Origin of the sequence: Carboxylicivirga fragile (assembly GCF_050589805.1) — a bacterium.
In the GTDB taxonomy this organism is placed as follows: domain Bacteria; phylum Bacteroidota; class Bacteroidia; order Bacteroidales; family Marinilabiliaceae; genus Carboxylicivirga; species Carboxylicivirga fragile.
The window spans coordinates 1-55,924 of sequence record NZ_JBNGOY010000041.1 but is presented as its reverse complement, the minus strand read 5'-3'; the positions used below and the strand labels follow the sequence as shown (position 1 = coordinate 55,924).

Here is a 55,924-nt window from a genome sequence, read left to right as displayed (position 1 = left end):
CCCCCCCCCCTTTGTTAAGCCAATGTTACGTCTACTTTAATCCCAAATTTACTGCCCGATGCTTAAAATGGCCAGAATGTATTGTATCTCCTCATTATCTTCCACTTACTTCTTTTTCTTCCTTAACACAGACTTAAAATTGAATTAATTATGCCTTATCGCTTCTATTGCTACCACCCCCTACATTTGCCCTTGTAATTATTTGAATTATTGAGAGGGAAAAACGAAACGTTTCATTTTAATCAGAACACACACAAGGATGGTTAAAAAAACGTTCCCCGCCTGCATAAAGTAGGCAGATGAAAAATGGGAAAAAGATGAAAAAGAACATTGTTGTAATTAGTATTCTATTGTTGGCATGTATTGCACAGGTATCTGCTCAAACAGGAATATTAAAAGGAAAAATTACTGACTCGAAAACAGGTGAAGAATTAGTTGGAACAGCTATAGTTATAGATGGCACAACAGTAGGTACTATTACCAACTTCATGGGCGAATATGAAATGCCGCCTCTTGAGCCTGGCACTTATAACATACGTGTACAGTATATATCGTACGAGCCTCAGTTAAAGGAAGGTGTTGTTATTAAAGAAGGCGAACCAACTGTACTAGACTTTCAATTAGGATCTGCTGAGATGGATTTGGATGAGGTAACAGTGGTTGCCAAGGCCAATCGTGAATCGGAGAACTTTTTGATGCTTGAGCAAAAGAAAGCATCTGTCATTAAAGAAAGCATAGGTGCTAAGCGTATGTCGGCATTAGGCATTTCGGATGCCGAAGATGCCACTGGAAAAATATCTGGTGTTTCAATGAACGATGCTACTGGTGATGTATTCATAAGAGGGCTTGGAGATAGATACTTAACTACTACGATGAATGGTCTACCTATTCCTTCAGATGATGTTGAACGTAAAAACATAGACTTAGACTTATTCTCAACGGACGTAATACAAAATATTGGTGTTAGCAAAACTTACACTGTAGCTAACTATGGTGATTTAACTTCAGGTGCTGTTGATATCACTTCCAAAGCATATACCGAAAAGGTAACATTAGGTATCAAGGGTGGTGCTAACACAAATGTATTTACAAACGGCGTGTTTAGTAATTTCAAAACCACTCAGAATTTTGGCGATCAAACCTTAGGTTATTATTCAGCTCCTTACAGTACTATTGATGCAGTTCAAAAGCAAAGCTGGAATACAAACAGAAAGAGCGTTCCTTTAAATTATGGCGTTTCAATTCTTGGGGGTAAAAAAGTGAAATTGTTCGATAAGGACCTCTCTATTTTTGGTACTATATCGCAGTCAGTCTCATCTGAATACCGCACTGGTTTATTTAAAGCTTATCGCTCAAACGTTCTAAACACAAGTTATTCCGACGTTGAAGAATTTGAAACAGAATATAACACTACTGGTTTATTGAATTTTGTTTACGACATCAATACAAACCACAGCATTAACTTCAATAGTTTATTTGTTCATAAAACAACTGATAACTTATACGAAAGTGGAAGAAATGGTGAAGGCTTTCAATATGATCAGGATCCACAAGAAGAAAATGCTTTTGTGAGAGATCAGAACCTTAAACAAACTACTTTATTCATTAATCAATTATTGGGTCGCCATAGTTTTAATGATAAGAACTTATTGAAATGGGGTTTAGGATACAATACTGTACATGCCGAAGAGCCTAACCGAATTAGAAACCAAGGTAACATTGTTGACGATAATCGTTTTGCATTTGCTTACGTAGGCGATTACCAGCAAAAGAAATCACTACAAAACATTGAAGATGCCGAACTTAATGGATATATCACTGATGAGTATAAATTTGTAGATGAAGAATATAAAAAGCTGAAAGTTGATTTTGGTGCTAACTTCCGCCAAAAACAAAGAGACTTTAACTCAAAAGCTGTAGGTGTTCTTGGTCGTGGAGTGTCAGTTGAATCTGTTGATAACGTAGATGAAGTCTTACTTGATGAGAGTTTATACGAAGATGGAACACTTCGTATTAGAGATGGTGTACCTGATTTATATGATGGTAAACTATTGGTATTTGCAGGATTTGCAAGCTTCGGATTTGATGTGAATAAGGTTTCTGGTAATGTTGGAGCTCGTTACGAAATGAATCAACTCGATGTGAATTGGGATGTAGCTAACTACCAGGGACCAAACGGCGCAAGAATTGGTGGAACATCAAATAGCTACAACAATGTTTTACCTGCTATCAACTTTAAATATCAAATCAACGAAAAGAGCGCCTTTCGCTTGGCGGCAAGTAAAACAGTAACATTGCCTGAATTTAAAGAAATTGCTCCATTCGAGTATGTATCTCCAACAGGACGGGTAACAAAAGGTAACCCAGACCTCAAGAGCTCACAGAATTACAACTTCGACCTTAAATGGGAAATGTACCCAAGTGCTGGTCAGTTGTTTTCAGCTACTGGTTTCTACAAGCAAATTAACGACCCAATAAACCGCGCTCAAACAAGAGGGTCATCGGGTTACTTCTACTTTGCTAATACAGGCGAACAAGCTACTGTGTATGGCCTTGAAGTAGAGACCAGACTTGACCTTATAAAAGCAACAGAATCTGAAATACCAAGTTTAAACCTGTCGCTTAATGCCACTAGAATGTGGTTTAGTCAAGATTTATTAGAAGACTTCCAATACAATAATAAAACAGAAGCTAATATTGAAGGAGCTTCAGAGTTCATTTTTAACGGGGCATTGAGTTATGCCGATAATAAAGCAAAAGGTTTCATGGCTACGCTTTCAGGAAATTATTCATCCGATAAGGTATTTGCTTTGGGTGCACCTGAAGATAAAGTAAACAGTTCCTCCCTATTTAATAACGAAATTATTGAAAAAGGATTTGTGACACTTGACCTAGTGCTAAGCAAAAAAATATCAAATAGAGTATCACTTAAATTCACAGGTAAAAACCTACTTAATCCAAACATTAAACAAACCCAAGTAATTGAACCAATAAATGATGATCCAACTACAACGGAAGTTGTGAGCTCATATAAGAAAGGTCTTCAATTAAGCCTTGGAATTAATATCGATTTAAATTAAAACAACTAATAAATTATCCTAAAAACGATAACGATGAAAAATTTACTAATTAGACTATTCACATTAGCATTATTGGCAGCGCCAATTCTAACTAGCTGTAGCGATGATGATGATCCTACTCCAACACCAGGTCAAGATGTTATTGACAACTTGGGAAAGGGAATCATGGAAGGTTTGCTACTAGAAGATTATACATTGAAGTCATCAATGCAATATAGCTTAGATGGTGCTTTTATGGTAAGTGACGGAGTAACTTTAACAGTAGAAGCAGGAACACAGATTGTTGCTAAATCCGGCGGAACAGAAGTGTACTTAGCTGTATTGATGGGTGGTAAAATTAACATTGATGGAACATCTGCACTACCTGTTGTAATGTCTTCAGCATCTGCCACACCAGGCGACTGGGGCGGCTTAACTATTTGTGGTAAAGCTGTAACAACTGCAGGTGAAGATGCAACCGCTGAAGTTGGAGACTTTAAATATGGAGGAACAGATAATATGGATGACTCTGGTTCAATTAAATACTTGGTAATTAAAGGAACTGGTGCACAAATAAACAACGATTCTCAGTATAATGGTATTTCGTTTTATGCAGTTGGATCAGGTACAACTGTTGAAAATGTAGCTGTCATTAATGGTGCTGACGATGGTGTTGAGTTCTTTGGTGGAACTGTATCGGTTAGTACATTATTCTTACAAAACAACGAAGATGATGCTATTGACTGGACTGAAGGATGGAGCGGTACTGTAACTGACGCTTATGTAGAGCATACTATCGAAGGTTTCTCGACAGTAGTTGAAGCTGACAAGGTAAATAACAATCCTAAGTTGGTTAACTTAACTGCAGTTTCTACAACTGGTGGAACAGCACTCCAATTCAAACTAGAATCAGGTGCTACTATTACAGGTCTTTCGCTTAAAGGCTATGCAACTAGCGTTGACATGAAAGACGATGGCTCGCTTAATAATGTGATTATAGAAGGCGAAACAGCTGATCCGGCAAATAGCTATAACGGTCCTGCAACAGTTGATCCATCAGGATGGACTTGGGTTGATGCTGAGGTTGTTGAGATAGTTGAATTAGAAGGAAACGTAACAACTGATGTTACATTAGATGCCAGTAAACAATACCGATTAACAGGTGCATACATTGTACAAGACGGTGCTTCATTAACTATTCCAGCAGGAACTAAGATTCATGCTGATGCGGGTGGTACTGAGGTTTATTTAGCTGTTTTAATGGGTGGTACAATTAACATAGATGGAACATCAGAATTACCAGTTGTAATAGCTTCGGATAAAGGAATACCAGGCGACTGGGGTGGATTAACCATCTGTGGTAAAGGTGTAACAACGGCAGGTACAAATGTAGAAGCTGAAGTTGGTGGTTTCAAATATGGTGGAACTGATAATGCCGATGATTCAGGTAGCGTAACATACTTGGTAATTAAAGGTACTGGTGCTCAAATTAACGAAGAATCACAGTACAATGGTGTATCATTATATGCTGTTGGATCAGAAACAACATTTGAAAACATTGCTGTAATCAATGGTGCTGATGATGGTGTTGAATTCTTTGGCGGTGCTGCTGAAGTAACAAACATCTACCTAGAGAACAACGAAGATGATTCTGTAGATTGGACTGAAGGATGGAATGGTAAAGTTGAAAACACTTACATTTCACATACAATCGAAGGTTTCTCAACTGCTTTTGAAGGTGATAAAGTGAATGGTAATCCAATGTTCACTAATGTAACAGCTATTTGTACTACTTCAGGTACAGCATTACAGTTCAAAAGTACTTCAGGTGCAACTATTACAGGATTACACTTGGATGGATACACTGTTGATTTAGATATGAAAGATGGTGGTGACGTGGCAAATGTACAGATTGATGGTGATGCTGCAGATGCTACTTTAATTTCGGGAGAAACTAAGAAGTATACACTTAACTCAGGTAAAGATGCTGCTAAAGTTGACATCTCAGGATGGAGCTGGATCGAAGCTACTTTGTAAGATTTTAGTAATTATTTAAACACAAAAAAGCGGTCGGTATCATTCCTTCCGCTTTTTTTTGTACCCAACAATTCTCAAAGGTTTGCCCCAACGGCATATCTAAATAACAATTCTAAGCTAAGCGATTTAGGCGTGTCGTAACTCAGAGCTTATTAAAGAAATTCTACTGGTTATATATATGCAAAATAACCAAGTCCCAAAAAACCTTTGTGTCCAAGCCCCATATATCCGCATAAACCTCTTGTTCTGCCCCATCGGAAACTAATAAGGTTAATGTGAAATATAAAACCATTTTTCATGGCGTGATCCTTTATTACCGAGGTAGAGGCACTACTATTAACTGTGGTATACCCTAAACTTAAGCCACTACTTAATTTAAATGCTGGATTGTGGAGGTATTCAAAATCAACTTGAGGGGCTATAACCCAAACACTATTGGTCAATTCGTAGTTGTCGGTTTGATAGTAGTAACTGTTAAAAGTTCCTTCCTCTTTTTCATAATCGTACATTACATTTACGCCGACTTTTAACCAGCTATTTAAATAACTGTAATAATCAAAATTAATGGCTCCTAAAACAAAATGATTTGTTTCATTAAGGCCTTCTTGAGTGACATGTCCTAGTCGATAAGCTGATAGTGGTGAGTAGCTAAAACTAATCTCTTTTTTCTGAGCAATTGCACTAACGGACAGAAAGATAAGTGCAATAAGACAGATTGCATTTTTCATAAACAAGTTTGGTTTAGGTTAGAAAGTTGCAAGATAGGATAATTGTTATGAAATGTATTGCTTTGTATTTTAATGAAATTAGGTACCTTCAAACAAAAATCATATAGAAGAATATGAAGCAAGTTGATAGATTATACGAAGTGCTGGGTGAGTTACTTTATGCCATCGCAAAAGCAGATGGTGTGATTCAAAAAGAAGAGAAGGATGCGCTCAAGAATTTACTCAGCAATCATAGTTGGGGATCTGATATTCTATGGTCGTTTGAATATGAAGCGTCGAAAGATTCGTCGGTTGAAGAAATATATAATAAGGTGATTAATTTTTGCCACAGTTACGGCCCGGCTCCACAGTACGAGGAGTTTATTAAAGCGATGAATGTTATTGCCGAGGCATCAAATGGTGTTGATGCAGATGAAAGTAAGATAATTAGCTCTTTCTCAAAAGATCTTCTCGAACGATTTAAAAATGATTTAGAACGTTTAAGCTTTTATGAGCAAAGAGACAAGGAGTAGGTTAAATGATTTCTAGTGGGTTCTTGTTTATTTTGTTGTTTGCATTAAACTTAGCTTATTTACATATGGAAAAAGCCATCCTAATTTCAAAATTACTGACAAGGAGCTGTTAATTATTTATACTTATTGATAACAATAACGCTGTTACCTGATGAGTTTTCCTGAACAGCTTTTCGAGCTACAATAAAACCACCATCAAAGGTTGGTGTTAAACCAAACCATGCCCTATTCCAATTCTGCGTATCTACACTAGTTTTAATACTACCACATTTATATTCGTGAATTTCTTCATTGTCATCTGAATAATTGATAATGTGTATTCCGGTCGAGCCTATAAATGAGAATAAATTATTCTTTGGGTAAATATGTTGTCCACAGTATAAATGAGCAGGGTGCTCATATTCATAGCTCGTTTGTTCTTCCCCATTTAAGCTTGTTTTCCTTAGCTTTATTCGATAATATTCGGATCTATCTGTATAATCAAAAAGGAATAGATTTTGATTAGTGTCAACTGATATCAACATTCCGTTTGTTGTCAATGAATCAGTATATTCACCTTCACTATTAATAAAAAAGGTACCATAACCACTTTCACTATAATTGAAAGCGGTTGTAAAAATGTATTTCCCATTTAAATACTCAGTTGCATCGGAAATCATTTTATTGTAAACGTTGTTCCAAACAATTTCACCGGATTGGTTTATTTTGGCAATATACCCCCCACCTAAAGTAAATAAAAGCAAACCATCGCTAACACTTTTTAGACCACAATTACCGGATAGTTCATAATTACCGCTAAGCAAAGCCGTGTCAATTGCCTTAATAATATTCCCATTGATATCAACAACTACTACCTCATACCCAGTAAAGAATGCGTAATTATTGCCAAATGAAACTAAATTACTTGTTACTGAACCTCTCAGATCTTCATAGTCACTATTCCAGATTTCGTTGCCTTCGGTGTCGATAAAAGACAAGGATGCATAACTACCCATATTACCGATATTAGCCGATCTACGCAAGATAAGGTAGCCTTGGTTTTTTATTTCTGTAATCGATAGTGGTCTGGTATCTTTACCATTAAAGGTTAGTTGTGTTGTCCATTCAATTTCTCTCTTGGTACTCTCTTTAATATTATCTTCCCTAATGCCTTCTTCATCTTTTGAACAGGATGATAAAATAAGGATAAGAATAAATAGAAAGGGTTTAATTGAATTTATTAACTGGATTAGCATGTTTGTATAGGCTTGGTTTATATCTTATTACTAAGATAATGGTTTTTTAGGTTTTACAAAATAATACTCTACATCTCCGTGTGAAAACAAAAAGCCATCCCGATTGCTCAGGATGGCTTTCTAATATCTAAAAGCACTGTGCACAATGCACCGTGCACTTTTTTAACTACTCAGCAGCTTGCTCAATTAACAAGTTAAGAATATCTGATCCTGCTTTAGCAACTGAAGTACCAGGGCCAAAGATAGCCACAGCACCAGCCTTGTAAAGGAAATCATAATCCTGAGCTGGAATAACACCACCACAAATCACCATAATGTCCTCACGACCTAGAGCCTTAAGCTCAGCGATAATTTGAGGAACCAAGGTCTTGTGACCGGCAGCTAGTGAAGAAACACCCACAACGTGAACATCGTTTTCAACAGCTTGCTTAGCCGCTTCTGCAGGAGTTTGGAACAATGGTCCCATATCCACATCAAAACCGATATCAGCGTAACCTGTTGCTACTACTTTAGCTCCACGATCGTGTCCATCCTGACCCATTTTAGCGATCATGATACGAGGTTGACGTCCTTCTTTCTCAGCAAATTGTTTTGCTAAGTTTGTTGCTTTTGCAAACTCTTTATCGTCTGCTGCTTCTGCGCTATACACTCCTTTGATTGATCTAATTACTGCGTTATATCTACCAACAATCTTCTCACATGCATCAGAAATCTCTCCCAATGAAGCACGTTTTTGAGCAGCATCAACAGCTAATTCAAGAAGGTTGCCCTTACCTGTTTCAACTGCTTTTGTAATCGCCTCTAATGAAGCTTGAACTTCGGCTTCGTTACGGTTAGCACGTAATTTTTCCAAACGCTCGATCTGAGAACGACGAACTTCCATGTTATCCACATCTAAGATGTCGATTGGATCTTCCTTATCAAGACGGTATTTGTTAGTACCCACAATTGTTTGTGTCTGGCTATCAATTTTAGCCTGAGTACGAGCAGCCGCTTCTTCGATACGCATTTTTGGGATACCTGACTCAATGGCTTTAGCCATTCCACCTAATGACTCAATCTCTTCGATGTGCGCCCATGCTTTGTCAACCAATTCTTTGGTTAATGACTCTACGTAGTATGAACCAGCCCAAGGGTCAACACCTTTACAAATTTGCGTTTCGTCCTGAATATAAATCTGTGTATTACGAGCAATACGTGCAGAGAAATCAGTAGGTAATGCAATTGCCTCATCCAATGCGTTAGTGTGTAACGATTGAGTTCCACCGATTGTAGCAGCCATGGCCTCAACACAAGTACGTCCAACATTGTTGAAAGGATCTTGCTCAGTTAATGACCATCCTGAAGTCTGTGAGTGCGTACGTAAGGCAAGCGACTTAGGATTTTTAGGGTTGAATTTATTAACAATCTTCGCCCATAACATACGTCCGGCACGCATCTTGGCAATCTCCATGAAATGGTTCATTCCAATAGCCCAGAAGAAAGAAAGACGAGGTGCAAATGCATCAATGTCCAATCCTGCTTCGGTACCTGCACGTAGGTATTCCAATCCATCAGCCAAAGTATATGCTAACTCAATATCAGCGGTAGCACCTGCTTCTTGCATGTGGTATCCTGAGATAGAGATTGAGTTGAACTTAGGCATTTTTTGTGATGTGTATTCGAAAATATCAGCAATCACTTTCATCGAGAATTTAGGTGGGTAGATGTATGTGTTACGCACCATGAATTCTTTCAAAATATCGTTTTGGATAGTACCTGATAGCTGCTCTAAAGTAGCACCTTGCTCTAATCCGGCAACAATATAGAATGCCAATACTGGCAATACAGCACCGTTCATTGTCATTGATACTGACATTTTATCCAATGGAATACCATCAAACAAAACGTTCATATCAAGGATTGAATCGATAGCCACACCAGCTTTACCTACATCACCTTCAACACGTTTATGATCTGAATCATAACCACGGTGAGTAGCCAAGTCAAACGCAACAGACAAACCTTTCTGACCCGAAGCCAAGTTACGTTTGTAGAATGCATTTGATTCTTCAGCAGTAGAGAAACCAGCATACTGACGAATGGTCCAAGGACGCATGGCGTACATACCTGAGTATGGGCCGCGTAAGTATGGAGGTAAACCCGAAGCATAATTCAAATGCTCCATTCCCTCAAGGTCTTCTTTGCTATAAACTGGTTTCACAGGAATCTGTTCTGGGGTTACCCAGTCCTTCTTTACCCCATGTTTTTGTTCCCAAGCTTTGGCATCTTTGACACCACATGGCTTGGTTTTGAAATCTATGTTATTAAATTTTGGTCGCATGTTTATTAATTTTAACGCTGAGACGCCGAGACGCTGAGTTGTCTAACTGTTAATTCTTCTTCGAATACCATGCTTAAGCACACTTTCGTTAAAGTTAATTAACAATCCAAGTTTCTTGCCCGATAGTTTTAAGTAGGTAACTAATTGAACTTCGTGCACAGGTAAAATGTTTTCTACCGCTTTAAGCTCAATTATTAGTTTATCCTCCACTAATAGATCAATAATAAAAACCTTACTCAGTTCTTTACCTTTATAAATAATAGGAAGCTTAACTTGACTTTCAACTTTGAGACCTTTCGCTTTCAGTTCGGAAAGCAAACACTCCTCGTAAACAGCCTCTAATAAACCAGGTCCAAGTTCTTTATGCACTTCTATTGCTGCACCAATTGTCGAACTCGATAGTTTATTATATTCTTCCTCATTCATAAAACTCTGCGTCTTTGTGCCTCTGTGTTTATTTAAATATTCAACAACGTGTTAAACCCTTTCAAAGTCTCAAGTACATTTGAACGAACATTCACAAAGTTTGTGATGCCTTTGGCTTTTAACTCATCAGCACATGCAGGAGCACCTGCAACAACTAATGGCGTATCGCCTAACAATTCAAATGCTTTTGGAGCGGCTTCGGTGTATTCGTCATCGGCACTACAAAGCACTACGATGTCGGCATTAGCTGCTTTCGCTGCTTCAACACCTTCTTCGATGGTTTTAAAACCAAGGTTATCGATGATTTCGTATCCGGCACATCCAAAGAAGTTACCAGAGAATTGAGAACGTGCTAAACGCATGGCTAAATTACCATATGTCAACATGAATACCTTAGGACGTTTTGCTGCCTTTTCAGTAGCTAAACGCAATTCTTCAAATTGATCGGCTGCACGGAATATTTCGATTGGCTCAACCAAAGTATCACCTTCGCACGATACACATACTTTCTCTAATTTAGAGAAGTCGATATTGTTTGAGATAATTTCACCTGTGTTAGGGAATTGGTTAGTACCCAATAGATTTTCGCGACGAGTAGCTACTGCTTTACGACGTTTATCAGCTGTTTCTTTCACCAAGCCTTGAATGAAACCTTCTTTCAAAGCAGAGATGTAACCACCTTTATCTTCAAGCTGAACAAATAAGCTCCAAGCTTGCTCGATGATGCTATTTGTTAGGTTTTCGATGTAATATGATCCTGCAGAAGCATCAACGATTTTATCGAAGTGACACTCTTCTTTCAACAATAACTGCTGATTACGAGCAATGCGTTCTGAGAATTCGTCACTGTCTTTATATAAAGCATCGTAAGGTTGAACGGTTAATGACTGCGTTCCTCCCAAACTAGCCGACATAGCTTCAGTTTGTGTACGTAACATGTTCACATTAGGATCGAAAATAGTTTTGTTCCATTCCGATGTTTCACTGTGAATTTGCATCTTACATACCTCAACACCTGTTGGTTTGTATGCTTCAACAATTTTAGACCAAAGCAAACGAGCTGCTCTTAGCTTAGCAATTTCCATGAAGTAGTTACCACTAATGCCAAAATTGAATTTCAGATTAGAAGCCGCATCGTTAATAGAAACACCTCTTTCGATCAATTGAGCCAAGTACTCATTACCCATTGATAGACCAAAGGCTAACTCTTGTACAATAGATGCACCAGCGTTGTTGAAATGTTTTGCATTAACAGTAATCGCTCTGAACTGAGGTAAAACATTTGCTTCACCAATCATTTCTTTAGCGCGATCCATTGCTTCTTCAACTGATACACAAGCTTTGCCTTTAGTAGTAATGCTACCAATTGGGTCAAAGTTGATTGAACCTTTTACCTCAGCAAGGTTACGGTTCATTTTTTTCAGTGTAGATACAACTGCTTTAGCCAATAACTTGCTGCCGTGAGCAGCAAAGAAGTTGATTTCAACATCGTCAGAAAGGATGTTTTTCAATAAAGCCTCAATGTTCGTTTCCGTAATAAGTGCCTTATCTTCAAAAACAAAGCCTAAACTATCAATTCCTTTTGTAAGGATAGTTAAGGCTTTTTGATTGGCTACTTTTACGTCGGTAACAAGGATGTCTTGACGAATGAACCATGCATTGGTTTTTGCATTATTTCCTCTTACATAAGGAAATTCGCCAGGTTGACTTTCTAAGTACTTTAATGATTCAAGGTCTTCAGAACGATAGAAAGGCTGTACGTTGAAACCTTCATTGGTTCTCCATACAAGCTTTTTCTCGAAATCTGCTCCTTTCAAGTCTGCTGTGATTTTATCCATCCACGCTTGCGTAGATACTGGAGGAAAATCACTAAATAACAGTTGATTTGTTTTATCTGCCATAATATAACTGTTTGTTTTTTTCCAAGGCGCAAAAATAAGTCTTTTGTCGAGACTAAGCCTAAATTTTAACGCTTTTTAAGAGTGTTATTCAGCATGATTATCAATATCATATGCAACTTTATGCATATGTAGTTCGCGTGTTTTATCCAAGTGTATTCTAATCAATGCGTTATTAAGGTTATTTTTCTTTAATACTAAAAGCGTTGTATCAAAAAAATGCCAGCAATTAGGCACACTATACCTGCAATTCGTCCAAGTGATATGGGATGTACCTCAACATTGAAGAAGCCATAATGATCAATAATGCTTGCCACAATCATTTGTCCACCAATGGTAGCACCTAACATGGTACTCACGCCAATCTTAGGAATTAATATTACTACTGAGCTTACAAATATGGCACCTAATATGCCTCCAAAGAAAAGGTATAAAGGTATTTGAGTTAGGAGGCCTGCCTTCGGGATGCCTGTTCGCATAAGAAGGTTGACGGCCAAAAGACAAATGGTTCCGACAAAGAAATTTACGAACGAAGCTTGCAATGGTTGTTTTAAATAACCACCCAATTGCGAATTCATACTTCCTTGAACAGCCAAAAGACCACCGATTAAGAGAGCAACAGTAGTTAGAATGTATTTTATATACATGTACGATAATGTTTAGCCGCGCTAAGTTAAGGGAAAAGAAAGAGAGATGCCATAGTTGGGCTTCTGGTTTGAATGATTTATTATGGGCTACATGTGTATTCCGACTACTAAATTTAGCTATTTCAAAAAAGGTTGCCTTCTTAATAAGAAAACAACCTTCTGTAATACCTTATGATTTGCAACGATTATTAAAGTTCTTCGCTAAGCTTTTTAATGGTGGCTTGCATATCTTTTTCAAGTCCATCGGCTGTAAATATGGCAACACCGCTAGCTCCTTTTTCTTTTGATAAGCGAATGGCTTCCTCTAACTCTCCAGGAGTTTTAAAAGCTGGAACAAAAAGACCAGCATTAATTGGGAAATCAACATCGCGAACACCTTGTTCGGTTGCAAAACCTATCCAGTTAATATTCTCACGATAGAAGTTTTGGTACAACATAGGATAAGCAGCATCCAGGTTCCAGTCGTCCCAAGCTTGACGAACCATTTGGCGCGACATCTCAGGGAAAGGGAATACTGCCGCTGTCATCTTGTTATTGCTTTCATGTGCTATCTCCACTAACTCATTCACAAGTGTTGATACCGCATTAAGTCGATACTGACGCCATTCGGTACTTAGTTCAGGATGCTCAAAATCTTGAGGGTCTTTGTCAAATATTTTCTTAAAACCTTCGCGGGCAAGCGGATGGTAGCCATAGTCGTATTCTGGCATTTCATGATCCTGAACCAAACCATATTTAGGTTGAAGATCGGCACCTAAAATAACATCAACATACCTTACATAATCCAAATGTATTGAGGCAAGGCCTTTCACTTTAGTTAATTTCCTAACGTTGTTTTTAATATGTTCGCGCGCGCCAGGATGATGTGGGCTGAGCCACTGATAATAATCAACATAAGCTCTGTATTCCAATGAGTTTTTACCCATACGGTTTACCGCATACCATTCAGGGTGTTTATTGGCAATGGTATCATTAGGTCGATTTAAGGTCCACATCCAGGCATGAATTTTTAGTCCTCGCTCATTGGCCAAAGGAATAATTTGTTCTAACACATCAGGATTACCGTTGACAAGCACTTCACTTATTCCCATGGATTTATAGCTGTTTAACTTCTCTTCCCAGGTAGCTTTATCAAACACTTTATCAGCGCCAGTCCATGTGGCAAATACAAAATCTTTCGATTTCGATTCGGTTTCATTAATGTTCTTTTTGGGAGCATGATTGCATGCTACAATTATAAGTGCTAGAATTATGATTTGAAGAGTTTTCATGTGAGCTTATTTATATGATGTATTATTTATTTGAGTGTGAGCCATCCATCTTGGTCGATGATGAACAATTGATTAGTTGTTGGATGTTGTAATGTATATTTAAATCCATCCTTTGTTTTTTCAAAGGTAGCCATACAAGTAACATCATCAGACAATTGAGACTTAAACTGTTTAATGTAACCTTGTTTTTTTGATGACATCTGTTTTAATGAACCATAACGCGTTAACCTGAAGAAGGCATAGGCGGCTTGTTTGTAAATTAAATCTTTATCCTCTATAAACGGTACATCATCAATTATTGCTTGGTCGCTAAATTGCAGGTATCCCCATTTTTCTGGTTCGTGCATGTTGATAACGCCTTGCGGACTCCAAACCCAATTGTATTCAGGCAAGTATTTGCCATCTACTTTTTTACGACTATAGTTTCCATTTGTGATATCATGATCCCAATTAACTCGTGAAAAATTAATACGCCATTGTTCGTTGTTCATCGGGGTACTTTTATCTGATTTTTTAAGTTCCAGAAGAGGCTTCAAAGGTATGGCCATCTCAACTGTCCAAAACGAATCTATGTCGCTTGGGTCATTTAAAGTACCCTCAATGCTAATGGCCGTTTTTAGATCATCTAAATCCCAACTATTATCCGCACTTCCCCCAACTCGATATGGTTTATCCAGAGTTAAATCCCAAACAGTGTTTAAAACATTAACTTCTATCTCACCATAATTATAGGTAGTCAAAGATGGATCAAGGAAAACTTCGAAGTCATTATTATAAAAGATAACCGTGTCGCGCTGTTTAAGATTCCCCCAAATATGCGGCTCGTTCAATTTAGCAAAAACATATAGGTAGTCATTATCCCAAAGCATTTTTGCCCGCGTATCGTACTTTGGCTTTTTTATGCCCTCAATATCAATAAAAAGTGATGTGTATGGTGCATTTTCCCAATGTGAATCATCGTCTAAGCCATCAATAATAAGTGGCTCAGCGCATTTTGCAACAATATAGTTTAGAGGATAATATATCTCACTAGTTAAGTCAATGGAGGTGTGTTCATCCTGTGTTTTAGGGCTAAAACAACTGACTAAACCAATGAGAATACAGAGTGTAATAAATAGTTTCATTGTAATGATATAGGTTGAAATTCTAGTTAGTCATAGAAGGGGGTAATGTTTTAGATCCCCAGTTTTTATTCGGTGTTGATCCCATTACTAATTTAAGATGTCCACCATTTATTAAATCCTTGTGCGTAAACCATGATTGATCCAAATTGACATCGTTTAATGTTGCACTTTGGATGTAGATATTGGTTTTTGAATTGTTCTCAACCTCGACTTTAAATGTTTTATTATTTGCCAGATTAATCTCTACCATGTCGAACAATGGTGTTCCGAAAATATAATTGCCATCGGCTGGATTAACAGGGTAAAACCCCATTGAGCTAAAAACATACCAAGCCGACATTTGGCCACAATCTTCGTTTCCACAAATGCCATCAACTTCATTTGAGTACATGGTACGCAGAATCTCATTGACTTTCTCCGCCGATTTCCAAGGCATACCAACATAATTATACATGTAGGCAACATGGTGACTAGGTTCGTTACCATGCGCATATTGGCCAATTAGTCCGCTAATATCCGGTGAAGCATGTTCTCCTTTGAGACCTTCTTCTATTTTAAATAATGAATCGAGACGTTGCACAAAGTTATCTTTTCCACCATGTAATTGGACTAAGCCATTGATATCGTGCGGTGAAAACCAAGAATATTGCCAGGCGTTTCCTTCGGTATACTCATCATCGCGATGACTGGAGAAAAGCGGATCGAATGATTCTTTCCATTGTCCATTGGCCATTTTACCACGCATAAAACCGGTTGAGGCATCAAAATGGTTTTTGTAAAAACCAGCTCTTTCAATAAAAGTGTTATATATATCGGTATCGCCTATTGATTTAGCCATTTGCGCAATGCACCAATCGTCGTAGGCATACTCTAGAGCTTTTGATACAGATTCGTTTTCAAGCTCTGCAGGAATGTAAGCATATTTTCGAAGTGCAGCTAATCCTCCCTTATCTTGCATGGCACTTTTAACCATAGCATCTAGCAATACCTTTCCATCTATATCTTTTATTAAGCCTTTTTGCCAAGCATCTAGTACCACTGGAATGGCGTGATAGCCAATCATACAATTGGTTTCGTTACCAACTAATTCCCAAACAGGCAGTAAACCACCTTCGTTGTGAATGGCCATAAAAGAATGGATGAAGTCAGCTACTTTATCTTCTTGAGTGATAGTGAACAATGGGTGATTGGCTCTAAAAGTGTCCCAAAGAGAAAATACGGTATATTGGTCATGCGATTTTGCAACATGCACTTTCCCATCCTGACCTTTATATTCACGATTTACATCAGAATGAATATTAGGTGCAATCATACTGTGGTAAAGGGCAGTGTAAAATGTGGTAAGCAACTCTTTTTCTTTGGTTTCAATTTTGATTTTCTGAAGTTCTTTTTCCCATAATGCAGAAGCAGCAGCACGTTGCTTGTCAAAATCCCAATGAGGAATTTCGGCAGAAATACTTAATGCTGAACCTGCCGTACTTGCTGACGACAAACCAACCTTGATAAGCAGTGGTTCCTTTGCTTTTACATCGAATTGTAAGACACCTTGAACATACTTTCCTTTTGCATCACTGTTGGCATCTAATTGTCCGTTTATACCTGTTCGGAAAGATTTGATTTTTTGATTGCATTCAAGTGTAAAATAAACCCATTGCTCATTGGCCCATCCCTTTGATTTTCTATAACCTGAAATCACCGTTTCAGATTCTTGATTGATATAGTTTTCAACTGATGCATCCCAATTAATAGCAAGGCCTAAGTCAATAATTACTGAGGCTTCACCAGTTTCAGAAAATGTGTATTTATGCATGCCAGTGTGCGGGCTAGCTGTAAATTCAGCGTTGATTTCACCTCCGTTTAATTCAACTTGATAATAGCCAGGTTTAGCGCTCTCGTTGGCATGTGAATAAGAGCTTTTGTAATTATCGACAAAGTGCGATTCCTTTTTCTTTCCTTGATCCGATGTGTCAGAAACCACCTGCTTAGTTGTTGGCAATACAACAATATCAGCTAAATCACCAATGCCGGTTCCGCTTAAACACATGTGTGCAAATCCAACCAACTCATTGGATGAGGTATGATATCCTGAAACCCAATCCCAGCCTGATACACCGTTAACCGGGCTTAATTGAACCATTCCGAAAGGAGTAGTTGCCCCCGGAAATACATGGCCATGACCACCAGTTCCAATAAAGGGATCGACATAACTTGTAAGTGATGAAGTTGCGGTTTGTTGCTGTGTAGTCTGACAACTACCAAGTAGTATTAAAAGTAGTAAACTGAAGATGGATGTTAGTTTCATGATGCCTGTTTATATAATTCGCAATAGAATTGTTATAACAAATTCGAGATTCGCTTATTGAAAGTCAATTAATTTTAAAGAAAACGAAATTAATAAAATCAATTACAATGCTTTCTTGAATCAGGTTTAAGCGTAATGTATTCCAGTTTATGAGTTATAAAAAAGGGACATCGACTTTGATGTCCCTTTAATACTATCTATTTTTATTGTTAGTTCAATTCGCTCCAAACTACTGCACTTGCACCAAGTACCGCAATTTTAGCACCATCCAATTCTGATGGAAGTAGTTTTACCTTGTTAGCATATAAAAAGCACATGTTCTCTTCCATGTATTTTTTAGTTGGTTTAAATATGTAATCTCCGGCAAGGGCCAAACCACCAAATAAGAAAACTGCTTCTGGGCTTGAGAATGCAACAAAATCTGAAATCGCTTTGCCAAGCATTTTGCCAGTTAACTCAAATGCCATTAATGCAAGCTCGTCACTTTTTTCGGCAGCATCAAATACCATTTTTGAGGTAAAGTTACCTGCAGGTACATCACGAAGTGAGCTTGGTATTTTTGTGCTTGCAATAAGTTCTGATACAGTACGACATATGCCTGTTGCTGAGGCATAGGTTTCGAGACAGCCATTGCGTCCACAACCACATTCACGACCATCGCTATCTGTAATAACATGACCTAATTCACCGGCAAAACCGTCATGCCCAAGCACCAACTTTCCATTGGCCACAACTCCACTGCCAACACCAGTTCCGAGTGTTAACATTAAAAAATCATTCATTCCCTTAGCTCCACCGTACATCATTTCACCAACAGCGGCTGAGTTAGCATCGTTAGTTAAAACGATGGCGGGATAATCATAATATTCACGTAAAAGTTTAACGAATGGAACAACTTCTCCCCATCCCAAGTTAGAGGCACCCACTATCTCACCGGTGTAATAGTTGCTGCTTGGTGCACCAATACCAATTCCTTTTACTTCAATGTCCTCCTTAATTTCAAAAACCGTTTCATTGATTTTTGAGGTAAGAGCATCCAAATAGTTTTTAATATCAGTGTTTGTTAGCGTTGGTGTAGTTGCTTCGGCTAATATCTCTCCATTCTTATCTACCACTCCAATCACTGTATTAGTACCGCCAATATCGATACCAATTGCTACTTCTTTACGCATGATGTTATTTTTTTCTTTAAGGTTCCTGATTATGCTGTAAAGGTGTTAACATTTTTGGAGAGATAGTTGTAATTATGTCCAATTTGATTGCAAAAAGGTTCAATTCTGTCCTTAAATTGTAGTACAGATATTTTTATTAGAACATTTTTCCTTTGAACAAACCTTTCTCTCGGGCCTGTTTGCGTCCAAAGTGCCATGTTAAATCAAATAAAGGTATAATACCAACGGAACTTGATGCGTTATAGTGACCGTAGGACAGTAAGTATCCTATTGAAATGGAGAAATTTGGCAGTAAGAATGTTTGTAATTCAGTACTTTGCTCAAAGGCATGATGGCCTGTAAATTCGCCATAGAAATATTTTATTCCGCCTCCTAGTAGGAGTTGGTTGTTAATTTGCCAATCAGCTCGTACCCTGGTGTAGATAGTGCCTCCTTGCCCTGTTAATGCAGGGCTACGTGGTGCCAATACATGTTCATCAATCTCGCTTAGCCCTGATTCACCAAAGGCATATCCATAGTCCACACCAAGTCCTGCCGATAAAATCAAATAAGGTTGTTCTCTTGTGCAAGTATTATTGCGGGCAAACAATCGGCTAAATATCAATTCGTTTTTCATCGAAAGTACAAAGGGTATACTAGCAGTTGAATCGGCAATGCTCGTATAGTTTCGTTCTTTTGCCCAATGAAAGCCTGGTGTTGCTGAGTAAAAGCCATGTTTTGAGGCAATGTACCATTTGTTATTAGCCCATCTTTTTTTAAGAGTAATATTAGGAACCCAATAATTAAGAAATAGATTAGTTGACAATTCTAAATCCGGTTTTATACCATAGCGCGATGGAGATGTAAGGCTGATATTTCCAGCTCTGTGGTAAACTGTATTTGCCGATTCGCTGTGCCATAAGAGATCATCGCGGGCATCGTTTTGTCTTGCTCCCCGGGGCTGAATCGGGTTGAAAGCATTTGTTTGATCTTGATCATATGCCTTCTGTTGCCTTTTTCTTATTTCCCGTTTTGAGGTTCGCTTGTTGCCTTTGTATTTCTTTTTACTCTGTGCAGAAATGTTGAGGGCGCACATTATGCTTATTACAATGAGTATATATTTCATGATCTTTTATGGCTAAGTAATAAATCTAACGTTGGATCTTGATTTATAGTCTACAAATAAAACTAAAAGTAGTTTGCCCAATGTATTAGTCGACGAAAGTAGCAATTCCGAAGAGAAAAATGTGATGTGAATGTAAACCAAGGAAACTCTTAACACTAAAATAGTTTCCAAATCAAAAATAGTTTCCTACATTTGCGGCATGGAAGGAAAACGCCAAGAAATAGTTGCTCGTACTTTTGATCTCTATCGCCAATATGGGATTAAAAGTGTGAGTATGGATGATGTGTCCCGTGAGTTGGGCATGTCAAAGAAGACGCTTTATCAGTATGTTAAGGATAAGAATGAGTTGGTGGATCTGGTTCTGTTATATCTAAAGCAGTTTCTTAAAGATTCTTTTTCGGTTTTTCACGATGAGAGCTTAAATGCAATTGAGCAACATTTTGAATTCAGAAAACGAATGGAACCAAAAACTGGCAGATATCAACCAACTTTTTTATTTGATTTAAAAAAGTATTATCCAGCTCATTTGCAGGAGGTAAAGAATGTGAAAATTGATACTATTTATAATGCCAATATATCAAACCTTAAGAAAGGGAAACAGGAAGGCTATTATCGAGAAGATATTGATGAAAGTATCATTGCTCGTATAAATGTTTCCTATCATGTTTATACTTTCGATCCGGGTAATGGCCTATTTACCGATGCTGAGGTGACAGATCATAAAACATTTGCTGAAGTATATAAATACCATTTTAGAGGTATTTGTACCGAAGAAGGAATGAAAGAATTACAACGCTTATTTTGTGATAACAATATAACTAATGACTAATATAAAACACTTAACTATGAAAAAGCTGCTTTTGATATTGATGATATGTAGCGTATCAACTTTATCAATTAGTGCACAAAATGATACACTATCATTTTCGCTTCAGGAAGCCCTGGACTATGCAACTGAGAATGCATTTGTGAGCAAAAGTGCCGCCTACGACATTGAAGCGGCAGAAAAAAAGGTATGGGAATATATGGCAATTGGACTGCCACAAGTTGATGCAACTGGCCAATTAGCAAATAACCTAAAAATACAAGAGAATTTTATAAAAATGGAAATTCCGGGTCAAGATCCAGAATTTATGAAGGTACAATTTGGACAGCAATACAATTGGAATTTAACAGGTAATGTGAATCAGTTATTATTTGATGGTTCATATATTCTAGGCGTTAGAGCTAGCAAGGTATATGTGGAATTAAGTACCAAAGCCAGAGAGAAGACACAAATTGAAGTTAGGGAGGCAGTTGCCCAAGCTTATTATGTTGCACTAATATCGAAGAAAAATTTAGAGACCTTCAAATCTAATCTCGTTGTAAATGAGCAAACCTTAAAAGAAACAGATGCTTATTACCAAAATGGTTTTAGGGAATTGACTGATGTTGATCAATTGCGTTTGATGGTTAATAACTCAAAAAACCTGGTTCTGGAAGCGGAACGTCAGCTATTAATTGCTGAGGCAGTATTAAAATATGGCATGGGTATATTAATTGAACAACCAATTAAGTTGGAAGATAATATCGATTTTCTTCTCACACCTGTGGAAGCAGTTAAAGAAGTTAGCACTGATTTTGATGTAAAAAACCACATTGATTATTCGGTAATGATAACCCAGGAGGAGGCGCAAAAATTAGTTTTAAAGAATGAGAAAGCTTCTTATCTACCAAAGCTTAATGCTTTTTATAATTACGGCTATTATGAGTTTGGCGATTCTTTTAGCGATATGAATAATTCAGAGTCTTCTATGTTGGGCATATCTTTGAATGTCCCAATATTTTCTTCTGGTATGCGCAGGTCTAAGGTAAAGCAAGAAAAGATTAATTACCTGAAAATACAGAACGAAATGGAGATGATGGAGCAAAGCTTAAAGCAGCAATTAATAGTTGCTAAATCTAACTTTAAGAACGCTCAGGCAACTTATGCATACGACAAAGAAGGAGAACAAATCGCATTCAGAATATATGATAGAACACGAATGAAATTTGGAAATGGATTAGCAACAAGTACTGAATTATCTCAGAATGAAGGACAGTACATCCAATCTCAAATAAGTTTTATCCAGTCAACACTTAATTTGTTGGATACATATGTGTTGTATCTAAAAGCAATAAACCAATTATAACCCTAATATCATGAAACAAATAAAATTACATATAATGAACAAATTAATAGTAGCTTCTTTATTGGCTGTAATGGTAGCTTGTGCACCAGCTGGTGATACCGATAAGAAGGAAAAAGAAAAGGAGTTACAGACTTATAAAAAAGAGCTAAGTGAATTAAAGAAGAAAATTGCTAAGCTTGAAGATGAGTTATCGGATGGAAATAGCGATGGAGTGGTAACGGTAGTTGCAAAACCAATTGAAAATCAATTATACGAGCATTTTGTTGATGTAACAGGAAAAGTTGAAGCTGATAAAAATATTGTTGTTTCACCAGAATCGGCAGGTAAAATAGTTTCAATAGATGTAAAGGAAGGCGACCGAGTTAAAAAAGGAGCTGTATTGGCTCGCTTAAATACAGAGATGCTTGAACGTAGTTTGGACGAGATTAAAATTAACCTTCAGCTAGCTACGACAACCTTCGAACGTCAATCGAATTTATGGAATCAGAACATCGGTTCGGAGATGGAATACCTTCAGGCTAAATCGCAGAAAGAAAGCCTGGAGCAAAAGATGGAAGGACTACAAGCACAGATGGACATGGCTCTATTGCGCGCACCAATAAACGGCATTGTTGATAATATTATTCAGAAGCAAGGTGAGATGGCTAGTCCTTCAGCTCCATTTGCTCGACTGGTAAATATCGATCAAGTTTATATTACTGCCGATGTATCTGAAACTTACCTGCAGAAAGTAAGTGCTGGAGATGCCGTTAGCCTAGAATTTCCGGTTATAGGTAAAAGTTTTGATGCAAAAGTTTATCGTACTTCATCGGTGATTGATCCAGATTCGCGTACATTCCGTTTACGTATTAATATGAACAATTCGAGTGGTGAGATAAAGCCAAACATGTTGGCGGTATTGAAATTAAGAACTTTTGCGGCTGATAATGCATTGGTTGTTCCATCCATTTTAGTGAAAAAAGATTTCAGTGGTGAATTTGTATTTCTGGCTGAGGAAGTGGAAGGTAAGTTACTGGCTAAGAAACGTTATATCGAAACAGGTATAAAGGACAACAACAACACATTGGTTACTAAAGGTATTAAAGAGGGCGAAAAAATAATCGTTAAGGGTTATGCTCAGGTAGTTGACGGATCAGCTATTTCTCTTTAATCAAATACCTTAATCTGAATTAAGATGCAAGAAGAAAATAAAAGACCAAAAGAAAAAGTGTCGTCGAGGAAGTTTAAACCTACTTTTTGGGCACTTGATAATAAAAACACGGTATACATACTCACCGTTTTCCTGTTAATATCAGGATGGATGGGTTATCAGTCGATGCAACGTGAGCAATTCCCTGAGATAGTAATACCATATATTTCGGTAAGTACACCGCATCCAGGCAATAGCCCCTTGGATATCGAGAACCTGATAACTCGCCCCATTGAAAAGGAATTGAAGGATCTGAATGGCGTAAAACGTATGTCGTCAAACTCTTTCCAGGATATGAGTTTGATTATTGTGGAGTTCGAAACAGATGTTCCGGTTGATCAGGCTAAGTTGGATGTAAAAGATAAGGTGGATAAAGCCATCAGTGAATTACCTGATGATTTAATGGATGAACCTATTGTCGATGACATTGACTTTTCGGAGTTCCCGGTTCTGAATATTAATCTATCCGGTGATTACAGCATATTCGAACTGAAAAAGTTTGCCGAAGGTTTGCAAGATGAATTTGAAACTTTGCGCGAAGTGCGTGAGGCGGATATTCGTGGTGTTGATGAACGTGAAATAAAGATTCATGTTGATCCACATCGTATGGCTGCTTACAATATGACCTTCATGGACATTGAGCTGGCTGTTCAAATGGAAAACTTCACAGTTGGAGCTGGTGAAATAAAGGTGGATGGTACACGTCGTTCAATACGTGTGCAGGCCGATTATACCGATATGGATCAAATCCGTAATACCATTGTAAAAGAGGTTAAGGGGCGAGCTGTATATATTAAAGATGTGGCCGAGGTGATCGATGGTTTTGAAGAGCAGAGTACCATCTCACGCTTGAACCATAAGTCGGTGGTGACACTCTCAATTGTGAAAAAGAGTGGTGAAAACTTATTGGATGCTACAGATAAAATCTTAGCCATCATAAAGCAAAAGCAAGAAAGCGAAACCCTACCAAAGGACTTAACCATTACGGTTACAGATGACCAATCGGTATTTGTTCGTGATCAGATCACAAACCTAGAAAATAGTATTCTTCTGGGGATGATCTTTGTGATGATTGTTTTGTATATGTTCCTTGGTTTGCGAAATGCCATCTTCTCAGGTTTGGCAATACCAACATCCATGATTATATCAATGCTTGTATTGAAACAAATAGGCTATTCCATTAATACCATGGTACTATTTAGTTTGGTATTGGCTCTGGGTATGCTGGTGGATAATGCCATTGTGGTGATTGAGAATGTGTATCGGATGATGGAACATGGTGTTAAAACCAGTAAGGCTGTAAAAAATGGAACCAGCGAAATTGCTATTCCTATCATATCGTCAACGGCTACTACCTTGGCAGCCTTTTTTCCATTGATTTTTTGGCCGGGTATCGTTGGTAAGTTCATGAGTTACCTACCAATTACTTTGATAATAGTATTGGCTTCATCATTGTTTGTAGCACTGGTAATAAATCCCGCCTATGCATCTAACTTTATGAAGTTAGAAGATATACGTCAGAAGAAGAGTTTTCGTAAGTTTTTCTACGTGACTGGGGCAATAGCTGTTTTAGGTGTATTTGCTTATTTGGCGGGTAGTATTTTGTGGGGTAATCTTCTGGTATTGCCTCTGATTATAACAACATCAAATAAATACGTTCTTAAGCCTTCGGCTATCTGGTTTCAACATACGTTTTTGCCATTTCTTGAAGGAAGGTACGAGAATGTTCTTCGTAAATCGATGGGGCGCAAAACAAGTAAGTTTTTATTATTTGGCTCAATAGGCTTATTTTTCTTTTCCATTATCTTTTATTCAATGATGCCTTCTAATGTGGAGTTTTTCCCACAAAATGAGCCACGCACCATTTATGTTACAATGGAAATGCCTTTGGGTACCGATATTGAAGTAACGGATCAAGTTACTGTGAGTGCAGAGGAAATTTTGTATTCAACACTCGATCCTTATATGGATGTTGTTAAGTCAATTGGAGTAAGTGTTGGTAATGGTAAAGGAGGCTTGTTTGATTCAGGGCGTTCTCCTAATAAATCATTGACAACTATCACATTTCTAGACTATCAATTCCGACAAGGACATAGTACGCGCGATATAATGTCGAAACTTTCTGATGCATTCAAAGGTTTTGTTGGCGCTAAAATATTCATTGAGAAGGAGGACAATGGGCCTCCGGTAGGCAAACCAATTAATATTGAAGTTGGTGGAGATGATTACGAGCGTTTAATTGATTTGGTTGAGGATATCAAGCAAGTTATCAATGAAGATCGTATTGCCGGCATTGAAAATCTGGAAATGGATTTAAATACCAATAAGCCGGAAATGCAGTTATTCATCGATCGCGATAAGGTACGCCGAATGGGCTTATCCACTCAGGCGGTAGCAATGGCTCTACGAACATCACTATATGGTAAAGAAATAAGTAAATACAAGGATGGAGAGGATGAGTACGACATCATGTTGCGCTTGCAGGATAAATACCGTTACGATGTGTCTACCTTGATGAATCAAAAGATGAAAGTAGACAAGGAAGGTACAATTCATTTGATTCCTATTTCAGCCTTAGCAACATATGAGTATGCATCAACTTACGAGAAAATTATTCGTGTGGATAATACGCGTGTAATTACACTTAGTTCAAATGTGATTGAGGGTTATAATGCTAATGAGATTAATGCGCGCATTAAAGCCTTGCTGGATGATTATCAGATGCCTTCTAATTATAATTGGAAAATGACCGGAGAGCAGGAGAACCAACAGGAAACTTCTGATTTCTTGATTGGTGCTTTGTTATTTGCACTGGCTTTGATTGCCATGATCTTGATTACACAATTTAACTCCGGTGCTAAGCCATTAATCATTATTGGAACGGTGGGATTAAGTACCATTGGTGTATTTATGGGCTTGGGTACTTTCCAAATGGATTTCATTATTCTGATGACTGGTCTGGGAATAGTATCATTGGCCGGAATTGTAGTGAATAATGGAATTGTACTAATCGATTATGTCGATCTGGTACGAAAACAAAAGAAGGAAGAAAAGGACTTAGGAGAACATGGGCGATTAACTCGCGAAGAGGAAATTGATTGTGTTGTTAGGGCTGGAAAAACACGTTTGCGTCCGGTATTACTAACTGCAGTAACCACTGTATTGGGATTGATTCCGATGGCTATTGGATTAAATTTCAATTTCTTTAGTTTGTTTACTGAGTTAGACCCTAATATCTACTTTGGAGGTGATAATGCTGATTTTTGGGCCCCTATGGCCTGGACCGTTATTTTCGGTTTATCTACTTCAACGGTTCTTACACTTGTAATGGCTCCTGTTATGTATAACCTTGCTGTGCGAGTAAGAAATAGATTTGTGAAAGAAAAGGTGGCGTAAATATTCCTTTTAAAAGATAGATTTAAATAGCTCTTCATTAATTTGAAGGGCTATTTTTACTTTGTAAAGTAACATTCAAATCTTTTCGTATCTTCAAATCCGGCAAAATGATCTTCGATAGAAATATTCGATCACTTAAATTATTGAAATGACTAAAACGCAAGCACTCATTAATTGGTTTCAAAAATACACAGAAGGTTACCTATTATTTTCAGGTGGCTTTGATAGTAGCGCCGTACTTGGAGCTGCAATGCAAGCTAAATCAAACATTATCCCAATTTGGGTTGATAATGGTTTTAACCGTGCTGTGGCTGAAGACATGAAGATTCAAGCTCGGAACCTGGGAGCTAATGATTTGAAAATAATTACAGTCCAGCCAGGTGAGACGGTGCTTGAAAACCCTGAAAAGCGATGCTATTTCTGCAAGAGTCATATACTATCCTTAGTGCCAAAAGATGGCTTGCCTATTTTCGATGGTACAACAGCCAGCGATCTGGGCAACTATCGCCCTGGTAAAATGGCTTTGGATGAATACAAAGTATTATCACCCTTAGCTGAATTGGGTATTGTTAGTAAGGAAACTCAAGATATAGCAGTTAGTTTCGGAGCTGATCCTTTGCTGGCCGATCTGGAAAGTTGTCTGGCTACACGCATTAATTATGCCCATTTTTTAACACCAGAGCGCATTAAGGCCATCTACGATATTGAAAATTACGTGATCGAAAAAACGAATGACTTTCATGTGCGTTGCCGAATTGATGATGCCGATCATTTGCGAATAGAATTTGCAAAACCTGAAAGTTATGCGGCATTTGCCGATAAAGAATTTAGAGATGAGTTGTTTCGTTTAGGTGGTGAAGCTTGTTTATTCGTGACGGTGGATGTTAAACGTTCTCGACCTAATGAATACGATAAAAGAATCATTCAGTAATTGTTAGTTGTTAATTAATGATGAATTATTAATTAACAACTAACCACTAACAATTAAGCATTTATTATGACCTTCGACGAATTATTTGAGCAGATACAAAGCGGCGGTATCAATAAGGAACAGGCTCGTAAGCATTTTTCATTGGAATGGATGGAGACAGCTAGCCGTTACATTTTAGATGTGAACAGAGGCATGCGCACCAATATTCCTGAGATCATATATGGTGAATATAAAACCCTGGAACAAACCCTGGAACTTTGTACCAAATTATTGGAAAAACATCCACGCGTTGTTGTTTCACGCAGCCCGTTCTACAAGGAACTCAATACACACTTTAAAGATGCTTACCCGGTATTATGGTCGGTTAATGCAACAGTGATTGGTGAGATGCCCGAAACTAAAGGTAAGGTTTTGGTTATTAGTGCTGGTTCAGCTGATCATCCGGTGACTTACGAATGCGAAGTGATATTAAAAGCAGTTGGTGTTGAGGCCTTGGTTTTCGAAGACCGCGGAATAGCACACCCTACACGAGTGCTAGAAGCAATAAAAGAAGGGGTTGAAAATGATGTTTCAGCGGTGATTGTTGTAGCGGGTATGGAAGGTGCTTTAGCCCCTTTCGTATCATCTTTAGTATCCTTGCCAGTTATTGGCGTACCAACCTCGGTAGGTTATGGTTTTAGAGCTAAAGAAGCAGCCTTAACAAGCATGTTGGCTAGTTGTGCGCCCAACCTAACGGTTGTTAATATTGATGGAGGCCTACGAGCTGCAGTTACAGCGGCACTAATTGCTAAAAATAGAAACTAAGCACAAGAGCCATATCGTTTATGGCTCTTATCAAATTATCTTATCGATACTTCTACATTGTAATTACTGCTATGTAATTCTTCCGGTATATTTCTTAAATCGGAAGTATGAACCTCAATGGATGCGGAATCCACTTGATGAGTTTGCGTTAAATAGTTTTCAATTAAGAGGTTTCTGTTATCTAGTAACTTAACAAATTCGTCTTGCAGTTCTGCTTCACCAATGAGTTGTCTACAGGCCAGTCTCAATTCAAGGGTATCAGCACCGTTAACATTCTTATTTATAAAGTTGATAAATGATTCATCTGTGTTAGTCAGTTCAACAAGTTTCTGCTTGTATTCAATAATGTCAGCCTCACTTTCGGGTTTCAGTTTATTGTGAAGCATTTGTTGCTTGGCAAGATTAATAGCTAAAACATCCTTTTCTTTTTCAGGAGAAGTTTCTTGCGTAAACGAGAAGAATAAATCGGGTTTCGTGTTTAGTAATTCAGCAATTTTATCAAGCGTACTTCGCTGTTCAATGGCTAAGGAATCTTGCGCATAATTCATAGGTATATTTTCAAGCTCTTCTGGCTGAACAGATACCAAATTAGCTAAGGCATTAAAAGGAGATGCTGCTGTTTTTATCAGGAAATTCATGAATGATTTCCAAATTATTCGTCGTACGCTGAAATCAGGTTCGTTCGGATCTCCTTCTACAGGTAAATCGATAGATATAACATCCTGAGGATCTTTTAATAAATATAATGCCAAACGAATTGGGGCATTAATGCCAGTTGTATCTTTAGTTTTACCACCAAATTCTAATTCATTAATTTTAATGACATTGTTGTTAGTCATCCGCTTACGATCCATATCAATTGATAAATCGTAGTTAAAATCTCCTTGCGTGATTGGTCTGGTGATGTAATATTCAGTGTAAGGAGAAAAACTCATTAATCGCAGTTTGCTAATTTTAGCTTCAAGCGATATATCAAGCGGATCAACTAGGCTAAAGGATGTTTTGCCAATAAGTTGGCCTTGATCATTCATGTTGATATTAAAATCAATAGGTACATTTTCAGCCGATTCATTAATGCCCGTAATTTTCACATCAATATTTTTAAGGTCGTACTTAAATGGTCTGTTTAAAGTGTGGTCACTAAAAGCAAGTTGCCCATCGATTATTTGTAATGAATCCAAAGCGTAGCGAACTTGAATAGAATCATTGCTTATAGCTGTTTTTGATGTATCTATTTGCGTTGAATCAACTGCTGTTAATGGTAATAGCAGTTGCTCAATATTACTCATATCTTTATGTAATTCTGCGGTGAGGATAGGCTGATCGAGTTTAATCTTTGATATGTGGAAATAGTTATTTCCAAGGTCAAGCGAATCAAATTGAATTTCGGAACTACGCCAGATTAAAACATTCTTGTCGTTAGGCTGCCATAATCGGAAACTATCGATGGAAGTACTACCTGATACAACAATATCGTTAGTTTGTTCCATGTGTCCATCAATCTTAATGTCGGCATGAAACAGTCCTGATATGCCTTCCGCATCAATATATTGCTCTACATAGTTTGAAATGGGTTCAAGTTCCATGTTATTCATACGAATAGCAATGTTATATCGTTGTGTTTGGTGATTAACTTCTGCGCCTAAAAAAACAGAACCCTTTTCTCCAAACTCAAATTCAGCACCTACTTCAGACTGTTCGCTATCCCATGCAATTTTAGGAAGGTTTAAGTCCAAATCATCCATTAATAAACGATTGTCAATCTTTTTGTCGTAAAAATCAATTTTCCCCCTACTTAGTTTAATGTTGTATATTGAGAAGCGTAATGGATTCTGATTCAGCGTATCTTTCTTTGCCGACTTTAAGGTATCTGATGGAGGGATTAAATCATCGAAATTGAATGATTGATCATCTTGTACGATGTAGGCGTATAAACTATCAAGTGCGATGGTTGAGAACGAATATTCATTTCGAATTAATTTCCAGGGATCAAAATTGATGTGTAATTCATTAAAACCTGCGAAGGTATCTTTGCTGTTTTCTTCGTAAAGTACAAAATCAGAGGCTTTTATTGCTACTCTAAGGTAATTGATATTTAATCCATTTAAATGAACTTTACGACCAATCAGCTCTTCCCCATTTTTGTTGAGGTAGTTTTTTACAATAGTTGATAGAAAGAATAAAACAATAAAAAGTATTAATAGAATGGATACTAGCACCACTTGGTGCTTTTTTAGTTGTTTCATAGACTTGGTCAGTAAAATTAATTCTCAGACAAAAGTAGCGACTTTTAGAATAATTACAATCCCACAGTTGCATCATGTACGTGTCGTCGTTGAATTATCTGTCATATCAATACAACAGAATTAATATAGTCCCATTTATTAATGGTTGTTTTTATTAACTAAAATTTATGGATATGAAGACGATATACTTAATTCTAATAGCCGTCTTAACATTTACTTCTTGTTCCGAATCTGTGTTGAGCGACATTGAAATAATGGATCCTCACATGCTAAAAGTGAAGGTTAAGATTGAACAAAATGAGTACAACGAGAAAGAAGTTCAGGTTTTTATTCGCGATTCAAAAAATCATCCAGTTGATTTGTTAACAGGCGAAGTTATCATCAATGATCATTTGGTATTATACGATAGAGCATCTGTAAATGCTGCTGGTGCGCGAGGATATATTTATACTCCTCATTTCGATGAGCAAGTGTTTGAGGTTACCATTTATTGGAACTCTTACGATTCGCATACCTTTTTATTGAGCCCTGCAAATGGATGGCCTGGCTTTTATACAAATCATTCTTGTGCCGATCACCATCACGATGTGCATTATATAAGTGATCATTATAATTTAAAACCCGCACCATTTCACGATCATGAAATTGAAATTTCTTACACTATTATTGATCCGTATTAGTTCAAAATACTTACTTAAATAAGAAACCCATCAATGAAAATTGATGGGTTTCTTATTTGATGTAAATCATGGTTTTATGCGATTTTTTGATTGTGCTTTATTGCATCTTTGTGAGTAGAATTGATCTTTAAATAGAACAGAAGATGTCATACAAATCAGGAACAGATTGGGCAGGTAGAGTAGACAGTAAGAGTGATAAAAGTGCTTTTCGCTGGCATCAGGTCATTATGCCTGTTGATGTATCTGATATTGAGGCTCAAAAACAGGATGCAGACAGTGTCAATTTTTGCTTTTTAGGGTTTTGCTGTGACGAAGGGGTAACAAGGAATTTGGGAAGACCGGGAGCAAAGAACGGACCTGCCAGTATTAGAAAAGAAATGGCTAATTGGCCAGCCAACTTTAATCCAAAGGTAACACTTTATGATGCTGGTGATGTTTGGTGTGACGGCAATCAATTGGAAGAAGCTCAGGAAGAGTTGGCAACTGTTGTTAGTAAATTAACACAGAACGGCTATTTTCCTATTTTGCTTGGCGGAGGTCATGAGATAGCGCTAGGACACTTTAAAGGATTATTAAATATAGATTTGGATAAAACACCTGCCATTATCAATTTTGATGCACACCTCGACCTACGTCCGGTTAATGATAAGGGCTCATCAGGAACTATGTTTAATCAGATATACCAAATATGTCAATTACAAAATAGACACTATTCTTATTTATGTATAGGCCCCCAGACTTATGCCAATACGCCTAGTTTGTTTGCTAAAGCCGATGAGTTCGGTGCTGAATATATTTTGGCAAAAGATGTAGTAAGAGAGAATTTACAAAATGTAAGCGAGCTTATTGAAGCATTTGTGAAAAAGCAAGACAGTATATACTTAACCGTGTGTACTGATGTGTTATCAGCCGCCCATGCCCCAGGAGTTTCAGCAGTACAACCCTTTGGACTTGATCCGGAAATAGTATTAGAATTGATAAAGCAAATAATCCGAAGTGGTAAGGTTTGCAGCCTTGATATTGCAGAAGTTTCTCCTCGATTCGATTCTGATAACCGAACGGCCAAACTAATGGCAGTGTATATTTATTCCATAATCAATACCTTGGTTGAAATGCAACTAAATAAATAAGTAGGTGTCTTTATTTCGCGGTTTAACAATGGTCGTTGAATAACATCATATTGTCAACAAAATACCCGCACCCATGTAATAGTTGGTGTAAGTATTAGTATTTGGTTATATCTTAATAAGTTCAAAAGTAGCATTGCTAATGCAACCTTTTTGTTATTAATCGGTAAATTGACAAGAACTATATTATTATTTAATGCTTAACGTACGTCTATATATCTTTCTTCTTTTACTTTTAGTCATCGGAGCATGCACTAATGGTGACCGTACGCTTAATGTAATGAGTTTTAATATTCGATACGATAATCCGGAGGATGGTATTAATAGCTGGTCGAATAGAAAAACATTGGTTCAGGATTTCTTAATGACTGAGGCGCCAGATGTGATCGGTTTTCAGGAAGTTTTATTACATCAGTTGGAGGATATCCGAGCTTTTATGCCAGAATATGTTTCAGTTGCTGCTGGTAGAACAGATGGTATTAACAAGGGTGAAATGACTCCGATACTTTTCAATAGAAATAAGTATGAATTATTAGCATCTTCACATTTTTGGTTGTCTGACAATCCGGATGAGCCTGGTAGCAAAAGTTGGGGGACAATGTTGCCTCGAATTGTAACATGGATTAAATTAAAGGACTTGTCAAGCGGTTACATTTTTTATGTTTTTAATACGCATTTGAGTCATGTGAGTGAATACGCCCGTAACCAAAGTGCATCACTATTACTTGAGAAAATTAAAGTACTTGCCGGAAAAGCACCAGTAGTTTTATTAGGAGATTTTAATGCTCAGCCCGATGAGCGAATGTACAAAACCATTACTGGGCATTGGAATAATTACATCCCAATGTGGGATGCCCGATATGAGAGTTTAAACGGACCTGTAAACTTCCCAGGCACATTTAATGGTTTTGGCTCAGTAAAACATCAGGTAATTATTGATCATATATTTGTTAATAGTCTATTTTCAACGATTAATTTCGAAACCTATCCGATGAACAAGGACAGTGTTTTTATTTCTGATCATTATCCGATAAAAGCGGAGTTGCTTTTTAGTCTAAAGTCGCGAAGTAAACTTTCGGAACCTAAAGAATTAACACCAAGTTTGCCTGAGCCCGTTTATGAGAGCGACAAGCAAGTGTTTTTTGATAGAATGTTTGTACCCGTGAAGGTTCGTGGTAATTCAGCAAAGATTTTTTACACAACTGATAGTTCAATCCCCGACACATCATCTTTGTTTTACATTGCCCCAATTGAGCTGACAAAAACAACTATCCTTCAAGCCTATGCCTATTCCGACACAAAATATCCATCAGGAATGGTTTCGAAAACTTTTGTAAAAAAGCTGGATAGGAAGTATAAGGTGCAATCTGTAACGCCTAAGCCATCAGGAAAGTACGCTTTGGATAACTATAGCTTACTTACAGACGCAGAGATGGGAAGATCAAACCTTGATGATAAATCGTGGTTGGGTATTCAAGGGGGCGATGTGGATATTGTATTTGATTTTGAAAGACGCTCGAGAATCAAAGATTTACACATTTCAGTATTAAACGATGCTGTAAGTTGGGTTCTTGCGCCTTCATTTATCGAAGTTTCTATTTCGGATGATGGCATTAACTATAAGCCTTTTGATAAGCAAATATTAGATCCATCAACGGATGTTAATAAAAAAGAACAGCTCATTGTGAGTTTAAAAGGCAATGCTGTGGGGCAGTTTGTGAAAATAACCCTAGGTAATTCAGGTTTGTTACCCGATAACCATTATGCTTCGGGTAATCCAAGTTGGCTATTTGTTGATGAAATAGTGATCAATTAATCCTCAGTATCTAGTTCAACTAAGTAGCCATTGTGTCGCCTAATATTAATCACGCGATCGTTATCAAACATCAAGTATTGTCCTTTTATACCTTTCAGAGTTCCTTCAATCTTGGCTTCCTTATCGAAAGTAAATGAGTTAGGTTTTGTTGGAAACGCATCCACAGGAAATACTAATTCCAAAGGGGTAGAATCTTCTTTTGCATATTTTTGTAATTCTGCTGGTAATAAGGCGAGTGCTTTTTCTTTTTCAAGTTCTATATCAATCTCATTGGCCAATACGTTTTTCAACATACTACGCCAATTTGTTTTATCTGAATAATGTTGTTTCAGGTAGTTTTCGATAACACCAGCAATATGACGGTTGGGTGTTTCAGCAATTATTATAGCTTTCCAGGCTCCTTGATCAATCCATCTAGTTGGTATTTGCGTACTTCGGGTAACACCTACTTTAATACCCGAGGCAATGGCAAGGTAAACATAGTGAGGTATCAGGCAGTGTTTTTCGGCCCATGTTTGATCGCGTGATTCTCCAAGGTGGGCACGGCATTTTTCGGGATTTAGCACACACTCTTCAACTTCGGGTGCTGTTTGAAAGCAATTATAACAAAACCCTTGAGCAAATGATTTAGCTGTTTTTTTGCCACAAGAAATACAGTTGATTTGATTTTTGAATTCCAGGGAAAGTGATTTTCCGATTAATTCATTCATCTCAACAACAGAGTCTTTTAAAACCAATTGATAGTTTACTGTATCATCTTTAATGCTGCTACGCATTTTAAATAAGTTACCTGCTACCTTCATTTTGCTATTTATTGATTGTTAAGCGTATCAGTTAGTTTATAAAGTTTGTCAGAGCGTCTTATTTTTGCTTCTACGGGCATACTAAAACGTTCGCCTTTTTTGGTTTCTTCCACAGGTTTAAGGTCCACTCTTAATTCAGCCACCTTCATTTGTATAACGCCAGTGGTTGGACCGGTAATTAATATTTCGTCACCTATTTTTAACGAATGCGTTTCTACCAAAAACTCAGCAACATTAAGTTTAGGAAAGTAATTCATGCCTTTACCAATATACGTTTTCTTCTTGGTTGCCTTTGATCCATAACTGTGACTCCACTCTCCAAGTTTCTGCCCAAGGTAGTAGCCGTCCCAGAATCCGCGGTTAAACACTTCAGAAAGTCGCTTGTCCCAAACGTCTATTTTTTCTTGATTATATGAATCATCTAATACAGCAAGGATGGCTTCGTTATAACATTCCGAAACAGTTTTAACATATTCTGCTGAACGTGCTCGTCCTTCAATTTTAAAAACCCGAACACCTGCATCAATCATCTTATTGGCAAAATGTATGGTTTTTAAATCCTTTGGAGACATAATGTATTCGTTCTCCAGATCCATTTCCATGCCCGACTCTTTCTCAGTTACGGAATATCCTCTTCGGCACGGTTGCAAACATCCACCACGATTGGCCGATGAATTGAGCTGATGTAAACTAATGTAACATTTTCCTGACGTAGCCATGCATAAGGCACCATGAGCAAACATCTCAATCTGAATTAATTCACCTTTCGGCCCACGAATATCTTCTTCAATAATGGCCTGATGAATTGCTTTTACCTGATCCATATTAAGCTCACGCGCCAGTACTACAACATCGGCAAAGTTGCTATAGAATTTAAGCGTTTCAATGTTTGAGATATTTACCTGGGTTGAAATATGAACTTCAACACCGTTTTGATGTGCATAATTAATGGCGGCCTGATCAGATGCAATAACTGCTGTAACACCAGTGTCTTTGGCAACATCGATTATTTCACGCATCAATGCTAGCTCCTCATTAAATATTACCGTATTAACGGTTAAATATGTTTTTATGCCATTTTCTTTAGCAATGCCAACAATCTTTCTTAGATCTTCAGTCGAGAAATTATTGGATGATCTGGAACGCATATTTAGTTGCTCTATTCCAAGATATACCGAATCGGCACCACCTTGTATGGCAGCATGCAATGATTCGTATGAACCCACGGGGGCCATGATTTCAAAATCCGAACGTTTTAACTCTTTCGCACTCATCTTACCTGTTTTTATGATCGGTTGAAAGCACCTGTAAATAGGCTTTCGCTTTTAAACTATCTGTTTTGTTCTTGGCGTGTTCCATTTGAATGAATCGCTCAATTGAATTATCGTAAACTTGATACAAACTGTCTTCAACTATTCCCATTCCATCAGGAAAATCAAAAAAGGCAAAACTTTTAGCACCCTTATCCAGAATGTTTTTACTAAACGGGAAACCTGAATTATCAACGTCTATTTGTGATAACAATGTTTTGACCATATCTGTTTGACTGCCGACCTTATTTATAATCGTATCCTTTACACTTAAGGCACCACCTGTCCAAAGCATAGGTATATGATTATGTTCTTTCATATCATGTGTATAACGATCTGGTCCTCCAAGTCCATGATCGGCCAATAGAATAAATAAGGTATTATCCCATAAACCCTTTTCTTTAACAGCATTCATAAAATTACCAAGAGCTCTATCGGTGTAATGAACAGAGTTATGGTAATCGTTTTCGAAAACGCGTTCCATAGGCACATCAAAAGGTTCGTGACTGCTTAGTGTAAAGTAAAAATGGAAAAATGGCTGCTTAGCTTGTTCCATTTCTTTGGCTAATCTATCGAATGTATAATGATCTTGAACACCCCATTTTTCGCCTTGATATTCGCTTGGGAAATCATTCATTGATATGGTTCTTTTAAATCCCGCCTGCACTACAAAAGAATTCATGTTTTTAAATCCCATATCTCCACCATACATGTACATCACATCTTGGTATCCAGCGGCATTAAATTTTTTTGGCAAAAAAGATAATGATTCGGTTTTATGCGGATGACGAATAATGGAGTAGGATGGGAGCACTTGATAACCCGCTATGGTGGCAACCAATCCTTTGTCGGAGCGTGTTGAAGCCGCATAGATATTTGAAAAAAGCACACCTTCTTTACAAAGCTTGCTAAAATTAGGTGTGAGCGAATAGCCACCTAGTTCCTCAATAATATGAGCCGCATAACTTTCTAACAATATTACAACAACATTCGGTTTTGGTGTATTAATAATCTGTTCAAACTCCCCAGATTCACTTGTCAGTTCCTTAAAAATTGCATTAGCCTTCTCATCTGTCATAAAACTATAATGGCGCTTTGTGGCATCTAGTTTTTTGAGAGAATACATTAAATTCCATATTGGATTTAAAGCAGATTGATTTGCAAATTTATCTGATGAGAAATAGGCGGCACCTGTATTAAGAGGAGCTACGCCTAGACCACCTCTTATTGGGATTATCATTAATCCACCAAGAAAAAGAAGCACAGGTATTTGAATTAGTATTTTATTGACCGTTAGCTTTTTCTCGGTTACATTATTACTCTTCTGCTTAATTACTTTATTGTAGGCAACGATAAATACTGTGGATACTACAATAGCAGCTACCAAGAATCCTATGCTCTCGTGCCATTTAAGAGATAGAAGTACTACCAATGGAGTTTCTAAGAATCCAATAGCCTCAATGTCAATATGTCGACCCCAAAAGGAGAACAAAAAAGTATCGGACAATAAAAACACCGAAAATAGAACAATAAAAACATAGCTAAATAAACGAATGCAGCTTTTACAAAAGCGCCTTCGTATTGGTAATAAAACTAATTGCATCACAATGAGCAGTAACATCATATATCCTGTTATAGATGCATCCATACGCATTCCATGAAAGAAGGATAGAAAGATTTGTAAGCCTGAACTCTCTTCACTATAAGAGAGATTAAACAATACAAATATGAAACGATGAATGGCAAAGAATGAAACCCAAAAAATGATGGTTTTAACTAGAAAGAGGTAAAAACGTTTGACCATATTATATTGACTTATAAGGTAATTGTAAACAAGAAAGTAAGTGTTGAATTAATGACTAGTTATTCGACTTTTGCTTTCTATCACATCCCGAAATTAGATAAGCTTCCAGATTATCAGCCATTTTCTGAACGGTAAAATGCTTCTCAACATGCTTTTTTCCTAACTCCCCAATTTCTTGAAAATTATCTTTCTCAATCATGTTTTGAATACTATTGACAATACTCTCTGTATTTGAAGAAGGAATAATATTACCATGAATGGAGTCTTGCATAAGTTCACTAACACCGTTAACATTAGTGCTAATTACTGGCAAACCATAAGCCATGGCTTCCATAACTGAATTTGGCATGCCTTCATACAAAGATGGTAATACAAATAAACTAGCTCCTTTAAGCAAGGATGGAATGTCTTTTTGAAAACCTAAGAGAAAAACGTGCTTATCTAATTTTAGTTTATGAATTTGAGATTTTAATTCATTCTCTAACTTGCCTTTTCCTGCAATGAAAAAATAAACATTTGATTGTTCTTCAACGATTTTCTGAGCTGCGGAAATCAAATATTTAAATCCTTTTTGCTTGGTTATACGGCCAGTGGATAATATAATAACAGGATTTTTTTCATCCTTAGGCAGATGTTGGGCGTAATTATAGGGTGGGCTATTGTTTTCCAGTGCTTCAACACCATTATAAATAACTTTAACAAATTCGTCCCTCCACCAACCATAACTGTCGTATTCCTTTTTTATCGAAATTGTATTTGTTAGTATGCCATCGCAAAATGGTATAAAAGTCAGTTTGTATTTAATGGAATTGTGCATTAATTGCACGCCCTGTCTGCTAATTACTAATACTTTGTTTTTAGCATGGTATTTTGAAATAAATCCAGCAATTCGAGCATCTCTATTTTGACAACCGATAACTGCATCGATACCCTTTGAAACAATTAGGCGCTTCAGCTTTACGTACCCTGATAAGCTAAAGTCTGAATTAATTTTAATTGGAAAAACACGAATGCCCTCTGCTTTGCTTTCCATTTCAACAATTGAGTTGGGAGTGCAAACAATGGAGACATCATGACCTTTTGCACTAAGATTTTTAGCGGCCATAATCATCCATTTTTCACCTCCACCCCATTTGGTGCGACCAATGGAATTAATTAACAGAAGTTTCATTTAAATTTATCTATTTTAACTAGTCAAACTTATTTATACACTAATAATTTAGACATTAGTGTTTGGTAAGATTTGTTACAAAATAAACGCTTTAATCTGATATTATTTGATACTTTGATCTTTTTTTTGTCTGTATTACGACTTTTTGTATAAATAATGTTTTTTATTATGCATTAAGCCGCTCTTTTTTAGGCTTGAAATATTAATTTTTGAAGAGATGCAATTTTTGGTTTATATTTCTTTTTACCTTTGTAATGCATATTGATCGTTATTTGTGGTAATGTTGAATATCGAAATTTTAAGTGTTTAATTTTTATTAGCTTTAATTCTCTCTTATTGAGTTTAAGCTTAATATTTTTCGACTATGAGAATAGGATTTGATGCCAAACGTGCTTTTTTTAATCGAAGTGGTCTGGGTAATTATAGTCGCTGGTATATTGATGCTTTAACAAAATTACATCCAGAACACGAGTATGTTTTATACAAATTGAGAGATGAGAAAGGAATAGATTTTAAAGGTTTGCAAAATAGTGAAGTAGTGTTACCAAGAGGAATACTTGATAAAAAACTACCCAGTATTTGGCGTGCCAACCGAATGACGAAGGATATTGATCGTCAGAAATTGGATATTTATCATGGTTTAAGTCATGAGTTACCAGTGGGTATTAGTAAAACTAAAGCAACCTCGGTGGTAACTATGCACGATGCTATTTTTATGCGCTTCCCAGAACTTTATGATCGCATATATCGAGCTATTTTTAAACGAAAGTATGCATATGCCTTAAAACATGCCGATGGAATCATCGCCATTAGTCAACAATCAAAGGACGATATTGTGCAATATTTTGGCACCGATCCTGATCGTATAAAAATAATTTATCAAGGGTGTAATCAGATTTATTATTCAGATGCCTCAAGTGAAATAAAGGCGCAAGTTCGAAAAAAATATAATTTACCCGAATCGTTCATTCTTTATGTGGGAACAATTGAACCACGTAAAAATTTATTAGGCGTTTTCCAAGCTCTTGCCTTTGCTAATATTGACATGCCTGTTGTTGCCGTTGGGCGCGCAACCAATTATCTTAATACAATAAAGAAGTTTGTGACGGATAATAATCTAGATTCAAAGGCCATTTTTCTACATAATGTAGAAACAGAAGAACTGCCGGCCATGTATCAAATGGCTACGGCTTTCACCTACCCATCTTTGTTTGAGGGCTTTGGTATTCCAATTTTAGAAAGCTTAAATTCAGGAACCCCGGTGATAACCTCAAAAGGAAGTTGTTTCCCTGAGGTTGGTGGTGCGGCTGCAAAATATGCTGAATATGGTAATATTGAAGAATTAGGATCAATATTAAAAACGGTTATTTCCGATAGTCAACTAAGGGAACAAATGGCTCAGGAAGGAAAACAGCAAGCTTTAAAGTTTAGGGAAGAACAAGTAACACAGGAGTTATTAAACTATTATCAGGAAGTATTGTCGCGATAGTTTACTCTTCTGAAACAAATAATGAATAGCATAAAACATTATAAATGAAGATTTCAGGATTTACAATGGTAAAGAATGCGGGTAAACTATATTACCCGATTCGTGAGTCAATATTATCAATATTGCCATTGGTTGATGAATATATTATTGCTCTGGGCGACTGTGACAAAGGGGATAATACATTGAAGGTAATTGAAGAAATAAATAGCCCGAAGATTAAAGTTGTAGATACGGTTTGGGATGTCAAAGAGTATCCGCATGGTTCCATATTGGCACAGCAAACTGATGTTGCAAAGTCGCATTGTACCGGAGATTGGTTGCTATACTTACAGGCAGATGAGGTAATTCATGAAAAAGATCATGCTGCTATCAGACAAAGTTGTGAACATCATTTAAAAGATGAGGAAGTAGAAGGTTTACTGTTTGATTACATACATTTTTGGGGCGATTATAAACATGCTTTTACGCAGAACCATGGATGGTACCGAAAAGAAATCCGCATCGTCCGTAACAAGTCGGAAATTCACTCGTGGCGTGATGCTCAGAGTTTTAGGGTAATAGACGCCTTTGAAAAAGAAAAGTATTTAAGTAAGGAAGGGACTCGGAAACTTAATGTAGCTTTGGTAAATGCCAATATATATCATTATGGCTGGGTTCGCCCACCTAAGTTAATGGCTAAGAAAACCTCGCATTTTCAAAGCTGCTACAAAGATGATAACATCAAAGAAGCGGATATGGAAGTGATTTCCGCTATTGATTTTGGTGCCATGAATTTGATTCCTGAATGGAGTGGCGAACATCCTCCTGTTATGAAAGAGAAAATAGCTTCTTTTGATTGGACTGATGAACTAAATTATTCTAAACAACTTAATCGTAAACCTACTCATAAGCACGAAAAACCAAAATATCGCTTTTTAACAGCTCTGGAAAAATTGTTTTTCCCGAATGGTATTTTCAATTTTAAGAATTACGAACTTATTAAAAAATAAGCTTGTATGAATATTCTAATTGTAAGTAGTTCGATTATTCCAGCCCATTTGTATGGTGGAATAGAAAGAGTTATATGGGATCTTGGTTCGGAATTAACTAAGTTAGGCCACGCAATAACGTATATGGTCAATGAAGGTTCTTCATGCTCGTTTGCGAAAGTTTTAACGTTTGATAAGGAGCGTTCATTAAGTGAGCAAATTCCTGAAGAAATAGATATTGTTCACTTAAATTACCAGTCTTCTGAAACTTTTGATAAACCACATGTTGTTACTCAGCATGGTAATACGAATGATGAAGAATACCAGTTTAATCGGAATACTATCTTTGTTTCAAGAGATCATGCAAATAGGCATGGCTCAAATCAGTTTGTGTATAATGGCCTGAATTGGGATGCTTATCCAAAGCCCACATTAGTAAAGGATAAATCATATTTTCATTTTTTAGGTAAGGCATCTTGGCGTCTTAAAAATGTTACTGGCGCAATTAACATAGTACGTGCTGCAGGTGAAAAATTAACTGTTATGGGAGGAAATCGATTAAACCTAAAAATGGGTTTTCGTTTTACCCCATATCCTTCTGTTAAGTTTGCTGGAATGGTTGATAATGTGCGTAAAAGTGCTATCATGGATAGCTCTAATGGATTGGTTTTTCCAGTGCGTTGGCATGAGCCTTTTGGTTTAGCATTGACCGAAAGTTTATATTTTGGATGCCCCGTAATAGGAACTCCATATGGTTCTTTGCCTGAGTTGATAAACAAAGATGTTGGTTTTTTATCCGCTAAATCGCTTGAACTGACAGATGCTGTACGGAATATTTCACAATTTTCGGTTAAGCGTTGTCACGAATACGCTAGAGATATTTTTAATTCAAAAGTAATGGCGCAATCATACTTGCAGAAATACGAACAGGTAATTAATGGTAGTGCTTTAAATGAAGAAGTACCAAGGTTAAAAAAAGTACAAGTAGATAAGTTTCTACCATTTTATTAAATTTACGGAATAAAAATACCTTATGCACACCATCTCTTTAATTATTTCAACTTATAATCGCCCAGATACACTGGATTTGGTTCTAAAAAGTGTATTGAAGCAATCTGTTATGCCCAAAGAGGTGATAATTGCTGATGATGGTTCTGGTAATGAAACTAAAGTCTTAATTGATAGTTATAAGGATCGATTCACAATTCCTCTGATTCATTCTTGGATTGAAGATAAGGGATTTCGATTGGCAAAAAGTAGAAATGAAGGAATAAAAAAAGCAAGTGGCGACTTTGTTATCTTTATTGATGGGGATATTATATTACATCGAGGGTTTATAAAAGGATATTATACACATATTCAGTTGGGTAGTTACATGATGGGTAGCCGGGTATTATTACCCGAAGAGTATACTAAAGAACTGTTGGATAAGAAAGAATGCAAGGTGAATATATGGCATAAAGGTATAAAGAATCGCTTTAATGGATTGAGTTTTCCTGGACTTTATAAACTGGTAAAAGGTTCTCAATCACCAACCAGAAGTGTTAAAGGTGCTAATATGGGCTTTTGGAAAAAGGACTTGTTACATGTTAATGGTTTTGATGAGCGTTTTACAGGATGGGGTAGAGAAGATAGTGATATGGCGGCACGAATGATGCATGCCGGAGTTAGACGAATTAATTTTAAATGTATTTCAATTTGTTATCATTTATATCATCCTGAAGCAGAAAGAAGCAGTTTGCTCGAAAATGACAATATACTTAATGAAGTTATAATCTCTGAGGCTGTTAGGGCACAAAAAGGTTTATGTAATGACAAAGAAGAGAATTGATTTTTATTGTGCTACTTTTCTGACAGGAGGAATTGAAACCACCTTAATACAGATTCTTAGAAAGCTTGATAGAAGCAAATTTAGAATTCGATTAATCATCTTATACCACACTGTCGGTCAGGAAACCCTTTTGACCACTGTGCCAAATGATGTCGAAGTTAAGTATGTTGTGGGAAGTAAATTTTTGAACAAGCTTCGATCAAAGCGTCTTCAAGGGCGCTTACCTTTATACCTTAAATTCATAGAAGAGATATTTCTGGTTAATTTTAGACGTGTAGTTTTTTATAATTCAATACGAAGTATTATAAAGGATTGTGATATTGTTGTTGATTATGGGATGTGTTTAATGAAATGGCCTGGATTATTTTTTAATGTTCGAAAAATGATATATTGTCATTTTAGTTTAAATCATCTCAATAGATTTAACAGTAAGAAAAACCTTGAACTGGTGAAATCTTTGAACACCTATGATAAGGTCATAACTATTGCAGATGAGATGCGTGATCAGTTTGAAGGTTTTTATCCTAATGAAAAAAATAAGACAGTAAGAATCTACAATTACATTGATCAGGAGCATGTAATTAAACGATCGCTTGAAGGTGAGGAAGTCAGTATTGATCAGCAACCCTACATCTTATCAATTGGTCGCCTTGATCAAAGTCAAAAGGATTATTTAACTCTGCTTAAGGCATATGCAATTGCAAGAGAGAAATATGCGGTTAATATGCGGTTAATAATATTAGGAAAAGGACGTGACCTGCAAAGGTATAGTGAGCTTTGCAGGGAACTTGCTATTGAAAACCATGTTGACTTTAGGGGCTTCGAAGAAAATCCTTTTTGTTGGATAAAAAATGCCTCTCTTTTCGTACATGCCTCATTTTTTGAAGGTTTACCAACCGTTGTGGTTGAAGCATTAGTATTGGGAAAAAAGATAGTGGCAACCCAATGCGAAACAGGAGTTAAAGAGCTACTTGCAAATGGTAAAGCTGGTTATCTGTGTATAGTTGGAGATGAAAATGAGCTAGCCTTGAAAATAGCTGAAGCGCTGAATAACGATGCGTCTAATCAACGAATATTAGATGAGAGTCAGAAGGTTTTAAAGAACTTCTCGATGGATCAAACTGTAGGAAAGCTGGAACAGGTTCTTCTATCATAGTTTATTTCTTTTTAGCAATTTTAATACATTCAATAAGCCTTGATAAAAATGGTAGCTTATAGTTTTTGTACCAAAACTTATACTTCCTGTTTTTAAAAAACCACACGAAAGTATAAAGTGAGAATTTCTTATGCAGAACCTCTTTGTATGCTAAAATGGTTTTTTTGGCGAAATGTTGATCTTCCTGATTGAGAGCATTATGTTCAAGCATGCTTTCTAAAAATGAAATTTGAATATTCAAATTATCAGCATTAGTACGTTTTTTTCCGAAGAAAGAGCTCTCTTCGTGACTGCGTTGATAGATTAAAGGTTGGTTAATGAATTGTACTTTCCCATTATAATAAGCTACGAGGCCTAACCACCAGTCATATAGCGTGTTTTTTGGAAATGGTGAAGCTAGTTCAAATAGCTTTTTATGCATCATAATTGTGCAGCCGGTAATGTAATTACCCATAAGCAGATATTTGCTATTATCGCATTTGCTTGCGTTTCGCTTTTTATTTATAGTTAAACTTGGTAAGGGAAACTTGTCAAACCATTGAACAGCATGATGCATCAGAATTGTATCTTCTTCCCATTCTGAAAGCATTTTTTCAATTTTGTTCTCAACCCATATGTCATCCTGATCAGAAAGCGCAATGTATTCGCCCTTACATAGATCAATAGCACGATAAAAATTGGAGTTATAACCTACATTTATTTCATTGCTATAAACCCTAAGTCTTGAATCTTTCTTTGCAATCGATTCACATATCTCGATAGTTGTGTCAGTTGAGCAATCATCTACAACTAAAACTTCTATGTTTTTATAGCTTTGACTTAGAATTGAGTGTAATTGATCTTCAATGTATTTTTCACCATTGTAAGTGCAGATGGCTATGGAAACTTTCCGATTCAGGTATTTTTGCATTTTATCAATACTAATTTAACCAGTTATGTGTTATTAATAATCCAAGTATAGCCGATTTTTCTAGCTGTGAATTGATTTTACTTTTTTAAATAGATATGAGAGCTTGGATCTTAAAAAACGGTACCTGCTTATTTTTAATGACCAGTTCTTATTATATGTCTTATCAACATAAAAATAACTAATCCTGCCAGTGCTCGATTTTAGTTCATTTATAATGAAATGCTTTTGTTGCTGCTTAATTTTATTTGCAATTTGTTTTGTTATTTTATCATTTCTTTGTCTTGAAAAGTATCTTAATAAGGCTATAAGTAATTTAATCCATTCAATCATTCTTGATTTTTCAGCCTTTGTTGACCAAACTCCTCCAGAATGAATTCTGTATATCGCCATGGTTTCTGGTAAGTATTTTATTAGACCCTTTTCGGCGCTCAGCATGTTAAGGAAATAATCACCTACTATGGAGTAGAAAAACTCAGGAGGTGGTGAAACAACATTTTCACGCCTATGCATAACTGTAGGTGTGTGAATATAGTTACCTCTAACAATTAAATGAGAAATACTGGTCGACTCACTAGGAACCTTCGTTATAGTATCTTTTGTAATTCTGTGTTCCTTTTGCAAAAATACATCTGCAGCATGAAAACAAAGTGTATAGTCTGGATTACTTTCTAAGAAGTCAGCCTGTTTTTGAAGTTTTAAGGAATCTGTCCAATAGTCATCTCCTTCGCACATGGCTATATATTTACCTCTTGCTGACTCTCTGCACCATGCGTTATTAAAACGGAATAGTGTTTTGTTACCTTCCAAATAGTTAGATGTATTTCTATCTCGGATGAATAAGCGTATAAGATTGGTGTGCTTTTCTGCATATTTTTTACAGATAGCCAAGGTATCATCATCTGAACCATCTTCACCTATTATTATCTCAAAAGAAAAGTTAGTTTTTTGACTGATAATACTATTTATGCATTCGTCAATAAATTTTTCGTGCCGATAAGTTGGAACAACCACCGAAACTAATGGACATGAATTATTAACTTCTTTGTCCGTCCCTAAATATTCCTCTTTCGGTTCAAATCGCTCATTAAAGGCTTTCCAAACACTATCCATTCTAAGTTAATTTTTTTGAAGGATTTCCAGCAACAATTGTACCTTCTTCAATATCTTCTAATACCATTGAGCCACTTCCAACTAAAGAGAAGTTTCCAATTGTTGTTTTTTCACGGATTGTTGCATTTAATCCGATGTGACAGGCTAATCCTACAGTAACATTGGCTCCAACAACAGCATTAGCTGCAAGGTGTGCAAACCTTTTTAAAGTACTGTCATGAGCTAAATAAGAATTTGCCAGCATAATACAATTGTCTTCAACTACTGTATCGGGGCCAAGCTGTGCCAGTGGAGCTATTAATACGCCATTTCCAATTTTACAAAAGTCTTTTGGTATAATGGCGGAGGGATGAATTAATGTAGCAAAACGATTGGAAGGGATATTGAGTGATAGCAGTTTGTTGTATACCTTTTTTTCATTTTTCATTCCAACGTATGCAACAAAAAACAAGACGTCTTTTCTTTGTAAAAACTGGCTCACATCTTTACTTGTGCCAATTACCTTATATTTTTTAAATTTTCCTATTTCACTTCCAATAGGTTCAATGTCGTTTAAGAAACCTAATACTTCATATTCTCCTAAATCGCAGGCAATGGATGCTGCTAACATACCAATGCCACTTCCTCCCAATATTACTAGTTTCTTCATCGTATGAATGTACTATGCTTTAATTAGAGAAACAATATATTCAACTTGTTCCTCCTTCATGTTGTGGTGCAAAGGTAAACATATCACTTGATTAGCCATGGTTTTGGCAATACTTAAATGATCAGATGGATGTTGATTAAAGGGTTCAAAGTCGGTTAGTAGTGGGTAGAAATACCGACGACCAAAGACTTCATTCTGTTTTAAATGTAGGTATAATTCATCGCGACTTTTGCCATATTTATCCTGATTCACGAATATTGGGAAGTAAGAATAGTTGTGATCTACTCCCTCTGGATTTGGCATCATCTGAATACCATTAATTCCTGCAAGTTGCTTTTGATAAAGTAGGCTAATTTTTTTACGTTGGGAGATGGCACTATCAATTATATCAAGTGCCGCTAAGCCATAAGCAGCCTGTACTTCATTCATTTTACCATTGATGCCGGCTGCAATAACCTCGGTTTCACCGTTGAAACCAAAGTTCTTGAGAAGATCAATTTTTTTCTTGGTTGCTTTGTCATGACAAACAATAGCTCCTCCTTCGATGGTGGAGAATGTTTTGGTTGCATGAAAACTTAATATGGAAAGATCCCCCCAGTTTAGAATTGATTGTCCATTCTGTTTAATTCCAAAAGCATGAGCAGCATCGTAAATGACTTTTAGTCCATGCTTATCAGCAATGCTCTGAATTTTCGAATTGTCGCAGGGATTTCCGTAAACGTGTACCGGTAATATCGCAGTTGTATTCTCAGTAATAGCTTCCTCAATCTTGTCGCAGTCCATATTACACCAGACAGGATCAATATCAACAAAAACAGGTTTAACATTATTCCATATCAGAGACGTTGAAGTTGCCACAAATGTATAAGGTGTGGTAATAACCTCACCTTTTATATCTAAAACTTGCAACGCTGTTTGAAGAGCTAAAGTGCCATTTGTAAAGAGAGACAGGTTGGGGACATCAAGGTAATCAGCTAGTTTTTTTTCTAATCTTTTATGGAAAGAGCCATTATTTGTTAGCCATTTGTTCTGCCAAATCTCATGTAGATAATTATTGAAATTATCTAAAGATGGCATTAATGGTTCTGTAACAAGGATTTTTTTGCTCATTATAATATTTCAAGATTTTCGTTTAGTATAAAAGCAAAAATACCGATTTATTTTGAGAGGTATAATTTGTTAAAAGTACAATTTAGTGGACAAATTTATGAATTATAATTAACCTACCTAGTGAAATTGCTTTAAGTTTTTAGCTGCATCAGTTCATCCTAATTGATGAGTGCGACTTTCGCAATTTTCCATGGCATCGATGATATTGCAGATTTGTTTTCCATAAAGATTTAATAATATTTTATCTTCTATTGTTAGAGGATAATTTTTTTAGTCTAGCTCCGAGACAAGCTGATAAATTTAAAATTTTCTTCTTATTTTTTTAGTATTAACATCCATTAGTGCTAAAGCTGTAAAAGATAAAGGAAATTTTATATTTTTATGCTGAATTTAATTAATCTGTGAGATGGCAATTCCAAAGACGATTATTCAAACTTTTAAAACAGATAAGCTCCCTTTAATTACTAAATGGCATATTCGTCAGTTAAAAAAGAGGAATCCAGATTATGATTATCAATTCTACGATGATGACAGAATTGATGCTTTTATTCTAGATGAATTTGGTAATGACATATATACCTTGTTTAAGAAGATTAATATTGGGGCGGCTATGGCTGATTTTTTTCGTTATGCCATTCTCTATAGAAAAGGTGGAATTTACCTTGATATCGATAGCAGGATCACTAGGCCTATAGGTGAATTTATTTTACCCTCTGATAAGGCAGTCATAACGTTGGAAGGCAATTTAAAGTTTTACGTACAGTATGCTTTGTTTTATGAACCAGAGCATGTGTTTTTGGAAAAAACATTAGATATTGTAATTCGTAACCTCAAAGAGAATAAATATCCTTACAATACGCATCAAATGACAGGTCCTTCTGCATATACTGAAGCTATAAATAGTGTAAAAAAAGAATCAACTGATTTATATAGAGAATTAAGTTTTGATTACGCCAATAATGTAGAATTTAGTTACCCTATGAGCAAATTATTTTTATATGGGATTAGCAGAAAAAATCACTGGAAAAAACAAACTCAATTAACTCCGGTAATAGGAGAAAAAGTGTAAGGAGATATTTACAACATTATATAGTTAGGTAAGGTGCAACTATATTTTCGCAATTAGTCTGATATTTATTGTGAACCTCATTAAAAATGAGCACTTACATCCATCATTACTTATTTATTCTTAATTTTGCTAAAAGCTTCTAACTTTTGACCATTTCATATGTTATTAGCGATAACCATCTTTTGCTAACCCGATAGCTATCGAGGGAGGTTAAAGTGTAAGAACCATAAAAACATTAACCATATATTATTTTACGACGCGACATGAATCGAACAGAATTGTTGTATAAAGTTTTAAAGGATAGGGTACTTCTTTTGGATGGCGCCATGGGAAGTCTCATTCAAAACCATAAGCTTGAAGAAGAAGACTTTAGAACGGATCGTTTTAAGAATCATTCCTCGCCTTTAAAGGGAAATAATGACCTGCTATCTATTACTCAGCCTGAAATAATCAAGGGTATTCACACCCAATATTTAGAAGCTGGATCAGATATAATTGAAACAAACACGTTTAATGCCACATCAATTTCGCAGGCCGATTATGCCATGGAAGATGTAGTACTTCAGTTAAATAAACAGAGTGCGATAATAGCTCGTGAAGCGGCAGAAGCCATAAGTACCGACGAAAAACCACGTTTCGTTGCTGGTGCTATAGGGCCGACTAATAAAACGGCATCATTATCGCCTGATGTTAATAATCCTGGTTTTAGAGCAGTTTCGTTTGATGATCTTAAGGATTCATACCTTGAACAGGTACATGGATTATTGGATGGAGGCGTCGATTTATTTTTGGTTGAGACCATTTTTGATACCTTAAATGCTAAGGCTGCCTTATTTGCGATTGATGAAGGATTAAAAGCAAAAGGTATTGAAAAAATGCCTGTTATGGTTTCGGCTACTGTGGCTGATGCCAGCGGAAGAACCCTTTCTGGTCAGACCATGGAAGCCTTTTTGAATTCAGTGTCTCATGTTGACCTGTTATCGGTAGGATTAAATTGCTCATTTGGAGCCAACGATCTGCGCCCTTACATTGAGGAGTTAGGAAAAAGGGCACCTTTCAAGATTAGTGCTTATCCTAATGCTGGTTTACCAAATCAATTTGGGGAGTACGATGAAACGCCACATCAAATGGCGCCACAGGTAAAAGAATATCTCGATAATGGTTTGGTGAATATTATTGGTGGTTGTTGCGGCACCACACCTGACCATATTCGTGAGTTTGCAAAAATGATTGAGGAGGCGCAAGTTCATAAGGAAGCTGAAGTTGACCATGTAACCCGTTTAAGTGGTCTCGAAGGATTAACATTTTCGAAAGAGCTTAATTTTATTAATGTAGGTGAACGAACAAACGTAGCGGGTTCGCGTAAGTTTGCCCGTCTTATTCGTGAAGAAAAATACGAGGAGGCTCTTAATATTGCCCGCGATCAGGTTGAGGGTGGCGCTCAAATAATTGACGTTAACATGGATGATGCCATGTTAGATGCCAAAAAAGAGATGGTTACTTTCCTAAACCTGATGGGATCTGAACCTGATATTTCAAAGCTTCCAGTAATGGTCGATAGTTCGAAATGGGAAGTGCTTGAGGCCGGATTGAAATGTTTACAAGGTAAGGCAGTCGTTAATTCAATTAGTTTGAAAGAAGGAGAAGCTCCTTTTGTTGAACAAGCTTCAAAAATAAAGCAATACGGAGCAGCTGTTGTGGTGATGGCCTTTGATGAAAAAGGACAAGCCGATACCTTTGAGCGACGTAAAGAAATCTGCTCAAGAGCTTATAAGATATTGACAGAAACTGTTAAATTTCCACCTGAGGACATCATTTTCGATCCAAATATTTTGGCGATTGCTACTGGAATTGAGGAGCATAATAATTACGGTGTCGATTTTATCAAGTCTACTAAATGGATAAAAGAGAACCTACCATACGCCAAGGTGAGTGGAGGTGTAAGTAACTTATCTTTCTCTTTTAGAGGAAACAATGTTGTGCGAGAAGCTATGCATTCGGCCTTTCTATACCATGCTATTCAAGTTGGTATGGATATGGGTATCGTGAATCCTGGAATGCTCCAGATTTACGATGATATTCCTAAGGATTTATTAGAGCATGTTGAGGATGTTATTCTAAATAGACGAGAAGATGCAACCGAACGTCTAATTGAGTTTGCTGAGAATCTTAAAGATCAGAAAGTAGAAGGCAAAGAAGACAATCGTTTAAAGTGGCGCGAAGGCAATTTGGAAGAACGCTTATCTTATTGCTTGGTGAAAGGTTTTCCTGATTTTCTAGACGAAGATTTGATTGAGGCGCGTGAAAAATATGAGTTTTCGCTCGATATAATTGAAGGTCCATTAATGGATGGCATGAATGTGGTTGGTGATTTATTTGGCTCAGGCAAGATGTTTTTACCACAGGTTGTAAAAACAGCGCGTGTCATGAAAAAAGCAGTAGCCATTCTACAACCTTATATCGAAGCTGAAAAAGAAGCCGCAGGTTCGGGAGGATCGTCAGCAGGTAAAATATTAATGGCCACCGTAAAAGGTGATGTTCATGATATTGGTAAAAATATTGTTGGGGTTATTTTAGCTTGCAATAACTATGAAGTTATTGATCTTGGTGTGATGGTACCAACCGATAAAATTCTGAAGGAAGCCGTAGAACACGATGTTGATATAATTGGATTAAGCGGTTTGATTACGCCATCGTTGGAGGAGATGGTAAGTGTGGGGCGTGAAATGGAAAAAAGAGAGATGAAGTTGCCATTATTGATCGGTGGTGCTACAACATCAAAAATTCATACAGCTGTTAAAATTGAACCTAATTATAGTAATCCAGTCATTCATGTTAAGGATGCCTCCAAAAGTGTTCAGGTAGTAAGTGCCTTGTTGTCGAAGAAGGAGAAGGACAATTTTGTTGAGAATATTCGTAACGAATATGAAGGGTTGCGCGAACGCAATTTAAACAAGAAGCAAGTGAAACTACTACCAATTGAAGAAGCCCGAAAAAAGAAGCATCAAATTGATTGGAGCAATACCATTACTCCACTTCCAGCTGAAATAGGTGTTCGTGTGCTCGAAGACTATCCGATTCATGAAATACGTAAGTTCATCGATTGGACCTTCTTTTACCAGGCATGGCGCTTAACTGGCAATTACGATGGTATGGATAAAGTGACTGACGATGCTTCAAAAGAAGCTTGGTTAGCACGATATAAGTCGGAAGATGCACGTGCTAAAGCTGAAGAAGCATTGAAATTGTATACCGATTCGCAAAATATGCTGGATCGTATCGAGAAAGATAAGATGTTGCAAGCCAATGCAGTATTTGGTATTTTTCCTGCCAATAGCGTAGGTGATGATATTGAGATCTATTCAGATCAATCAAGACAGGAAGTTGTTACAACTTTCCATCATATACGAGAGCAGCAAGATAAACCTGGTAAGGAAACCTTCCATTGCTTAAGCGATTATGTGGCGCCTAAGGAAAGTGGTCGTTTCGATCATTTAGGTGGGTTCGCTGTTACGGCTGGCATTGGTATCGAAAAGTGGATTGAAAAGTTTGAAGCTGATCATGACGATTACAGTAGTATCCTGTTGAAGTCATTGGCTGATCGTTTGGCCGAAGCTTTTGCCGAATTGTTGCATTACAGGGTTCGTACCGAGTTTTGGGGTTATGCACCTGACGAAGAGATTGATCATGAGAACCTTATTCGCGAACGTTACAGAGGTATTCGTCCGGCCTTGGGTTATCCTGCATGTCCCGATCACAGCGAGAAGCGCCTATTGTTTGATTTACTGCAGGCAGAAGATAATTCTGACATTACTTTAACCGAGCATTTTAGCATGTTGCCAAATGCATCGGTAAGCGGTGTTTATTTCGCCCATCCCGATGCTATTTACTTTGGAATTGGTAAGATTGGTAAAGATCAGGTGGATGAACTAGCGACTCGTAAAAACACATCGGTTGAGGATGTTGAAAAATGGATTCCTTTGAATTTAGATTATAAATAGTAGAATACATGAGTGTAGCTGATCTTATAAAAGCAGAAGACAAAACAGCTTTTTCATTTGAATTATTACCGCCCTTAAAGGGCAACAGCATTGATAAGGTATTTTACACCATAGATCAATTAAAGGAGTTTAATCCGCTTTATATCAATATTACTTCGCATCGCGATGAAATGGTTTACAAGGATGTTAAAAGCGGTTTGTTTGAACGTCGTGTGGCGCGAAAACGACCTGGAACAGTTGCTGTAGCAGCTTCCATTCAGCATCGCTATGGTATTAAAGTAGTGCCTCATATTATATGTAGTGGTTTTACCAAAAGTGAAACGGAATATGCTTTAATCGACCTTAACTTCCTTGGTATTCATGACGTGCTTTTATTGCGTGGTGATAATGCCCATCGCGATAAATATTTTAAGCCAGAAGAAGAAGGAAATAACTATGCCATCGATTTGGTTCATCAGGTGAACGAGTTAAATACTGGCCAGTTTTTAGATGGTACTTTGCTCGATGCCTTTGAAACGCCATTTGGTTATGGAGTAGCTGGCTATCCTGAAAAGCATGAAGAAGCTCCCAATTTGGATTCGGACTTGTTTTGGTTAAAGAAAAAAGTGGATGCCGGAGCCGAGTATATTGTTACGCAAATGTTTTTTGACAATGCTAAGTATTTCGATTTTGTGGATCGATGTCGTGCCATTGGTATTAAAGTGCCTATTATTCCCGGTTTGAAACCAATTACTTTGATGAATCAGCTTACCGTTTTACCCAAAATATTTCATGTGGATATTCCTGAAGCTTTTGCTCATGAAATTCGTAAGTGTAAGGATAATGATGAGGTGAAGCAAGTTGGGGTAGAATGGTGTATCCAACAATCTAAGGAGCTTATGGATAGGGGAGTGCCACTCTTGCACTTCTACACAATGATGGCTACCAATAGCACTAGGAAAGTAGCTGAGGCAATTTTTTAAACTATATTGTGATACATAATATAAAAGCCGATTTTTCAATTGAAAAATCGACTTTTATATTTTCAGAAACATGTTCTATTTTTTTACCATATAAGCTTTCGCTCACCTAGTAAGTTGCCTCTATACCATTGGCCATTCTCAATGAATAAAATTTCACCATTTTCACCATTTTTAATACTTGTGTCAGCTGCAATTACTTTCGTGTCGAAATAGTGTTCTACTTTATCCATAGACGTATGTCCAACAACAATACGATTGGCGTTGAAATGAGTTAACACACTATCAACTTGAACTGTAGTTAAGGTTGTGTCGCGAAAATAACCTCTGTACCAGATTGGACCTTTTGATCGCGCTAATAGGGATAAATCAGGATTGGCTCTGATACTGTCTCTTTTGTTATCAATAATGGATTCGGCAAATGTGGTATTGATATCATTAATGCTTAATCCTGCTCGCATAAGCTCAGGTGATAAACCGGCATGATTGAATACGATGTCGTTAATTTGTATGGCTACAGGCTGTTGTCTAAGCCATTGACCTATCCAACTGTCCGTACCATATAATTCGTCGTACGGCCTATTCAACAATCGTTCTGTCAACTTATAGTCATCATGAATATATCTTAAGTCGCCATTAAGAACCATAACATCATGGTTGCCTAATAAGTAATGAACCTTTCCACCTTGCTTACTTGCTTGTTGTGAAAGTTTAATGATATGCCATAGGGTTTCGTTAACCTTGTCGCCGCGGTCAAAGGCATCACCAATAATTACAAGATGACCATCTTTATAATTCCAATTAAGTTCCTTATCGATTAGTTTATTGGCAAGCATAAGTTCGATGTACAAATCGTATTGGCCATGAATATCGCTTAACACTGCAATGTTTTGTACCTTATTAAAGTTTGATTCTGACTTCGTAATTAAACTATTTATTTCAGCGGTTTTAAATTTGAAATTTGGGCCTCGAGTGATATGTATTGGTTTAGATTGTAAAATAGAGACTTGTTTTTTTGAGCTATTTTCAACCCACTCAACACTAACACTATCCCCATTAAAGAATAAATAAGGTCCATCGCTTATTAATTCTTCACTAGTACTTAGTTCTACCATGATTGGCTTTTGAACCAGGTCGGGATAGAATTTAAGAATAATTAAAATTGCTATTGCAATGCTTAGTACGAGTAGAATTCCCCACTTAAATAATTGCTTCATTTTCTTCTTTTATAAATATGTATGACAAGATTAGGGTTTTAAATTAGAATGCCCAAGAAAAGGAGGTTATCCTTTTGTAAGCTTCCCCAAAAACTGGACAGTTTAAGAGTAGACAAAAAAGTTTTAATTTTGAACTGTATTTATGAAACGAAAGACATTTACCCCACA

Annotated in this window: 41 protein-coding genes; 20 read left to right on the top strand and 21 right to left on the bottom strand. The window is 36.9% G+C overall.

Annotated features, from left to right (window positions below):
* Nucleotides 1-317: 317 nt before the first annotated feature.
* Together ACRD7B_RS16915 and ACRD7B_RS16910 are read left to right on the top strand one after the other, a co-directional pair.
* Complete coding sequence (locus tag ACRD7B_RS16915) at nt 318-3,080, top strand: TonB-dependent receptor (protein WP_430825788.1); 2,763 nt, start codon at nt 318-320, stop codon at nt 3,078-3,080.
* Nucleotides 3,081-3,113: 33 nt separating this feature from the next.
* Entirely contained in the window at nt 3,114-5,096 is a 1,983-nt protein-coding gene (locus ACRD7B_RS16910; RefSeq protein ID WP_430825787.1) for a hypothetical protein, read from the top strand.
* A gap of 170 nt (nt 5,097-5,266) precedes the next feature.
* Here ACRD7B_RS16910 and ACRD7B_RS16905 read toward each other — a convergent pair whose 3' ends face one another.
* Entirely contained in the window at nt 5,267-5,824 is a 558-nt protein-coding gene (locus tag ACRD7B_RS16905; protein WP_430825786.1) for a hypothetical protein, read from the bottom strand.
* Between the two features lie 113 nt (nt 5,825-5,937).
* Between ACRD7B_RS16905 and ACRD7B_RS16900 the strand changes: the two genes are divergently transcribed.
* Nucleotides 5,938-6,336 carry a tellurite resistance TerB family protein gene (locus ACRD7B_RS16900; protein ID WP_430825785.1) on the top strand — a complete coding sequence of 133 codons (399 nt, stop codon included), beginning with the start codon at nt 5,938-5,940 and terminating at the stop codon, nt 6,334-6,336.
* Nucleotides 6,337-6,449: 113 nt separating this feature from the next.
* Here ACRD7B_RS16900 and ACRD7B_RS16895 read toward each other — a convergent pair whose 3' ends face one another.
* The 10 genes from ACRD7B_RS16895 to ACRD7B_RS16850 all read right to left on the bottom strand — a co-directional run bounded on the left by ACRD7B_RS16895 (nt 6,450) and on the right by ACRD7B_RS16850 (nt 19,839).
* Complete coding sequence (locus tag ACRD7B_RS16895) at nt 6,450-7,571, bottom strand: hypothetical protein (protein ID WP_430825784.1); 1,122 nt, start codon at nt 7,569-7,571, stop codon at nt 6,450-6,452.
* Nucleotides 7,572-7,737: 166 nt separating this feature from the next.
* Nucleotides 7,738-9,894, bottom strand: coding sequence for a methylmalonyl-CoA mutase (gene scpA, locus ACRD7B_RS16890; RefSeq protein WP_430825783.1), 2,157 nt, complete (start codon nt 9,892-9,894; stop codon nt 7,738-7,740).
* 42 nt (nt 9,895-9,936) lie between these two features.
* On the bottom strand, nt 9,937-10,320 hold the full coding sequence (locus tag ACRD7B_RS16885) for a GxxExxY protein (protein WP_430825782.1): 384 nt from the start codon (nt 10,318-10,320) through the stop codon (nt 9,937-9,939).
* A 32-nt stretch (nt 10,321-10,352) separates the two neighbouring features.
* The gene (locus tag ACRD7B_RS16880; protein WP_430825781.1) at nt 10,353-12,221 is read right to left on the bottom strand and encodes a methylmalonyl-CoA mutase family protein; all 1,869 of its coding nucleotides are present in this window, start codon (nt 12,219-12,221) and stop codon (nt 10,353-10,355) included.
* A 194-nt stretch (nt 12,222-12,415) separates the two neighbouring features.
* On the bottom strand, nt 12,416-12,865 hold the full coding sequence (locus ACRD7B_RS16875) for a DMT family transporter (protein WP_430825780.1): 450 nt from the start codon (nt 12,863-12,865) through the stop codon (nt 12,416-12,418).
* Between the two features lie 188 nt (nt 12,866-13,053).
* Complete coding sequence (locus ACRD7B_RS16870; protein WP_430825779.1) at nt 13,054-14,136, bottom strand: family 10 glycosylhydrolase; 1,083 nt, start codon at nt 14,134-14,136, stop codon at nt 13,054-13,056.
* A 26-nt stretch (nt 14,137-14,162) separates the two neighbouring features.
* On the bottom strand, nt 14,163-15,260 hold the full coding sequence (locus ACRD7B_RS16865; RefSeq protein ID WP_430825778.1) for a carbohydrate-binding family 9-like protein: 1,098 nt from the start codon (nt 15,258-15,260) through the stop codon (nt 14,163-14,165).
* Between the two features lie 22 nt (nt 15,261-15,282).
* Nucleotides 15,283-17,562, bottom strand: coding sequence for a GH92 family glycosyl hydrolase (locus tag ACRD7B_RS16860; RefSeq protein WP_430825776.1), 2,280 nt, complete (start codon nt 17,560-17,562; stop codon nt 15,283-15,285).
* Between the two features lie 209 nt (nt 17,563-17,771).
* On the bottom strand, nt 17,772-18,734 hold the full coding sequence (locus ACRD7B_RS16855) for an ROK family protein (RefSeq protein ID WP_430825775.1): 963 nt from the start codon (nt 18,732-18,734) through the stop codon (nt 17,772-17,774).
* A 136-nt stretch (nt 18,735-18,870) separates the two neighbouring features.
* Nucleotides 18,871-19,839 carry a hypothetical protein gene (locus ACRD7B_RS16850; protein ID WP_430825773.1) on the bottom strand — a complete coding sequence of 323 codons (969 nt, stop codon included), beginning with the start codon at nt 19,837-19,839 and terminating at the stop codon, nt 18,871-18,873.
* 199 nt (nt 19,840-20,038) lie between these two features.
* Between ACRD7B_RS16850 and ACRD7B_RS16845 the strand changes: the two genes are divergently transcribed.
* The 6 genes from ACRD7B_RS16845 (at nt 20,039) to larB (ending at nt 28,330) form a co-directional block, all read left to right on the top strand.
* Nucleotides 20,039-20,668, top strand: coding sequence for a TetR/AcrR family transcriptional regulator (locus ACRD7B_RS16845; RefSeq protein ID WP_430825772.1), 630 nt, complete (start codon nt 20,039-20,041; stop codon nt 20,666-20,668).
* Nucleotides 20,669-20,684: 16 nt separating this feature from the next.
* Nucleotides 20,685-22,010, top strand: a complete 1,326-nt coding sequence (locus ACRD7B_RS16840) for a TolC family protein (protein WP_430825771.1) — start codon at nt 20,685-20,687, stop codon at nt 22,008-22,010.
* Between the two features lie 34 nt (nt 22,011-22,044).
* Nucleotides 22,045-23,160 carry an efflux RND transporter periplasmic adaptor subunit gene (locus ACRD7B_RS16835; RefSeq protein WP_430825770.1) on the top strand — a complete coding sequence of 372 codons (1,116 nt, stop codon included), beginning with the start codon at nt 22,045-22,047 and terminating at the stop codon, nt 23,158-23,160.
* 24 nt (nt 23,161-23,184) lie between these two features.
* The gene (locus ACRD7B_RS16830; RefSeq protein ID WP_430825769.1) at nt 23,185-26,595 is read left to right on the top strand and encodes an efflux RND transporter permease subunit; all 3,411 of its coding nucleotides are present in this window, start codon (nt 23,185-23,187) and stop codon (nt 26,593-26,595) included.
* Between the two features lie 148 nt (nt 26,596-26,743).
* Nucleotides 26,744-27,526, top strand: coding sequence for an adenine nucleotide alpha-hydrolase family protein (locus tag ACRD7B_RS16825; protein WP_430825768.1), 783 nt, complete (start codon nt 26,744-26,746; stop codon nt 27,524-27,526).
* A gap of 66 nt (nt 27,527-27,592) precedes the next feature.
* Nucleotides 27,593-28,330 carry a nickel pincer cofactor biosynthesis protein LarB gene (larB, locus tag ACRD7B_RS16820; protein ID WP_430825767.1) on the top strand — a complete coding sequence of 246 codons (738 nt, stop codon included), beginning with the start codon at nt 27,593-27,595 and terminating at the stop codon, nt 28,328-28,330.
* A 35-nt stretch (nt 28,331-28,365) separates the two neighbouring features.
* Here larB and ACRD7B_RS16815 read toward each other — a convergent pair whose 3' ends face one another.
* The gene (locus ACRD7B_RS16815) at nt 28,366-30,576 is read right to left on the bottom strand and encodes a DUF748 domain-containing protein (protein ID WP_430825766.1); all 2,211 of its coding nucleotides are present in this window, start codon (nt 30,574-30,576) and stop codon (nt 28,366-28,368) included.
* Between the two features lie 173 nt (nt 30,577-30,749).
* On the opposite strand from ACRD7B_RS16815, the gene ACRD7B_RS16810 reads away from it, so the two are divergent.
* The 3 genes from ACRD7B_RS16810 to ACRD7B_RS16800 all read left to right on the top strand — a co-directional run bounded on the left by ACRD7B_RS16810 (nt 30,750) and on the right by ACRD7B_RS16800 (nt 34,199).
* Nucleotides 30,750-31,256, top strand: coding sequence for a putative periplasmic lipoprotein (locus ACRD7B_RS16810; protein ID WP_430825765.1), 507 nt, complete (start codon nt 30,750-30,752; stop codon nt 31,254-31,256).
* 143 nt (nt 31,257-31,399) lie between these two features.
* Nucleotides 31,400-32,386 (top strand): formimidoylglutamase, encoded by a 987-nt coding sequence (gene hutG, locus ACRD7B_RS16805; RefSeq protein ID WP_430825764.1) that lies wholly within the window; start codon nt 31,400-31,402, stop codon nt 32,384-32,386.
* A 193-nt stretch (nt 32,387-32,579) separates the two neighbouring features.
* A complete protein-coding gene (locus tag ACRD7B_RS16800; protein WP_430825763.1) occupies nt 32,580-34,199 on the top strand; it encodes an endonuclease/exonuclease/phosphatase family protein in 1,620 nt (539 codons plus the stop codon).
* On the opposite strand, the gene ACRD7B_RS16795 is transcribed toward ACRD7B_RS16800, so the two are convergent.
* Genes ACRD7B_RS16795 through ACRD7B_RS16780 form a run of 4 tightly spaced genes read right to left on the bottom strand, consistent with a single transcriptional unit; the run spans nt 34,196 to nt 39,287 of the window.
* Nucleotides 34,196-35,002, bottom strand: coding sequence for a DUF2797 domain-containing protein (locus tag ACRD7B_RS16795; RefSeq protein WP_430825762.1), 807 nt, complete (start codon nt 35,000-35,002; stop codon nt 34,196-34,198). The genes ACRD7B_RS16800 and ACRD7B_RS16795 overlap by 4 nt on opposite strands.
* An 8-nt stretch (nt 35,003-35,010) precedes the next feature.
* The gene (locus tag ACRD7B_RS16790; RefSeq protein WP_430825761.1) at nt 35,011-36,276 is read right to left on the bottom strand and encodes a peptidase U32 family protein; all 1,266 of its coding nucleotides are present in this window, start codon (nt 36,274-36,276) and stop codon (nt 35,011-35,013) included.
* 1 nt (nt 36,277) lies between these two features.
* Nucleotides 36,278-38,116 (bottom strand): LTA synthase family protein, encoded by a 1,839-nt coding sequence (locus ACRD7B_RS16785; protein WP_430825760.1) that lies wholly within the window; start codon nt 38,114-38,116, stop codon nt 36,278-36,280.
* Between the two features lie 55 nt (nt 38,117-38,171).
* Entirely contained in the window at nt 38,172-39,287 is a 1,116-nt protein-coding gene (locus tag ACRD7B_RS16780) for a glycosyltransferase (RefSeq protein ID WP_430825759.1), read from the bottom strand.
* A gap of 364 nt (nt 39,288-39,651) precedes the next feature.
* Between ACRD7B_RS16780 and ACRD7B_RS16775 the strand changes: the two genes are divergently transcribed.
* Genes ACRD7B_RS16775 through ACRD7B_RS16755 form a run of 5 tightly spaced genes read left to right on the top strand, consistent with a single transcriptional unit; the run spans nt 39,652 to nt 44,731 of the window.
* The gene (locus ACRD7B_RS16775; RefSeq protein ID WP_430825758.1) at nt 39,652-40,776 is read left to right on the top strand and encodes a glycosyltransferase family 4 protein; all 1,125 of its coding nucleotides are present in this window, start codon (nt 39,652-39,654) and stop codon (nt 40,774-40,776) included.
* Between the two features lie 44 nt (nt 40,777-40,820).
* The gene (locus ACRD7B_RS16770) at nt 40,821-41,765 is read left to right on the top strand and encodes a glycosyltransferase family protein (protein ID WP_430825757.1); all 945 of its coding nucleotides are present in this window, start codon (nt 40,821-40,823) and stop codon (nt 41,763-41,765) included.
* Between the two features lie 6 nt (nt 41,766-41,771).
* Nucleotides 41,772-42,755 (top strand): glycosyltransferase, encoded by a 984-nt coding sequence (locus ACRD7B_RS16765; protein WP_430825756.1) that lies wholly within the window; start codon nt 41,772-41,774, stop codon nt 42,753-42,755.
* A gap of 22 nt (nt 42,756-42,777) precedes the next feature.
* A complete protein-coding gene (locus tag ACRD7B_RS16760; protein WP_430825755.1) occupies nt 42,778-43,575 on the top strand; it encodes a glycosyltransferase family 2 protein in 798 nt (265 codons plus the stop codon).
* Nucleotides 43,556-44,731 (top strand): glycosyltransferase, encoded by a 1,176-nt coding sequence (locus ACRD7B_RS16755; RefSeq protein ID WP_430825754.1) that lies wholly within the window; start codon nt 43,556-43,558, stop codon nt 44,729-44,731. The genes ACRD7B_RS16760 and ACRD7B_RS16755 overlap by 20 nt, the downstream gene beginning before the upstream one ends.
* A gap of 1 nt (nt 44,732) precedes the next feature.
* Here the strand turns inward: ACRD7B_RS16755 and ACRD7B_RS16750 are convergent, their stop codons facing one another.
* From ACRD7B_RS16750 to ACRD7B_RS16735, 4 genes are read right to left on the bottom strand one after another with little or no spacing between them, the layout of a single operon-like run.
* Nucleotides 44,733-45,641: a glycosyltransferase gene (locus ACRD7B_RS16750; RefSeq protein WP_430825753.1), complete on the bottom strand. Its 909-nt coding sequence runs from the start codon at nt 45,639-45,641 to the stop codon at nt 44,733-44,735.
* A 60-nt stretch (nt 45,642-45,701) separates the two neighbouring features.
* The gene (locus tag ACRD7B_RS16745) at nt 45,702-46,751 is read right to left on the bottom strand and encodes a glycosyltransferase family 2 protein (RefSeq protein WP_430825752.1); all 1,050 of its coding nucleotides are present in this window, start codon (nt 46,749-46,751) and stop codon (nt 45,702-45,704) included.
* A gap of 1 nt (nt 46,752) precedes the next feature.
* Entirely contained in the window at nt 46,753-47,400 is a 648-nt protein-coding gene (locus tag ACRD7B_RS16740) for an acetyltransferase (RefSeq protein ID WP_430825751.1), read from the bottom strand.
* Between the two features lie 12 nt (nt 47,401-47,412).
* Entirely contained in the window at nt 47,413-48,510 is a 1,098-nt protein-coding gene (locus ACRD7B_RS16735) for a DegT/DnrJ/EryC1/StrS family aminotransferase (protein WP_430825750.1), read from the bottom strand.
* Nucleotides 48,511-48,916: 406 nt separating this feature from the next.
* On the opposite strand from ACRD7B_RS16735, the gene ACRD7B_RS16730 reads away from it, so the two are divergent.
* The 3 genes from ACRD7B_RS16730 to metF all read left to right on the top strand — a co-directional run bounded on the left by ACRD7B_RS16730 (nt 48,917) and on the right by metF (nt 54,542).
* Nucleotides 48,917-49,579 (top strand): glycosyltransferase family 32 protein, encoded by a 663-nt coding sequence (locus tag ACRD7B_RS16730; RefSeq protein ID WP_430825749.1) that lies wholly within the window; start codon nt 48,917-48,919, stop codon nt 49,577-49,579.
* Nucleotides 49,580-49,842: 263 nt separating this feature from the next.
* Nucleotides 49,843-53,580, top strand: a complete 3,738-nt coding sequence (metH, locus tag ACRD7B_RS16725) for a methionine synthase (RefSeq protein ID WP_430825748.1) — start codon at nt 49,843-49,845, stop codon at nt 53,578-53,580.
* 8 nt (nt 53,581-53,588) lie between these two features.
* Nucleotides 53,589-54,542 (top strand): methylenetetrahydrofolate reductase [NAD(P)H], encoded by a 954-nt coding sequence (metF, locus tag ACRD7B_RS16720; RefSeq protein WP_430825747.1) that lies wholly within the window; start codon nt 53,589-53,591, stop codon nt 54,540-54,542.
* 83 nt (nt 54,543-54,625) lie between these two features.
* On the opposite strand, the gene ACRD7B_RS16715 is transcribed toward metF, so the two are convergent.
* The gene (locus ACRD7B_RS16715; protein ID WP_430825745.1) at nt 54,626-55,756 is read right to left on the bottom strand and encodes a metallophosphoesterase; all 1,131 of its coding nucleotides are present in this window, start codon (nt 55,754-55,756) and stop codon (nt 54,626-54,628) included.
* Nucleotides 55,757-55,924 lie beyond the last annotated feature (168 nt).

Coding starts and splice junctions, on each gene's coding strand:
- ACRD7B_RS16915 (WP_430825788.1), top strand. CDS start 318: ATGAAAAAGAACATTGTTGTAATTAGTATTCTATTGTTGGCATGTATT.
- ACRD7B_RS16910 (WP_430825787.1), top strand. CDS start 3,114: ATGAAAAATTTACTAATTAGACTATTCACATTAGCATTATTGGCAGCG.
- ACRD7B_RS16905 (WP_430825786.1), bottom strand. CDS start 5,824: ATGAAAAATGCAATCTGTCTTATTGCACTTATCTTTCTGTCCGTTAGT.
- ACRD7B_RS16900 (WP_430825785.1), top strand. CDS start 5,938: ATGAAGCAAGTTGATAGATTATACGAAGTGCTGGGTGAGTTACTTTAT.
- ACRD7B_RS16895 (WP_430825784.1), bottom strand. CDS start 7,571: ATGCTAATCCAGTTAATAAATTCAATTAAACCCTTTCTATTTATTCTT.
- scpA (WP_430825783.1), bottom strand. CDS start 9,894: ATGCGACCAAAATTTAATAACATAGATTTCAAAACCAAGCCATGTGGT.
- ACRD7B_RS16885 (WP_430825782.1), bottom strand. CDS start 10,320: ATGAATGAGGAAGAATATAATAAACTATCGAGTTCGACAATTGGTGCA.
- ACRD7B_RS16880 (WP_430825781.1), bottom strand. CDS start 12,221: ATGGCAGATAAAACAAATCAACTGTTATTTAGTGATTTTCCTCCAGTA.
- ACRD7B_RS16875 (WP_430825780.1), bottom strand. CDS start 12,865: ATGTATATAAAATACATTCTAACTACTGTTGCTCTCTTAATCGGTGGT.
- ACRD7B_RS16870 (WP_430825779.1), bottom strand. CDS start 14,136: ATGAAAACTCTTCAAATCATAATTCTAGCACTTATAATTGTAGCATGC.
- ACRD7B_RS16865 (WP_430825778.1), bottom strand. CDS start 15,260: ATGAAACTATTTATTACACTCTGTATTCTCATTGGTTTAGTCAGTTGT.
- ACRD7B_RS16860 (WP_430825776.1), bottom strand. CDS start 17,562: ATGAAACTAACATCCATCTTCAGTTTACTACTTTTAATACTACTTGGT.
- ACRD7B_RS16855 (WP_430825775.1), bottom strand. CDS start 18,734: ATGCGTAAAGAAGTAGCAATTGGTATCGATATTGGCGGTACTAATACA.
- ACRD7B_RS16850 (WP_430825773.1), bottom strand. CDS start 19,839: ATGAAATATATACTCATTGTAATAAGCATAATGTGCGCCCTCAACATT.
- ACRD7B_RS16845 (WP_430825772.1), top strand. CDS start 20,039: ATGGAAGGAAAACGCCAAGAAATAGTTGCTCGTACTTTTGATCTCTAT.
- ACRD7B_RS16840 (WP_430825771.1), top strand. CDS start 20,685: ATGAAAAAGCTGCTTTTGATATTGATGATATGTAGCGTATCAACTTTA.
- ACRD7B_RS16835 (WP_430825770.1), top strand. CDS start 22,045: ATGAACAAATTAATAGTAGCTTCTTTATTGGCTGTAATGGTAGCTTGT.
- ACRD7B_RS16830 (WP_430825769.1), top strand. CDS start 23,185: ATGCAAGAAGAAAATAAAAGACCAAAAGAAAAAGTGTCGTCGAGGAAG.
- ACRD7B_RS16825 (WP_430825768.1), top strand. CDS start 26,744: ATGACTAAAACGCAAGCACTCATTAATTGGTTTCAAAAATACACAGAA.
- larB (WP_430825767.1), top strand. CDS start 27,593: ATGACCTTCGACGAATTATTTGAGCAGATACAAAGCGGCGGTATCAAT.
- ACRD7B_RS16815 (WP_430825766.1), bottom strand. CDS start 30,576: ATGAAACAACTAAAAAAGCACCAAGTGGTGCTAGTATCCATTCTATTA.
- ACRD7B_RS16810 (WP_430825765.1), top strand. CDS start 30,750: ATGAAGACGATATACTTAATTCTAATAGCCGTCTTAACATTTACTTCT.
- hutG (WP_430825764.1), top strand. CDS start 31,400: ATGTCATACAAATCAGGAACAGATTGGGCAGGTAGAGTAGACAGTAAG.
- ACRD7B_RS16800 (WP_430825763.1), top strand. CDS start 32,580: ATGCTTAACGTACGTCTATATATCTTTCTTCTTTTACTTTTAGTCATC.
- ACRD7B_RS16795 (WP_430825762.1), bottom strand. CDS start 35,002: ATGAAGGTAGCAGGTAACTTATTTAAAATGCGTAGCAGCATTAAAGAT.
- ACRD7B_RS16790 (WP_430825761.1), bottom strand. CDS start 36,276: ATGAGTGCGAAAGAGTTAAAACGTTCGGATTTTGAAATCATGGCCCCC.
- ACRD7B_RS16785 (WP_430825760.1), bottom strand. CDS start 38,116: ATGGTCAAACGTTTTTACCTCTTTCTAGTTAAAACCATCATTTTTTGG.
- ACRD7B_RS16780 (WP_430825759.1), bottom strand. CDS start 39,287: ATGAAACTTCTGTTAATTAATTCCATTGGTCGCACCAAATGGGGTGGA.
- ACRD7B_RS16775 (WP_430825758.1), top strand. CDS start 39,652: ATGAGAATAGGATTTGATGCCAAACGTGCTTTTTTTAATCGAAGTGGT.
- ACRD7B_RS16770 (WP_430825757.1), top strand. CDS start 40,821: ATGAAGATTTCAGGATTTACAATGGTAAAGAATGCGGGTAAACTATAT.
- ACRD7B_RS16765 (WP_430825756.1), top strand. CDS start 41,772: ATGAATATTCTAATTGTAAGTAGTTCGATTATTCCAGCCCATTTGTAT.
- ACRD7B_RS16760 (WP_430825755.1), top strand. CDS start 42,778: ATGCACACCATCTCTTTAATTATTTCAACTTATAATCGCCCAGATACA.
- ACRD7B_RS16755 (WP_430825754.1), top strand. CDS start 43,556: ATGACAAAGAAGAGAATTGATTTTTATTGTGCTACTTTTCTGACAGGA.
- ACRD7B_RS16750 (WP_430825753.1), bottom strand. CDS start 45,641: ATGCAAAAATACCTGAATCGGAAAGTTTCCATAGCCATCTGCACTTAC.
- ACRD7B_RS16745 (WP_430825752.1), bottom strand. CDS start 46,751: ATGGATAGTGTTTGGAAAGCCTTTAATGAGCGATTTGAACCGAAAGAG.
- ACRD7B_RS16740 (WP_430825751.1), bottom strand. CDS start 47,400: ATGAAGAAACTAGTAATATTGGGAGGAAGTGGCATTGGTATGTTAGCA.
- ACRD7B_RS16735 (WP_430825750.1), bottom strand. CDS start 48,510: ATGAGCAAAAAAATCCTTGTTACAGAACCATTAATGCCATCTTTAGAT.
- ACRD7B_RS16730 (WP_430825749.1), top strand. CDS start 48,917: ATGGCAATTCCAAAGACGATTATTCAAACTTTTAAAACAGATAAGCTC.
- metH (WP_430825748.1), top strand. CDS start 49,843: ATGAATCGAACAGAATTGTTGTATAAAGTTTTAAAGGATAGGGTACTT.
- metF (WP_430825747.1), top strand. CDS start 53,589: ATGAGTGTAGCTGATCTTATAAAAGCAGAAGACAAAACAGCTTTTTCA.
- ACRD7B_RS16715 (WP_430825745.1), bottom strand. CDS start 55,756: ATGAAGCAATTATTTAAGTGGGGAATTCTACTCGTACTAAGCATTGCA.